This window comes from Pseudomonas sp. PLMAX, assembly GCF_046042685.1.
In the GTDB taxonomy this organism is placed as follows: domain Bacteria; phylum Pseudomonadota; class Gammaproteobacteria; order Pseudomonadales; family Pseudomonadaceae; genus Aquipseudomonas; species Aquipseudomonas putida_AE.
Map to the genome: position 1 here is coordinate 57,672 of NZ_CP064950.1, position 56,723 is coordinate 114,394.

Here is a 56,723-nt window from a genome sequence, read left to right on the forward strand (position 1 = left end):
CCGTTTGGCCAGAATTTGGGGTCTAGCCACTTGTAGGTCGTAGCAGCCAAGTACACAAGTTCTTCAGCTTTCTCCATATTGCTGCTGGAGCCTGACTCAAGCCTGGTTGAGAGCCATGCCTTCGGATCACTGCTGTGGAGGAGGGATAGGCTGACGGCCTCGGAATATCCATAGTGAATGCGTGCGGTGTCAACCCGGTCAGCCAGCTCTGGATCTAGATCACAGGCTTTAAAAAAGTTGAGATACAGGTCGATTTGTTGAATCCAGCTCTTCCCATGGATCAAGTGGAAATCTTCGTTCGACTTAAACGATATCTCGCCCAAGTGGTGAGCCGTGATTCCATGGTGCTTGATGATCGAGGCAAGCTCTTTGAGTGGGCGGCCAAGGTTCAACGCGATCATGAACGGGATGATTTGAGGGGCGACGTGCACATGCTTTACGTTGTCTTTCCAATCGCAAAGGTTGAGCGGCTCGATGCTTGGATCTTTGCCGAAATAGCCGCCCCATGCAGGAATGTTAGGCATCAAGATGCCTGGGTTTTGCGTGGCCCAGTCTACGGCAGCAGTTACAAAATTGCGGTCATCGTTGAGCAGCATTTCGAATACCTGGTCTCAAAGGTTGAGTTCATTCATGAAGACTTTGGCGCGACTTGGGTAAGTCAGCATTTCGTGGGCTTTAACCCCACCCAACGTCAGAAGCTGTAGGCCTTCTTGTCCGAGATCATTTGTCCAACCGAGGTCGAGAGGGAGGTGCTCTTTGAGGTAAGAGACGGACTTGGCCAAGTCATCGGAGATGAGTGCGGTTTTCTTAAACCAGTCACACTTGCTTTCGTAGGCGTTTAGAACCTGCACAAGAAGCTTGGGCACATCCACCTGAGAGAGATCCTGGTCTTTACCGTGCATGAACTGGATCTTGCTGAAGGCTTTGAGGTCGGCATGGTTGATTTCACGATGACCGACAGCCAAAAGCTCGGTGAAGACGTTGTGAACAAAGAGTTTGCTCTCAAACCGATCCGTATAGCCTTCTTCGGCAAGCGCTTCGCCGGCGTTACGAGGATCCACGATCCCCTTCAGAAGCTGGAGGTCAGTGATCAGACGGCTGCCTTTGTCGCCGGCTGCTAGCTCAATGTCCTTGAGCACCCCCAGGATGTCATCATCAACTTCACTGTAGACCTCAAGCACCCTGAGCCCTTTGTAGAACAGCTGATCGTTGTTCTCCTCGACTGAGGACATCACCTTGCTGAGGTACTCAACGCGATGTTCTCGACTCAGTTCTCGTAGTGAGTCCTTGAAGAAGGAATACCAGAAGTCCGGATCTAAATCAGGCTGTACCCGGTGCAACTCATCCCCATAAAGAACATCAGCCAAATACCCACCAGCACGGTCGATGAGCACGCCAACGCCACCTTTCGGCCAGTATTTGTCATTAGCAAAGTCAACCTCGTGAGCAACCCTGGACGAAAGCTCGAGAAGCTCGTGTTTTTGCTCCACGTCGGCATTCAGGAAGCGGTGCTTGATGGAGAACCTTTCGTCATCCAAAACGATGAACCCGGATGGATACTTGCCATCGTTCAACTCAAACTCTGCATGTCTCACAAGGTCTGGGCTGGCATTTACAGCCCGGAAAAATTCGATGGATAAATCGGTCTCGTTAAAGGCGTGGTGCGTTCCCAGGATTTGAACGCCGCCATGGGTGTTCCAAACGCAGTTATCGAGATGTGGATGATAAATCTCGTGGTGCTTTATGACCTGACCCAGGTAGCTGGGCTCGCGGCCAAGAGCTATCGCCGATAGCAATGGGAGTAGACATTTTGCAACGTCGCCAAGGACAACGGTTTTTTGCTCGCTCATCGCATCCACGTCATCAGAGACGAGATGAACCGTTTGATTACTTGTCGGATCGGCACCAAAGACGTGTGGAGGCAGCATCACATCGGGATGCTGGGTTTGCCACAACACGATTGCGGCTGAGATGCCGTACTCGTCAAAAACTTCCATCGTTTTGCCTCGTGACCATGGCTCAGGGGCAAATGGTGCGCCCGGCCTTAAACGGTGATCCTACCAGTATGGCGAGGCCGAGGAGGGTGGCGCAACGGTTCCTCGACGCAGCGTACTGCCTGGCCAATGTCAAACGAATGCCATAAATTGACAAAATGTAGCAATGGCTCACACCTTTGTTTATGATCCTCCCCCTGAAACACCCACCACCCCATAAATCCGAGACGGCAATCCTCACGTGTCTGACGTTAGCCAAGAAGACAAAACAGAATCGGCAACGCCCCAACGGCTTGAAAAAGCGCGTGAAGAGGGGCAGATCGCACGATCCCGTGAGCTAACCACGTTCATCATGCTTCTGGGCGGGATTGGCGCCTTGTGGACAGCAGGCAGCTTCGTTAAGGAACAGCTGACGCTGCTCATGGAGCAGTCAATGCACTTTGAGCGAGAGCGGGCCTTCGACACTGCTTTGGCCCTCAAGCACTTCAGCCTGCAAGTCCAGGGCGCGGTTAAATCCGTGGCACCCATCATGGGTTTGATGCTGGTGCTGGCGCTGATTGCACCGGCGCTGCTGGGTGGGTGGAATTTTGCTACCAAATCGTTGCAGCCGTCGTTCGCCAAGATGAATCCCATCGCAGGGATCAAGAAGATGTTCTCCCTGCAGACCTTGAACGAACTGGGCAAGGCTATCGCCAAAAGCATCCTGGTCGGCGCCGTTGCGATCTACTACCTGAAAAATCACATTATGGAGATCATGTCGCTTTCCAACATGACGCTGGAGCACGGCCTGGCCTCGATGCTGCACCTGATTCTCTTCGGTTGTGCGCTCATGGCATTTTCCTTAATCGTTGTGGTCGCTATGGACGTGCCGTACCAACTGCTCTCCATGGCCAAAAAGCTCAAGATGACCAAGGAGGAGATCAAGCAGGAATACAAGGAGAACGAGGGCGACCCGCACATCAAGGGTAAGATCCGTGCTCAGCAGCAGGCGATGGCCCGTAACCGCATGATGAGCAAGGTGGCCACGGCAGACGTTATCGTGACCAACCCGACTCACTTTGCGGTGGCCCTGGCCTATAAGGACGGCGACACTGGCGCCCCTAAGGTCGTGGCCAAGGGTACCGACCACGTGGCAGCCCGTATTCGTGAGCTGGCCAAGGAAAACAACATCCCAACGCTTGAGGCGCCTCCACTGGCCCGAGCGCTTTACTGGCAGGTAGATCTCGACAGAGAAATCCCTTCCGGGTTGTACACGGCGGTGGCCGAGGTTTTGGCCTGGGTCTATCGCTTGAAGCAAGTAAAAATTGAAGGCGGAACAGCGCCTGAACTCCCAGATTATTTACCTGTACCGGAAGGGATGGATTCCAGACCTACAGGCTCGAAGCGCAAAAGGAACTAAACCCCAATGAATGCCTTGAACAAACTGATGGGGCCATCCTCTCCCTTCAGAGGTCTGGACGCGAAAGTGATGACCGGGCCTGTCCTAATCATCCTGATTCTAGCGATGATGGTTCTGCCGTTACCGACCTTCGCCCTGGACGTGTTTTTCACCTTCAACATCGCGATTGCGCTGATGGTGCTGTTGGTGAGTATGTTCACCAAAAAGCCATTGGACTTTGCTGCGTTCCCATCCGTACTGCTGATGACCACGCTGCTGCGTCTGTCGCTAAACGTGGCATCCGCCCGTGTGGTGCTGATGCACGGCCACCAGGGTACCGATGCTGCCGGTAAGGTGATCGAGGCATTCGGGCATTTCCTTGTTGGCGGCAACTTCGCCGTTGGTGTGGTGATCTTCTTCATTCTGGTCATCATCAACTTCATGGTAATCACCAAGGGTGCCGGGCGTATTGCCGAGGTGGGCGCTCGCTTCATGCTCGACTCCATGCCGGGTAAGCAGATGGCCATTGATGCTGACTTGAATTCGGGTCTTATCGGTGAAGCCGAGGCTAAAGCTCGTCGTAAGGAAGTGAGCCAGGAGTCTGAGTTCTACGGTTCCATGGACGGTGCGAGTAAGTTCGTCCGTGGTGACGCCATGGCCGGTATCGTCATTCTGTTTGTGACCATCATCGGCGGTCTGCTGATCGGCATGATTCAGCACAACCTGCCATTTTCCCAGGCCATCGAGACGTACGTACTGCTGACCATTGGTGACGGCCTGGTCGCCCAGATCCCTGCGCTGATGATCTCGATTGCTGCGGGCGTAATCGTCTCCCGCGTGAACACTGAAGAAGACGTCGGGCAGCAGATCGTTGGCCAACTCTTCATGAGCCCCCGCGTTATGTTCATGGTGGGCACGCTGATCGCCATGCTCGGGATTATTCCGGGTATGCCGAACTTGGTTTTCCTCCTGTGTGCTGCCGGCCTGTATTTCATCGGCTGGACGATGATGAAGAACCAACGCAAGCGCGAGGATGCCGCTCTGCTTGAGCTACCTCCATCTGCTGCCACCCAGGAAGCCCCTGAGGCGAGCTTGAACGATATCCAGTTTGTGCAGACCCTGAGCATCGCTGTCGGTCACCGTCTCATTCCCCTGGTGGATGAACGCCAAAATGGCGCCTTGCTGGCTAGGATCAGTGGCGTGCGCAAGAAGTTTGCCCAGGAAATTGGTTTCCTTCCTCCAATGATCCACATCCGTGATCGGATGGATCTGGATCAGCACGCATACACCATCAGCCTCAAAGGTGCTCAGATCGGTGAAAGCGTACTGTACGTGGACAAATTGCTGGCGATTGACTCGGGTGATGTGACTGGTCAGGTTACCGGCATTGATTTCGTTGACCCTGCGTTCTCCCTGCCATCGATTTGGATTGACGATGATCAAAAAGACCACGCCCAGGTCTATGGCTACACCGTAGTTGATGCCAGTACGGTAGCGGCCACCTTCCTGAACCACCTGCTGCATACGCACGCAAGCGAGCTGCTGGGCCGTAAAGAGGTTCAGGATTTGCTCGATAAGATGTCCGAGACCGACAAGCAATTGGTTGATGAAGTAACGAAGCTGCTGTCTTTGACAACAATCCAGAACGTCCTTAAGGCTCTTCTCGATGAAGAGGTATCAATCCGGGACATGCGCTCGATTCTTGAGGCGCTCCTGGAACATGCCGCTCCACAGCAAACCAACTGGCACGAACTGGTAGCCGTTGTACGAATCGCGCTTCGCAATGCGATCACTCAGCAATGGTTCGATTCGAGTAAAGAGATGCATGTCATTTGCCTGAATCCCGACCTTGAGCGTGTGTTGCTCCAGGCAGTAGGCAACGGTGGTGCATTGGAGCCGAATTTGGCGATCAACGTGATCAACCAGACCAGGACTGTGCTTGAAACCCATGAACTCAATGGCTACCCACCCGTGCTGCTCGTAGAACACCAGCTGCGTCCGCTGCTCAGCCGCGCCCTGCGCCGGTACATCCCTCATCTTTGCGTGATGTCTAACGAAGAGATTCCAACTGTGCGCGATCTTAAAATGGTCAGCGAAATCGGCGGGGATAACTGATGACTACCAAGCGATTTGAGGCTCCCACCGCCCGCGAGGCAATGATCCTTGTCAGAAAGGAATTTGGTGACGATGACTTTCTAATTTACAAGAACGTAAAGATCGCTGGCGGTGTTGAAATTATCGCCGGGCCTTACAGCTCTGTTCCTGTACAAAAGGCCAAAGAACCTGAGCCTGAGCCTGTCCTTACGGGCTTCAAAAGCGCTTTGTCCAACGCTGGCCAGCATCTCGATCCATTCGAGGTGCCATCTCTACCGACAAGTAAGCTTAAAGCCGCTTCGGCGGCTTACAGGCAAGCAAAGGGAGGGGTGGCTTACGCCAAGCAGGCGGCAGATGTTCCGACACCAGAGAAAGTGATTCAGCCGGCTGCGCCGAAGGAAGCGACTCCCCGTGTTGCCCAGGCTACGCCAGAACAGGTCATCGAGGTCTTTGAGGCCGAAGTTGTTGAAGATGAACCAGAGGTGCCGCCGCAAGCTCAGGCTGATGCAGCACAGAAGTTCCAGGAAGACCTGAAGAACATTTCTGCAGTTGCCGACTGGAGTAAGCATCTGCTGGGTGACGTGGTGAAGATGCAAGAGGTCATTCGTCGACGCTTGTTGCCACGGGTGGCGGAGGGAAGCTCTTACGCCGACCTGCATAAGCTGCTGACCACTGCCGGCTTCAAACCGGCAATGAGCGAGGCCATCCTCAAGCATCTGCCTTCGGAGATCGCTGAGCGTCGTCTTGACCCTATGGCGATGAGCCGCTGGGTTGAGCAGGCCCTGATCGCGCAGATCAAAGTGATGCCGGATCCTGAACTGTGGTGGGGTGGTAGGGCGGTAATCCCGGTGGTCGGTTCCAGCGGCGCCGGTAAGACGACTTCCGTCGCTAAGTTGGCTGCCCGGTTCGTGATGAACAATGAGCCCTCGGCATTGACCGTGGTCAGTCTCGACCCAGATCATTCTGATACCCTCAAGGTGTTTGCTGAGGTGCTCGGCGTGGAATTCAAAGTACTCCAGGAATATCAGGATCTGGGTGAACTGTTGGGCAAGCTGCGGCACAAGTCGCTGGTGCTCATCGACACACCTGGTTTTGGGTACAAGAGCAAGAAGCTTCCGGGCTTGCTCTCGCGCCTGGCTATTGGCGACCAGCCGATGAAGCCGGTGATGGTCATGAATGCCAACGCTGAGTCACAGTTGCTGGATATGACCGCCAAGACGTACCTGAAGCATGGGGAGGAGGCCGGCCTTAAGATCGCGCACTGCGTGATCACCAAGCTCGACGACACCGTGAGTATTGGCGGTCTACTCAGCGTGATCGATAAAAGCTCGATGGCGGTGACGTACCAGTCCGAAAGCAGCGACATCCTGGACGACTTCGAGCGTGGGAGTGCGATGGCACTTGCTCAGCAGGCTTTCGAGGCGATTCCTGAGGATGGCACCGAGTCGATCCAGGGTTACTCCTACCAGGATGGCAAAAAATTTGATGGGTACCGCGATGAGCTTCTGAAAAATGTGCATGAAATGTCACAAATGCTTTCCGGGATTAAGCGGGAGCTGAAAAGCGCCGGTTTCAATAGCTCGCAGGCTGAGATTTCTGGTTTGGTTGAGTCCAAAAGCCACCCTCAGTTTGGGTTGCAGGTTGTCCCGGCGAAGGAAAAGCAGCAGGATAAGCCTGCGCTGCTTTGGTTCAAGAACGACTACCCAGTTGAAAGCATGTCCTACAAAGCAAGCAGTCTAGCTCCAGTGTCTCAGGACAAACGACTGGCCGACACCGATGCAATCCAGATGGTTGGCTGAAGCCGCCAGGGGGAGCAGGTAAAAGCTAGTTTTGCTTCGCCTTGAACAAATGCTTAATATTGCAATCATTATTCGACCTCTACTGCCTCGTTCGCCGGGGCAGTAGACAGTTGTGAGATAGGGGACTCCCGCAGCATGTACAATGCTAAAGGCAAGATTGGCGAAGCCGATTTGATCGAACAGCACCTACCACTGGTGCGCAAAGTGGCCCTCTACATGCGTCTTCGTCTTCCCGCTAGCGTCGATCTTGACGACCTTATCGGTGGCGGAACGTTTGGTTTGCTTGATGCGGTAAAGAAATACGACACCTCCATGGGGGTGAAATTTGAAACCTATGCCAGAACGCGAATCCATGGGGCCATCCTCGATGAGATCCGCAGGATGGATTGGGTTCCACGCAAATACCGTCGTATAGCACGCGATATTTCTGAAGCCATTGCCGAGCTTTCAAAAGCAACAGGCATTGCGCCAAGTGAACGCGAGGTAGCGGATCACATGGGGGTTAGCCTTGAGGAGTATCAGGAGATGCTCATGCTCTCCAATTGCGGCCTGATGATGTCCTACGATGGCATGGGCATTGAATCGGTAGAGGCTGACGCCATCGTCGAGCACAATGGCTCTCCACTGGATGAAATTCTGGCTGCCGACAGGAGAGAGGAGGTCATCAAAGCCATTGAAGGTCTCCCTGAGCAGGAGCAGCTGACCTTGAGCCTGTATTACCAGCATCAACTCAACCTGCGCGAGATCGGCGCCGTCTTGACGCTGAGTGAGTCCAGAGTCAGCCAAATCCACAGTAAAGCGGTAGCCAGATTGAGGGCCGAACTGGCAGCCTGAAAAATATTTCAAATATTTTGCATGTATTGACTCAAGATTTTTGAAAACCTATCCGATTGATGAGTTGTAGACGGTCTAGCAGCACGAGCGGTTAGACCAAACAACTCACCAAGAGGTAGTCCCGATGGCCGTTATCAACACCAACATGAGCAGCCTGATTGCTCAGAAGAACCTGAACTCTTCGAGCAACCAACTGAGCACCGCGATGGAGCGTCTGAGCTCCGGCATGCGCATCAACTCGTCCAAGGACGACGCTGCTGGCCAGGCCATCGCCAACCGCATGACCGCCCAGGTCAAAGGCATGGCGCAAGCCGAGCGTAACGCCAACGACGGCGTATCCATGGTTCAAACCATGGAAGGTGGCCTGAGCCGCATCAACGACAACCTGCAGCGTATCCGTGAACTGGCAGTGCAGGGCGCTTCCGACACCAACACCGCTGACGACCGTACGTCGATCCAGACTGAAATCGACGAGCGCGTGAAGGAAATCGACCGTATCGCCGGCTCGACCACTTTCAACGGCACCAAGCTCCTGGACACCGGTACCCCAGCCACCCTGAACATCCAGGTCGGCGGCAACACCACGGCTAACGACTCGATCTCGGTCACTACCCTGGACATGACTTCGGTAACGATGGGCATCGACGCACTGGCCGTTGACACCGCTGCCAACGCCAAAACCACCATCGACGGCGTCGATGCTGCGCTGAAATCGGTCGACACCGCTCGTTCGACCCTGGGTGCAACGCTGAACCGCTTCGACAGCGTCGTCAGCAACCTGCAAACCAGCTCCACCAACCTGTCCGCCGCTAAGTCGCGCATCGAAGATGCCGACTACGCCGTGGAAGTGGGCAACATGACCCGCGCCCAGATCCTGCAACAGGCTGGTACCAGCGTCCTGAGCCAGGCTAACCAGTCGACTCAGTCCGTACTGAAACTGCTTCAGTAATCCGGCGCCGGCCCGAGTGATCGGGCCGAGCAGGAACAGAAAAAGCGCCCTCCGGGGCGCTTTTTTGTGGGCAAAAAGAGGGGCCAATATATGGGTTTCGTTGCCTCCCAAAAATATTTCAACAATTTGCATAAATTGACTCAAGGATTTGAGAAAGGTGTCCGATTAGTAAGTTATAAGGCACTTGAGCCAATATCCCCAAGAAGGAAAGCTATAAAATGGCAGTCATCAACACGAACATGAGCAGCCTGATTGCTCAGAAGAACCTGAACTCCTCGAGCAACCAGCTGAGCACCGCCATGGAGCGTCTGAGCTCCGGCATGCGCATCAATTCGTCCAAGGACGACGCTGCTGGCCAGGCCATCGCCAACCGTATGACCGCCCAGGTCAAAGGCATGGCGCAAGCCGAGCGTAACGCCAACGACGGCGTATCCATGGTGCAGACCATGGAAGGCGGCATGAGCCGTATCAACGACAACCTGCAGCGTATTCGTGAACTGGCAGTGCAGGGCGCTTCCGACACCAACACCGCCGACGACCGCACCTCGATCCAGACTGAAATCAACGAGCGTGTGAAAGAAATCGACCGTATCGCCGGCTCGACGACCTTCAACGGCACCAAACTGCTGGACGGCACTGGCGCAGCTACCCTGAACATCCAGGTTGGCGGCAACACCACTGCTAACGACTCGATTGCAGTCAGTACCGCTAACATGACCACCGCTGCTGCTGGCCTGAACATCGCGGCTCTGTCCGTGACCGACGCCACTGCTTCCAAAGCGACCATCGACTCCGTCGACGCCGCTCTGAAGAAAGTCGACACCACTCGTTCGACCCTGGGTGCTACCCTGAACCGCTTCGACAGCGTCGTCAGCAACCTGCAAACCAGCTCCACCAACCTGTCCGCTGCCAAGTCGCGTATCGAAGACGCCGACTACGCTGTGGAAGTGGGCAACATGACCCGCGCCCAGATCCTGCAGCAGGCTGGCACCAGCGTTCTGAGCCAGGCTAACCAGTCGACTCAGTCCGTACTGAAGCTGCTTCAGTAATCCGGCGCCGGGCCTGAGTAATCAGGCCCGGTAGGAACAGAAAGCGCCCTCACGGGCGCTTTTTTACGTATTGGAGAAGGGGTAATTGATGGAAGCTTTTGTTGGATTTCACTTCATGTTTGACCATGGCGAGCCAGCCGGTAGCCACTACGTGATCAAGTTTGATGTCACACCGGATGCTCGATTGGCTGCAATCTGGAAGCGTCGTGACGACGAATTCGAAACGAGGCTCAATGAGTTCTTCGATGAAGAATTAGAAATTTACGGTGAGGACTGGGAAACGGGGAATTTCGACCTGTTTGGCTGGCTGACTCACGATTTGGACAGGGAGGATGACACGCTACTAGTGGTGGAGAAGGTTCGCGATTTCTTCTTGAAAGAGGGATTCCGGGGCGGTGACATCGTTCAGATGACAGAAAAAGCGTTCGATCAAATGGCGGCGGAGTGTAAGACTCACGTTCAACTCGAAGCAGCTTTGATGGCATTCATGAATGACTAGGTTTCCGACGTGCCACTGCTGAAGCGAGTAATGAAAAAGCGCCTTTTATGGCGCTTTTTTCATGGTGCACGAGAAGCGGAAGCTTCCCCAGCTGAGCAATTACGCGGCCTGGTTAACCTTGTCCCCGGCAAAGCTCAGAAACTCCTGGTCAGATGCCCAGATCGAATTCAGTTTCACCAGAGTAAGGTGATTCGGCTCTACCTCTTCGATTTCTAGAATAGCCTTCTCCCACCAGAGCGCTCTGCAGGCGTTGAGGTAGACGCAATGGCTTCCCTTCTTTCCGAGCAGGTAGAACTTCGCAACTTTCCTGGAATTGGCCGCTTCGCCTTTTAGCTTCCATTTCAGGCTAAGCCGATCTGCAAGGGTATTCTTGGGCAATCTGGTCGGCACGGAATGGCTCAAACCAGGCAGCTCATCACGATACGCTTCGCCATGCTTGTCGAAAAACACCTTATTCATGGCATGGTAGAAACGCTTGACGGAGAAATAGTGGTGGATGCAATCACTGGCCTCTGCAACCTTCTTGCCGTCGATCATGAATGAGACAGCGATTTGCTCAATGGTGAAGAGGTCACGTCCGTGGTGTACCCATTGATCGATCAAGCTAAGCACGTCATCCATCAGGCCCGCGTTGGCCCTGGTCATTCCGCAGATACCACTGTTGTAGAGCTTAAGCGTTGGGGCAGGGGACTGGTTCTTAGCTGATAGCTCCTGGGCAAAGGCATGATACTCAGGACGTTGAGAACCCACGGCCCACGACCACTCGAATTCATCCATCAAGAACTGATCATCAGAAACCCGCTGGAACAGTTCGACCGGATCCTTTAGAAAAACCGTGTCGGTATCGATGAAAATGGTTTTCTCGGCAAGCTGTACGCCAGCCTTGATGGCGCAGGCCTTTTGTCGATGGTTATAACCACCCGTACCTACCCAGGAGCTTAGCGTCTCGGCATCGAGCGCAATTACATCGACTGGCCAGCCAGCGAACGCCTGGGGCCGGTCTGTCATCACGGTGATGGAGAAGCTTGCGGGGTCTTTCCTGTGGCGCAGGGCAGAGAGGATGCTGAATTTGGCTTCGTGCCGGTAGGCCTCTTTGTCGCCATAGAGCAGGTACAAGAGCTGATTCGTGAGCATAAAACTTTATTCCGGTTGCTATGGCCCGAGCTAGAGCGGCCTAAAGGCATCAATATGCCATATAAGCCCTCCAACTTAAAGCATCAATTGACACATGATTCTTCAGTTCTCCGCTGCGCTCGACCATTAGCCTCAACGAGGCGCCTACGCTTTAACCTAGAAGCCAACCGTTCATGATGCCGTGGAAGGCCACACAGAGAACTGCTGCAGCGGCCAGACTCAAGAGAGTGTAGTGACCGACCTCGAGGGTACGCTTAGGGATCAGATCAAGCGTCCTGGAGGCGTGGTGTATCGATAGCTGGTAAGAGAGCTCTTCCTCTACCGCTTCCAGCCCCAGGGCGGGGTTTAAGTCCTCATCGTCTCTACTTAAAGACTCCTCGAATGCATAGAGACCGACACGAGCGCTAAACGAGTAGCGATAGTAACGGTAGCCGCTCAAGTAGAAGGCCTGTCTCCCAACCTTAAGCCCGTAGGCAAAGTTGATACCGGTCTGCGCGAATAGGCGGTTAAGACCTGTCCGTGCCTCTACCTCGGTGTCGTAGAACCTCGACAGGAACCACTCATCCAGGAGGATCACCTCGTCATTCTCAAAGGGAGAGGTGTCGTGGCTTACGAAGGGGATCGCCTCAAGCGACTTAGGCTCGGACTTAAGTTCGGCCTCAGGCTCAGAGGGGAGCGTTAAGGGGAGCTCCTCAGGGGAGGGAGGAGTGTCGTTATCTACCACCAGCGCGATTACCCGCTCGGTAGAGAGAACGGGCTCTATCGCGTTCTCAGCCACACTGGCGGGGGTATCTAGGGCGACCTGGTGATCTCTATCATCAGTGACCGCTTGATCGGCGCATTGTGCAAGGACACTCATGAAGGCGATGCCATGCTTAAGGTGGCTCTAGTATATGAGACTTAAGGAATCTCACAACTAACTTTAAGCTTGAATCGTTGATCCCAAAAAGATTTCCAAGTCCATGATTTGACCAGTAAAAAGCCATAGTTTTCTGGCAACGAAGCCAATAAATTGGTAGTCTGTTCTGAATATTTTCAAGGGATCATTCTTGTGGAGCAGGTTAACGGCATTATCGAAGAGGTTCATCACAAGAATGGACGCGGCTTCATCATTTTCACGCTCCGTCGCGAGCGCGAATTGATCCGTGTCACGGGTGAGGATCAGGATCTCTACGAGGCAGATGTCGTTGAGTGCGAAGGCACCTGGATCACTTACAAGGGTGAACCCCAGTTCAAAGCCACCAAGATCATTCCTCAGATCCCTTCCACGGCTCAGGCCATGTGGGAGTTCATCACGTCCGGCAGGGTTAAGGGCATCAGTGAAGTCCTGGGCGGGCGCCTGATCGAGGCATTCGGCAAGGATCTGATCTACGTCATTGAGAACGAGCCAGCCAAGCTGAAAAAGGTGAATGGGTTCGGGCCTAGCCGCATCAAGCAGCTGATCGACGGGATCCGTGACCAGATCGGTTACCGGAGCATCCTGATTTTTCTGAATGGGTTCGGCCTCGGTAAGTACCACACCAAGAAAATCTACGACGTCTACAGCTTCAGTGCTGTCGAGAAGATCAAGGCGAATCCCTACAGACTTTGCCAGGATGTTCCTGGTATTGGGTTCATTACTGCCGACCGTATCGGCCAGCAGATGGGGCTTGACGCTGAGCATCCAGACAGACTGGTCGCCGGCGCGATGCATGCTTTGCAGAAACGTGTGAACAAGACTGGCAGTACCGGGATCGTGCGAGCCGAGCTGGTGGATGAGACCATTAAGCTGCTCAGCGAAAATGGGGTCGTTCGTCCGGAGAAGCTGGAAGAGGGTATCGACGGTCTACTCGCGTCCAAGCAGGCGATGGAACTGATCGTTGACGGCGTGATGTACATTTTCCCCACTGAGCTCTACAGGGCAGAAGAAGGGATAGCCAAACACCTCAAGCGGCTCATGAGTATCCAGATCACTGCCGAGATCGATGACGAGGTTCTGACTGAGCTGGTGCTTGAGGCGGAAAAAATCGTTGGCAAACAGCTTTCGAGCAATCAGCGCAAGGCCGTGAAAATGGCCTTGCTGATGCCGGTCAGTGTAATTTCTGGCGGCCCTGGCACCGGGAAGACCACTATCATGAGGGTGTTCCTGGAGTGCTGTAAAATCGGCATGGGCATGACTGAAGATGACATGCTGCTGTGCGCCCCAACCGGCAAAGCGGCAAAGCGCCTGAGTCAGTCCACCGGCCAAGATGCAATGACCGTTCACCGTGGTCTTGAGTTTAACCCGCAGAACGACGGGTTCACCTACAACGCCAATAACCCGCTACCAGTCAAAGTCGTCGTGTGCGATGAGTTCTCCATGATGGACACCCTAGTCAGTTACTGGCTTATCCAGGCGGTCGCCACGGGTACCCGATTGGTTATGGCTGGGGACGTCAATCAACTGGCCTCAGTAGGGCCGGGCCGGGTGCTCGAGGACATTATCAAATCCAACTGGATTGCCGTGCAGTACCTGACGGACATCTATCGGACAAGCGAAAACAGCTTGATCAACGTCAATGCAGCAGAAATGAACAAAGGCAACATGCCGGCGCTCAATACCGACAAGGACAGTGATTTCTGGTTCTTGAGGACTGACAGCGATGAAGCAACAGCTGACATGATCCTCGACCTGATCGACCGTCTGAGTGACCGCTACGGATTCGACAAGTTTGACGATATCCAGGTGCTGACGCCAATGCGCAAGGGATCGGTAGGCCTCTATGAGCTGAACAACCGGATCCAGAAGAAGCTGAACGGCGCCAACCTCGGTAAGGGCATCAAGCTCAAGCAGGACGATATCAACGTCGAGTTCTGCCTGGGCGACAAAGTGATGCATATTGAGAACAATAAACAGCTTGGCGTGATGAATGGTGAATCAGGTCGCGTGGTGCTGCTCAATCGTCCGGCTCGTGAGTTAACTGTTGAATTCGAAGATAGAAAAGTTGTTTACGTCTTTGCAGACTTGGAACAACTGCGCCTGAACTACGCACAAACGATACACAAATCGCAAGGTTCTGAGTACCCATGTGTCATTATTCCATGCTCGATGAGCCACTGGAATATGCTCTATAGATCCTTGATGTACACGGGTACCACCAGGGCAAAGCAGTTCATGGTCTTCGTAGGTGCTACCAAGGCACTCAAGACGGCGCTTGAGCGGGTAAGCTCCGATCAAAGGATCACAGGCCTCAGAAGCCGGCTCAAAAAAATGGCCGCTTAAAGCGGCCACTGGAGGAGGGCGAGGCTTAAATGACCTCGTCCTTCTCAAACACTTCCAGAATTGCCAGCTCTTCCGCAGGAATATCGTCCTTCACCGGCATGACAGGCTGTGCTTGCACCGGCGCCGCTGAATCCTGTTCCACATCCGGGGCACTAGCAGGCGGTTCGACAGCAGCTACTTCTGCTGCTGGTGCTGGTGCCTCAGAGGCACAGACGAGCTCGGATTCCTCTTCCTGATCAACCTGCTTGACTGGAGCGGAGGAGATCGCCGGGTCGCTTTCCTCCTGGTCATCCAGGTCATCTTGCTCTTCTGGGTCGATGTCATCCTCAAACGAATCCTCAGGATCACTCTCAGGCTCAACCAATTGGGTCTGAGGCCTGTCGACGTACGACAGCAAGTGGGCGATGAAGAGGGTGCCTACAAGGCGCCGGCCCGACTCCGCGACAAGCACTGGCTCCTCGTGGGTACCGACATCGGTTCGGTGGTCGACGATGAAGATCTCGCGACCGTATTTGACGCGTACGCCTGGCTCAAGACCCAGGGCTTGGTTTTTAGTCATCATTGAGTGGCACCCTCAAGCAATGATCGAAGTGAAATCAGGTCTGTCCATCGGGAAGCTGGCGCACACATGCTTGCAGCCCAAGATCGCAGGCTCCGGGGTGAAGGTCATAGCCCAGCTGCCGTCGAGCCAGAGGGTAACGCAAAGGGGTTTCAGCCCAAGCTTGAATGCTGACTTGGGAACGGTCTCGCCAGGGTGTGTCTTCACGTGCTCCTGGTAGTGGTTCTCCGCGATTTTCTCCAGTGCGATGACCAGCATGTCCTTCCTCTTGTCCTCAGTCTGTGGGAACACCTTGGCCAGGAGGAAGAGGGTATCGATCTCTTTCTCTGGAAGAGGCTCCTCTCCCTGAAGCAGGTAGACATCCACCTCTACGCCCATGAGCTGTGCTTTAACGGAGGTTAGGGGGACGTTGCTGTTGTATGGGAAGGGCATGCGCATTAAGGAGAAGCCTGTAGGAAAATTAGCATTTGTGGTGCAGACAATAGCTATGTATTGCCTGCGAAACAGTTGCCGGCAGGATAGTGGACTGCACCCAGGCCTGCAAGGCAGTAGAAGGGGGCTTTTTGCTCGCAAACAAAAAAACATTAAAATAGTATTGACGCGGCACTAGAGCACAACTAACATGGGCTCATACCAAGGGGAAACAACATGTTCAGTATATCATCGCACAGCCTGACACCCAGCTCACCAGCTGACTGACGCATGTCCTCTGCCCGGACATGTGTTCCGGGATAATGTCTTCTGACGAAACCCGGAATCTATATTCCGGGTTTTTGTTTTTTGTAGTACGGATCGTTGCCGGAGTGGCTAAACGGGCTCGCCTGGAAAGCGAGAGCTCCTTAGGGGGCACGAAGGTTCGAACCCTTCACGATCCGCCATATTTTGTTTTTGCTTCAACCGCTCTTTACACAATTTGACGATGCACATAGGACAGGTGACCGAGTGGCTTAAGGTGCTCCCCTGCTAAGGGAGTAAATCTGAATAAGGTTTCGAGGGTTCGAATCCCTCCCTGTCCGCCAAACACGCCGAAATAGCTCAGACGGTAGAGCAGCGCACTCGTAACGCGAAGGTCGCAGGTTCGATTCCTGTTTTCGGCACCAAATGCATGCGGTCAGCTTAAGCTGGGCAAGTAGTCCTTCGGGATAAAAGTTCAGTGCTGAGCGCTTGATCGGAAGTAGAGCTTGACTGCTTCGGGTGACGCATTGTTCCCATCAAGATGATTGAAAGCGCCCGGCCTAGACAATGTTTAGCTCGGGGGCGGTGGAGGAGATTGGTAGGGCGGTGATGTTTTCGCCTTATGCTCCGTAGAAGCTAAAAGATCAGGGAATTTACCCTCGGTTAGATGAAACCAGGCTGGATCAGTGGAAGCCAACCAATCCACTTCTAGAATAGATTCCGTGTTGGCACTAGGGCAGAAGATTGCTTGGTCTGTTTTAGTGGTGCTTTAGGGTTTAAGAACCTTACAGTTCTAGGACTGGCAGCTGGACTCATCAGCTAGTTGCACGGGCGGTACCACGCTGCATTTCGTGCGATATTGGGTGATGTGAAAGGCTGTTTCTTCGGGGTGTAGCGCAGTTGGTAGCGCGCCTGCTTTGGGAGCAGGATGTCAGAAGTTCGAATCTTCTCACCCCGACCACTTTTTGATAATTCGACAATGTCGGGTTAGTTGTAGCTTTCAGGGGATTTGGCAGAGTGGGCGATTGCGACGGTCTTGAAAACCGTTAGATGTTAATAGCGTCTCAAGGGTTCGAATCCCTTAGTCCCCGCCAATAGAAGCTTTCGCGGAATGCGGAAGTTTAAGTAGCACGCGGATGTGGTGGAATTGGTAGACACACCGGATTTAGGTTCCGGCGCCGCAAGGCGTGAGAGTTCGAGTCTCTCCATCCGCACCATTATCTCACTGGGTGTACACGCACGACAAACTGATGCGTGTCGGCCCCAGTCGGATCGAAGTTCACTGTTGCCGGACAGTCCTTCGCACTAGAGGTTACACCCGGCCCCCGAAAGGGTGGTGACTTGACGGTGGAATAGCAACCGCACTTATTCGTTTTTCAGTTGCGGCGGGCGAGTGGATGTGGATTTACCACGCTGGGCTCATAACCCGGAAATTGCAGGTTCGACTCCTGTGCCCGCAACCAGTAATGGGCCTATAGCTCAGCGGTAGAGCACTCCGCTCATAACGGAGGGGTCGCCGGTTCGAATCAACGGCTAGGCCCACCAATTACCAAGCCAGGTAGTCGGTTCAGAACGATTGCCGAAAGACTGGGTACAACTAACGGGGATGTCAGGTGCGGCGTGACCGTCTTGATGCCTCGCCAGTACAGCTAGTAACGAATGCACCACCCGAACGGTCTCCCTATTAGGGTGGGGGTATTCGAATAGAGGCAGGCAATATTTGTCTTTATTCGAATGCCTGGGGTTCGCCCTACGCATTATTGCGCCATCGCTTCCGTCTTCAGGACGGTGGAGTGTTCTAGGCGAAAGGTACTTAAATCCGACGCGGCCCGTAAAGCTTGCGCTGAGGAATATCGGAGCCTGTACCAGGCATCGCGCAGTTCAGCAGACGCTGAAAAAGATGATCGGTAATACCTTGTTCCCCTTAAGTGGAGGAGAGGCCGATCCACCTGGCACCCCATTCTTGGCTGTGCCCCCGGACGGAAGTAACCGGGCTCGAATTCTTGCATTAAGCACCAGTATTTACAAAGCAGCCCATAAGAAAAAGAAGAGGCGCTCATGAGTACATCTGTAGACTTGGTCATCACCTGGGTAGATGGTTCCGATCCCAGCTGGCGCAACAAAAGACACGAACACAGCAAGGGCAACCTTGAGGGCGTGTTCGAGACTGGCAATGTAGAGGGTCGTTATCGTGATAACGACGAATTGCGATATCTGCTTCGCTCGATTGAGAAGTTCTGGCCCTTCGAGGGCTCAATTTTTCTCGTGACAGATAATCAGCGTCCTGCATTCCTGGCCGATCATCCGCGAGTTCGAATCGTTGACCACACCGAAATTCTCGAATCGCAGTACTTGCCGACTTTCTCCTCCAGATCCATTGAGTCGGCTTTGCACAAGATCCCCGGAATCTCAGAGCACTTCGTGGCGTTCAACGATGACCTGTTGCTCATGCGCCAAGTTAGCTTTGATGACTTTTTTGCCAACAACGGTTGCACTGTCTACCTGACTGATGAGGATCTCCCCAGAGACCTCGGTGTGAAAAATCTGACGGGCGAGAGTGATGCGATCATGGCTCAGAAATGGGGTAGGGCACATTACGGCACCTCCCCAATTGAAAAGGTCATCGAGCACAACCCCAAGGGCATCAGAAAGTCCTGGATGGAAGCCCTCGAGAGCAAGCATCCAGAGATCTTCCACAACACTCGCAGTGAGAAGTTCAGAGCCGTTGGTGCGCACAGCATCTTGGCCAACCTCTACGGCGTTGATTGCGCTGCCCAGGGCCGTGCGGAGTTCCGCACCAACGAATGCCTCTACTTCTACACAGATGACGTGGAGAAAAGGGACTTGTCAGTTGAAATGCTGGCCGGCATGAACCGTAAGCTGGCCGCATGTATCAATGACACGACTGACAACAGGGACGACGTAGATGAAATGCGTGATCGGTTACGCGACGTCTATGAGGCCTGTTTTCCAGAGCCGTCAGGCTTCGAATTCAGACCACCACGGCCTGTTCACTCCTACCATCTCGATGGTGGGCTTCAGATGTAAAGTTTCAACGCCGGAATAGCTCAGTCGGTAGAGCAACCGCCTTGTAAGCGGAAGGCCGCAGGTTCGATTCCTGTTTCCGGCACCATTTTTGGTTGATTGTTTGCACTAGCCAGGCGAAAGCCGGGGCACTACGCAGATGATCAGCCAGTTTTCATTCAACATTCTCGAGTGTAAGAGGATTCTTGGCCCCAGAGCCAAAAGCTAGGGGACTCAACGATGCCTCATTTTGATTTTTCCGGAATGTTCGCGTTAAGCATCACTGCACTGGCGATTTTCTTGCTCATCGGATTTACGCTGGGTTGGTCGCCAGCCTTTGCTGCGGCCTCCATCGGCTTCTTCTCCCGGTGGTGTCAGCGGCACTTGCAGGATGTCAGGTCAGAAGCAGTTCAGAAACAACCATCTGGGGCCGTGCGACTGCGGCCTCAAGTATCAAAAAATTCCGGGCGGTGACTCTACTGAGTCCCAATGCTCAAACGATTTTCGCGCAGCTGGTGGAATTGGTAGACACGCAACCTTGAGGTGGTTGTGCCGTATGGTGTGCGGGTTCGAGTCCCGCGCTGCGCACCAATTATGAAGAAAAACAGCTATTTACGCTGAGTTTCTCGAATAAACATGATGTTTAAATCGAACGGTTTTCTCTAGGAGTGCATGACTGATGTGGTTCAAAAATTTACTCGCATACCGCCTCACACAAAACCTTGCAGTGAATGCTGCTGAGCTTGAAACAGCGCTCTCTACAAAGCGCGCTCGCCCATGTGCATCGCAAGAATTGACCACCTACGGTTTCGTAGCACCATTCGGCAAGGGCGAAGATGCCCCGCTGGCGCACGTGAGCGGTGACTTCATCTTGATCTCGGCCCAGAAGGAAGAACGTATCCTTCCGGGTAGCGTTGTTCGTGATGCAGTCAAAGAAAAGGTCGACGAGATCGAGGCCGAAGAGCAGCGCAAGGTTTACAAGAAAGAACGCGATCAGATCAAAGACGAGATCATCCAGGCCTTCCTGCCTCGCGCTTTCATCCGCAAGTCGTCCACGTTCGCGGCCATCGACCTGAAGCAAGGTCTGATCCTGGTCAACTCGGCAAGTCCAAAGCGTGCAGAAGATCTGCTGTCCACTGTCCGTGAAGTGATCGGCACTCTGCCTGTTCGACCTCTGACGGTGAAGATCGCGCCTTCGGCCAGCATGACTGAGTGGGTTACTACTCAGAAGGCCCCAGATGACTTCTTCGTTCTGGACAAGGTCACCCTGGCCGACACTCACGAAGACGGCGGCAAGATCAACGCGACTCGTCAGGATCTGAGCTCCGACGAGATCCAGGCTCACCTGGCCAAGGGTATGCTGGTTACCAACCTGGCAATGGCCTGGCAGGACAAGCTGTCCTTCACCCTGGATGACAAGATGGTCATCAAAGGGATCAAGTTCGAAGATTTGCTGCAGGATCAGGCAGAGCAGGACGGCGGCGAAGACGCACTGGGTCAACTGGACGCGAGCTTCACTCTGATGATGCTGACGTTCCGTGACTACCTGCCGGCGCTGATCGAAGCGCTGGGCGGGGAGGAGATGCCAGAGGGCGTATAACGCCACTGGTGCTCTCTTAAAGATTTTGGCTGCATCTGTGACCTGGAAAGTTGTAACGGTCTCTAGCGCCTGTTGAAGCGCGTACAGTGGCAAGTTATGAGTACCTGGAACAGTCAGATGCAGCCGAAATGGGTGGCGATACCTCCATAGAAGCGCTTGCGTTTCGTAGTCCCTCGGGGCTGTGGTTGAGTCGTAGAAGCTCTGTCATGAGTGTTCGAGAACCCTGACACTACGGAATTAGACGTGTAGGCAAGCCAAAGCCGTGATGAGGCCCGTAGCGTGAGCGGGCGAAGGGTTGGCCTTGAATCCGTCCAGACCACTTCACTCTGTGAGGTGGCCCTGGAGAGCCTTCTGTGAATGCAGTTGGCTGTCCTGGTTTGAACACAAACACATCTAGAGCTTGGCTCGCTGCCCGGCAGCAGCTTGAAACATCCTCCACCATGCAACCCAGTTGCAAGCTCCTCCCGCCGTGCATCGTCCCTCAGCTCAAATCCCAGCAAATACCTGTCTATGCGCACTAATGCATGCGTCTGCACGCTATTGCGTTTTTGGCTTGGAAAGCCTCAAAAGCCAGGCTTGCTGCGCAAGAAGGGGCGACCTCTCTCGTGGCCATCTGGGCACTGCTTAAAGCCTGTCAATTTATGCTTTTTATTGGGTCTGAAATCCTATAAAGTCTAGGGATAAACCACGGTTTTGCTCGTCTACCAGGAGCTCAAATAGGTAGCGGTGCTATTGGCTGTCAATGTCATGGAGGGAAGGGCCTGCAACGCTCAACGGCGCGTGTTCCGCTGAGTTTGTAGGATGCGTTGGCGTTCGAAAGCATCGCTGTAATCAATTTCTTTCATGCTCGCCGGCTGGCGCAAATGGACAACGGTTATGGCTTCGCACAATCCCTTCATAGGTGTAGACCTTGGCAACACTCGAGACAACAAGCAAATCAGCTTAAAAAATCTTGAGCACTTTAAGACGTATTGCCTTCAAAAATTTACAGAAAAGCCTGCGAACCGCTCTGCCATATGGGCTGACGCTGACGTAGAGGTCGACGCAGCACCGACCATGGGCGAAGAATTGATGCCGTTCAAGAAGTGGATCATCAACTGACCCGCAAGATATTAGATCCAAGAAAAGTCACTTTTAGTGGCTTTTTTTGTGCCTGCTAGTTAGCCAACACCCTTGATTTAGAGGGCTCTAGCCAATGCAATTGGTATGTGTTGACAACTTGTCAATTCACCCGTAAAGTTACGTCACCTCATCGCGCAGGCCCTGAGGCTGCGGTACTGGAAGAAATTTGTCATCGGCGGACTACCACTCTCGCGAGCGGTTCAGGCATCATACCGACGCTGACAATTCAACCGCTATGTTGTGTGCGCTGAACAACTCAAACAGGGATAACAGATTGAACATCGTTCTTCGTAAAAGCTTGCTGGCCATCTCGATTGCATTGGCCGCATCCCCAGTCATGGCAGATCTGACCATGAATGGCCAAGGTGGTGGCATCAACGGTAATGGTACCGTTATGGGCCAGACCCAGAACTTCAGCCAGATCATCGTTGCCGGTGACTACAACGGCACCCGTGACGGCATCACCCTCGAAAGCGTTAACGTCGCTGGGGACATCGTCAACACGGGCAACATCCACTCCGAAGACAGCCGTGGTGACAACAACCCCAATGCTATCAACATCGGCAGTGTTGACTTGGTGTTCCCAAACATCTGGGGCCGTGCGACCGCAGTAGGTGGCAGCATCATCAACTCCGGCAACCTTTACGCTCACGGTATCGGTGCTTCGGGCCTGCGTGTACGCAACACCAAAGTTGAACACGACGTCATCAACTCCGGCGACATCACTGCCATTGCCCGTAACGAGCAAGATGCTGGTCGCGCTATCGACCTGGATCGCGCAATCATCGGCGGTAACTTTGCCAATAGCGGCAATGTGAGCATCGAAGGCTGGAACACTGTTGCGTTGAACATCGTCAACGGCTCCGCTGTGAAGGGCGGCAGTATCAGCAACAGCGGCAAACTGTCTGCCATCGGTGAAGGCGTTGACGGCGTCCATATGGAAGATACCGAGTTCGGTGGCACCTTTGCCAACTCCGGCTCCATTTTCGCAAACGGCGCAGAAGCAGACGGTATCGACTTCGATCACGGTGCTAAGGTCAACGAATTCGTCAACAGCGGCTCCGTTGGTGCATTCGGCGTAGGCTCAGTGGGCGTATCCGTCGATGGCGCTACCTTCGGTAAGGGCATCGTCAACTCCGGCACCATCATTGCTGACGGCGTTGGTATCGAAGTCGAAGGCTACTACTTGACCCAGGCAGCCGCCGAAGTCAGCAAGAACTTCCAGATCTACCATGACGGCGGTCTGATCAAGGGCGGCGTAGCTGCAATTCAGGGTCACGGCAATGCCGACCTGAACTGGGCTGGCGGCTCTGTAGAAGGCGATCTGCTCGGCCTGGGCAAAGTAAACGTTACCGGCACCGGTGAATTCCGTGGCCAAAACATTCAGGCTTCCGAAGGTCTGCATATCGCGAAAGACGGTACGCTGAACCTGGAATCGGCCCACAGCAACCTGCGCGGTGACCTGGTCATCGAGGGTGGCGGTGCGCTGGGTCTGCCAATCAGCGGCATGACCAACCCAGATAAGGCAATCCTCAACGTCGATGGCAAGGCCACCCTGGAAAGCGGTTCGAATCTGGTTCTGAACGCCAAAGGCGAAGATTTCAGCAATGATGGTCAGAAGTACACCATCCTGGAAGCCAACAGCCTGGTAAACAATGGCGTTGCGGTATCGAGCAGCTCGTCTGTTCTGACCATCAACGCGATCCAGATCGATGAAAACTCCATGGCTGTGACTGTAGCGGCGAAAAGCAATGCTGCCATTCAGGATGTGATCTCGGAAGGCGGCGGTAATGCCAACGCTCAGCGTGCTGGTGCTGAGTTCGTCAATGCAGCGTCTGCGCTGGCTGGCACCAACCCGAACGACCCTGTGCTGAAGGCTCTCATCGATGCCGGCAATGACGCACAATCCGTTGCACGTGTTGCCAAGCAACTGACCCCTGAAGTGAATGCCGGCGCTACCAAGGCCGCACTGGGCACTCAGAACCTGGTATCCACCGCTGTCGGTACTCGCATGAGCAGCGTTCGCCAGGGCATGTCCTCGGGTGAAGGCTTCACTCAAGTTGGGTCGTGGTTCCAGGTTCTGCACAACGATTCCAACCAAGACAAGCGTGACGGTATTGACGGCTACAGCGCCAACGCTACTGGCTTCTCGGCTGGTATCGATGGTCAACTGAACGATGCAACCGTACTGGGTCTGGCGTACAGCTACGTTGACACCGACGTTGATTCGGACGATGGCAACAAAACCCAGGTCGACAGCAACGCGCTGACTGCCTACGGTAGCTGGACTTACGACCGTTTCTTCGTTGACGGCAGCCTGACCTACGGCCAGAACCGCAACAAGTCGAAGCGCTTCATCGCCGGTACCGAAGCCAAAGGCACTTACGACAGCGACGTCCTGGGCCTGAGCGCTCTGGCTGGCTACGCCTTTGACATCAACAAAGACATGGTCGTTGAGCCTCGTGTTGCCGCTCGCTACGCCAAAGTGAACATCGATGGCTTCACTGAAAAGGGTAGCTCGGCTGCTCTGACCACTGGCGACCAGCGTATGGAAGTCGGTGAACTGGGTGCCGGCGTGCGTCTGGCCGGTCAGTTTGAAGTTGCTGGCGGCATCCTCGAGCCAGAAGTCAAAGCCATGGCTTACCATGACTTCATCGCGGACACCTCCAACAGCACTTCGACCTACGTCCTGGGCGGTAACTCGTTCGTGACCAACGGTGCATCGTCTGCCAAGGACAGCTACGAGCTGGGCCTGGGCGCGACCTACCGTAAAGGCGACGTCACTTTGGGCCTCGGTTACGACCGTCTGACCAAAACTGGCTTCGACGCGGACATCCTGACCGCAAAACTGCGCTACGACTTCTAAGTCCCGCGCTGTTAAAAGCAACCCGCCAATTGGCGGGTTGTTTGTTTTTAAAATGCTGGCATATTGACCTACTTGGCAGAGATCCCTTAAACTAACTGCATAAATTGACAGGCAAAAATCAAGGGAAAACCCCATGAAAGCGAGAAAGGATCCGAGCAAAGCTAAGTCGATGGTGATGATCCCATTGTACGGGCCTCGCGTTATCCAGGACAAAACCAAGTACAGCCGTAAGTCGAAGCACCGGGCTGACGCAGACATGCGAGGGCAGGGGTGATGAAGCAACAGTCTGAACTGACAAAAATGAAAATAGGGCTGATGGCCCTTTTTTTGTCGGCGCTTTCCGGCTGCGCTTCCACGTACGACCAATTCAAGGTGCACACTGACAAGCTAGGCGCCACAAGCTGGTTTGTGAGCAGCAAGCCTTTCCAGCTGATGTCGGTTAAAAACGCCGCAGTACAACCTGGCGCTGAATCCATCACCATCTACATCGAGGGTGACGGCAGGGCTTGGCTGAACAAATCAACGCCAAGTGCCGACCCCTCGCCTCGGAACTACCTGGTGGTTGACCTGGCTATGGCTGATGCCAAGCCTGCCATTTACCTTGCCAGACCTTGCCAGTATCAGCTGATGTTCGATACGAAGGCCTGCAACAACTCAATGTGGACGTCGCAACGCTTCTCGCGGGCCGTCATCGACTCGTACAGCCACGCGCTCGACGAACTTAAGCGCGACTACCAGACCAGGCGCTTCAAGCTCGTGGGCTACTCTGGGGGCGGTGCTGTGGCCATGGCCCTAGCTGGCGAACGCTCGGACATCTCCGATGTGGTCACCCTGGCCGGCAACATCGATCCAAATGCCTGGATCATGCTTCATCGTCTTTCGCCACTGGGCAACGTGGTTGACCCAGCGTCTTACGCGGATACCTTGGCCAAGATCCCCCAGCGCCACTTCGTAGGCCGGGCGGATACCGTTGTGCCAGCGAGCCTGGTGCGAGTGTTTATCCAAAAAACCGGGGCAACGTGTGCTGATGTGGTTGAGATTCCGGCCACGCACGAAAAGGGTTGGAATGCGGTTTCTCAGAGCATGATCTATGACCCGGTACTGTGCTCGCTCACCGGCCAGCGCTGATTAGAGGAAACCACGAGAAGGTAGGTGAACATCGTGAAAAGAACGCTTCCGTATGAACATGGCGCATTCACGGTGGGAGTAGGAGGGCGTCCGTGGTTAAGCGATGAGTGTATTGGCCGGCCAGCAGAACTCGATCTAGAACCGCTCAGAGACGCCCTGGATCGGATCTACGATCTGGCTCCTCCTTTTCGACCCAAGGCCCATGAACAAGCCGAACATGATCGCAAGATGTCGTTGATGCTCTCTACAGCATCGGCTGATCAGATCGTGGACGCGTTCAGGGAAAGCCAGGCAGCAGAGTCGATCAAATTCTTCAGCCAAAAAATATGTCATGAGGCGGGGCTCGTCATTCCAGCGCTGGTTATGCTTCGTGATGCTGGGGAAATACAGCTGACAAGCTTAAATTTCCACGACTTTTTTAAACTGGAACACATCGAAACCCTGCATCACAGTCCGTGTTTGCCGTTAGAGCTCAGGCAGAGCTTAAGATCCTATGTGGAATCTGAAGATGCTCAAACACCGAGCGGAAAGACGCAGCGGCTCTTCTTGATTTCTATCTGCACACATTTTCTTCAGGGGAGTGCAAGAGTCGAGGCGGCCCTGCGTCGGATTGCCCGGCAGCTTGCAGCGAGTGTCAGGGATCACAAGCTGGCGACCTACAGGGATCTGATCTTGGATTTCATACACATCAAGCATGACTACCCAGCGATCAAGGTCTCCATGCTTGTCGATGCCCTCGAAGCGGCGGGCGTGCAGAAATCCGACTACATCCAGGGATTTGCCATGGATGAAAGAGGCCAGATTTTCACCTCAGAGCTTGGTGTTTAGAGCCGAGACCATCGTCTCTTGCGAATTGACGAGTCTGTCAATTTATGGCATATTATTGCCTCGAAACGACCTACTTTTGCCGCCTTATACGAGGGCGGCGAATTCATTTAGGCCTTGAGGTATTGAGATCAGCACGGAGCGCAGAACTCAGGAATTCAGGCAGTGCGAAACAAAGGAGCTCCTCCCATGCTTGATCTTGTAGCAGGCTTCATTTTTCTGACCACCCTCATGACGTGGTTCAACTACAAATTCCTGAAACTGCCTCCGGCCATCGGTGTGATGGTGACCGCGCTGTTGCTGTCGGTCGCCCTGCAGATCGTGACTGCCATGGGGTACCCAATCCTTGAGCTGCACATGCAGAAGCTGATCGCGAGCCTGGATTTCTCGACCATCCTGATGACCTGGTTCCTCCCGGCGCTGCTGTTTGCTGGCGCACTGCATGTGAACCTGAATGACCTGCGCAGCTATAAGTGGGCAATCGGTCTGCTGGCAACTGTTGGAGTGTTAATTTCGACAGTAGTTGTTGGCGTTTTGGCCTACTACATGGCTCAATTTATTGGTTGGCAAGTAAGCTTTTTGTACTGCCTTTTGTTCGGAGCGCTCATCTCTCCGACCGATCCAATCGCTGTAATGGGGATCCTAAAAACGTCGGGTGCACCAAAGCCAATGAGAATGGTTATCGTTGGCGAATCACTATTCAATGATGGTACTGCTGTAGTAGTATTCAGCATACTTATTGGAATCCTGATGCTAGGTCACACACCGACCCCTAGTGATATCACCGTTTTGTTCCTTCAAGAAGCCGTTGGAGGCATTGTTTACGGGGTTGTGCTGGGTACGATAGGGTTCATGATGCTTCGTACTATTGATCAGCATCAGGTCTCTGTGATGTTGACCCTGGCAATCGTCTTCGGCGGTTCTGCCTTAGCTACTAAGCTCCATGTGTCTTCGCCAATTGCGATGGTCGTGGTGGGTCTGATCATCGGCAACCATGGTCGTAATCTGGCCATGTCCGAGAACTCCCGTCGCTACGTCGATGGACTGTGGGAATTGATCGACGACGTGCTTAATTCACTCCTGTTCACACTTATTGGCCTAGAGCTGCTTTTGCTGCCATTTACCTGGGTGCATATTGGCGCTGGCCTTGTACTCGCAGTCGTTGTTTTGATGTCCAGAGTCTTAACTGTATCGCCGGCAATTCTGTTGATGCGTATGCGTCATCGTGGTGACCGCCAGATTACGAAGGGAACAATTCGTACACTGTCATGGGGCGGATTGCGGGGAGGGGTGTCGGTAGCCCTGGCGCTATCCTTGCCGCTGGGTGAGCAGCGTGACCTGGTGCTGACCTTAACCTACATCGTGGTTCTGGCCTCCATCCTCGTGCAGGGGTTGACCATTGGTAAGCTGGTGAAGCTGCTCTTCGGCGAGAAAAAGCCTAAGGCGATCCCAGAAAACCTCTGAGGCACCGCCACAAAGAAAGCCCCGCAAATGCGGGGCTTTTTTATTGATATATTGTCAACTTGCCCGTGGACACCTTTTCCTAGTGGCGGTATATTCGAGACATAGCCCAATTGGGCACAAGGCGTGCAGTTATGCTGCGGATTCCCCGCAGTGGAGGACTGTAATCGGTGCTTGTTCGATGCGCGCAATCGACTGGCCGCGCCGACTGCGAAAGTGTCGGACTCTCATTTAGACGAACGGGTTGTCACCCATGGAGGCTCTATGTACAACACGTACGACATCATCGGTGATATTCACGGCCATGCTCAAAAGCTCAAGCAGCTACTCGAGAAACTGGGCTACGTCGAAGTCGACGGGGTCTACAGGCATCCGACCCGGAAAGTGATTTTCCTGGGTGACTTCATTGATCGCGGGCCCGAGCAGGTTGAAACGCTGCGGATCGTCAAAGCGATGATTGACGCTGGCGTAGCGCTTACTGTCCTCGGAAACCATGAGTTCAACGCCGTGGCCTTTGCTACGCCGGATCCGGATCACCCAGGCGAATATCTGCGTAAGCACACTGCTCGCAATCGTCACCCGCACAACGAGTTTCTTCGCCAGGTGGGCGAGGGCAGTCCAGAGTACGTCGAGATCATCGAGTGGTTTAAGACGCTGCCTGTGTATCTCGACCTTCCAGGCCTGCGAGCGATTCATGCTTGCTGGCATCCTGAGTACATCACAGAGATCCAGCAGTACCTCAATCCGGATCAGTCGATCAAGGCTGAAGCCTGGGTACAGAGTGCTCGAAAGGGCTCGCATGCCTACGAGCTCATGGAAACGCTTCTGAAGGGCGTTGAGACCGATCTGCCCGAAGGTATCTCTTACCTGGATAAAGACGGCATTGAGCGCCGTAGAACGCGTACACGGTGGTGGGATAAGGATGCCAGAACGTATCGCGAGTTGGCGGTAGGTTCCGAGTCGATGCGTAGTCAACTTCCAGACCAAGATGTGCCGGGCATGGCAGTTGTGAATTACGAAAGCCAGCATTTGGTGGTGTTCGGTCACTACTGGATGCAGGGCACCCCTCAGCCACTTGGCCCGCGTGTAGCCTGTCTTGACTACAGCATCGGAAAAGGCAGTCCGTCCGGCAAGCTGTGCGCTTACCGTTGGGATGGTGAAACAGACTTCTGTCCCGATAAGTTTGTGTGGGTCACCGGTGGGTACGATCACGATCACACCCCTGACCAACCTGCGCTGTAGGTTTTAGACATTAGTCGGCATTTTTAGACATTCGTTAGTAGGCAGAACCACCAAAATGGTCAGAAAAAGCTGACCCTTTTCAATGTCTTAAGCCAAAAATCCAATATTTCACAGCTGATAGCAATTTATATGCATCGGCCTATTGACTATGAGTATAGAAAAACTATACTGACAACACACCCAAACAGGATGTTTCGCAAAATGAACTCGATCTTCAAGTGCTTGGCAATCGCAGCAACCCTCTCGGTCGTAGCGGGCTGCTCCACCACGCAAAGCAACAAACCGAACAACTTCACCAAGCCAGGCATTGATCAAGCCTTGTCTGGCGTTTGGGTCGGCGCCGAATACGATGACGACACCAAGAAATCGCGCACCGTCGAGCTGGACTTGCGCATGAACGACCTGGGCCGCGTGAAGTACACCTCCGCTGGTTGCTCTGGACTGGTTAAGTATCAGCGCCACGAAGACGACGTTAACGTCATTCTCCTGGAAGAGATCCAGGCCGGCGTCGGTACCTGCCCGAAGAACAGCTACCTGCGTTTGACTCCAAATACTGACGGTTCGATGCGTCTGGCGCACTTCGACCTGGACGGTAAGCGCATTGCGCTGGGCCAGATCCGCAAGTCGTCCCAGATCAACCGCACGGTAGACAAGCAACTGACCCAAGCGATGCTGGGCACCTGGAGCGGTAAGGCTCTGTCTGCCGATGGGCGCGAATCCCGCATCGAAGTGACCCTGACCCCTTATGCTCGCAGCCAAGCGGTCTACAAGGATTTCGGTTGCATCACCGAGGTTCGTCACGGCGCGGTGGAGGACAACGCGGTCTCTACGATTGAAACACCGGTTCAGGGCAACAAGAACAACTGTGTCAACGGCATCGTCTCGTACATTCTCAAGCCTGACGGCACCTTGGCCCGCATGAACTACACCAAAAGTCGTGGCTCTTTCAACATGACCGTCCTCAACAAAACCCGTTGATCGATCAGCCCCGGCCTACCAGCCGGGGCTTACTCATCGGTGAGTTTGCTCTAAAGGTTTGGTGGGAAAATGGCAGGAATCGAGAAAATTTGTGAGTTTTCCGACCAGTATCCAGGTTGGGAAATGTACGGCTACAAGCGTAACGGTATTCAGATCATGCCGGAGTTTCGCAAGCTGTTTCGCGGTGCTGATGCCACTCTAGTGATCGTAAGCGCTGAAGTGCACCAGGTTTCCTTCATGTCGAAGCGTGGATACTGCTACAGCAGCCCGTGTAAGTGGGAGTTAGCCGAGGACTTCAATTTCAACGTGAGTGACTACGTTGAGTACCACGAGTACATGGGCAAGCACTTCAAGATCGATTACAAATATGCGCTCGTGGTGAAAGACAAGGCGCTGCAGGGAACGGTAAGCGGCAGGTACACGAATTGGTCGATGAACCTGAGCACTGTCATGCGGAAAATGAAGCGCATGGTTGGGCCGAATCTACGCATCGTTAACGAAGCCGGCTCCCGTGCCCAGATCCTGAGTAACTGGCGTAAGCAGTTCATCAAGGACGCCCGTGAGTGCCAGGCGCAGGAAGAGCGCGAGGCTGCATAGGCGTCGGTAAGCGGTAGGCCAGCTTTGCTGGAAGACACGACTCCCCCGAACACGACTTGGAAGCTCGCGCCACTATGATCACTACTATTCGTAACATCCCCACCGGTTTCATGGTGGGCCTACGCACCAAGGACAGATCCTTTCTAGGGATACTCGCCATCTGCATGCTGACAGTGCCATTGATGGTGGTGCTTAAAGCGATATTGCTGCATACGCCGATCACCTGGGCGTTCGTTGCCGGTAGCGAGGCAGCTTTCTGGTACTCCTTGGCATTCTTTGCCTATATTCTGGTGATCAAGTCGCTACAGGTCTTTCACCTTCGCGAAGGAAATGAAGCGACAGCCAAAAAGCTGATCCTGCAGTTGGACTGCGTCGTAATGCTGACCCTGATCGTCTTGGTTGGCTCTCAGATGCTCGGCTAACGGGCAGCCTCACGGCGTAGCTAATCTGACAATTTAAAAGGCCACTTCTGAAGTGGCTTTTTTTCATTTCTGCAGATGATTTTTCTAAAATTCCTGAAGGCCCATAATTCAAGGGTTTTGCGGATCACTGATGCTTTGAAACACCAGTAAATCCAGCCTTTTTGAAGCAATGTACTCTATCGCAAACACCCATTCTCGGCTTGCTTTTCAGGCAACATATGGCTAATATTGACGGTAAGAAATTGATGATCACGCCTCCTGTTGAAGGGGGCGTTTTCAGCACTACACATAGGGCAGATCGGTCGCTGTAGGCCGGGCCCAACGGGAGAAACATCATGAATGCGCTCAAAGATTCCTTGTCAGCAATCGACAACATGTTCGAAGACCTGTTTCTTGAGCATGGCCAGTCCGATCAGTTGCCGAAGGATGTCCTTGAGCAGCTGGAAAGGGCGCAACGCATGGTTGCAACTGCCCGCACTCTCGCAGCCCGCAAACCCGCCAACGATACTCAGGTGCAGCTGGAAAGCCTTGAGTTGGACGCATTGGTGAAGCGCCTGTCTTCTCCTGAGAAACACATGATCCGCCACCTGGCTGATCGTAAGTCGGTGAGCACTGTGCTGCTTGGTTACGGGGCCAACCGTCTCATCGAGCTGGGCCTGGTTATCAAGACCGGCCTGCAAGCCTGCCTGAGCGACAAAGGCTCCAAGTTGAACCTGCTTATGCGTTGATCGTCGTAGAGTCTTCTGTGACGTCCAGAGCCCGCCCAGTGCGGGCTTTTTGTTTCTTGGGATGCGTAGAACGCAGGTGATACGCTTCTTGAAAGGGTTTTGGGGGTGTTTATGGTTTCGCCAGAGAACAAAGCGTGGCTGGACTTCAGTGCGAACGTAACGAAACTTGAGAAGGAGGGCGCATTCGCTGAGCCTTGTGGAGCGTTCGTTTATTCGCTCAAGGAGCGGCAATCGCGGGAGCTGCGACGGATGATTTTGGCCCAGCGGTCGACTCAACTCCCAGCTTATGTGGACATCCTTTCTCGCCCGGATCTGGTGGATGCCTCCGATATCAAGTTTTTGACCGAAAGCCTCAAGGCCAGAGAGTACTGGATCTTGATGAAGGGACTCACTCTAAAGTCCTCCAGAGAGTGGCTTCAGCAGGGTGGGCGTTGGAAAGATCAAGTTGAATCCAGGCCACCGGATCCACAGCTGCTGTCGATACTTCTGGCCGGCGCCCCATCGGCTGACCCTGAAGATGAAGGTGTGCACAAGTCAGACATGGCCTCCGCATTTCGAGGTGCCAGGTTATTCGATCTCACTGGGGCTGTTCTCGGCGATAAAAATGGGGCCTTGTACGCACGCTTGGAAACTAACCTCGACCAGGAAGAAACCCAGCTCGTTAGACATCAGGTAGAGACAAGCCTACTCAAAGACATACCGTTCGTTATTGATGCAGCTCCTGGGGAGCCAAATACATTCGGTTTCAAGCACTACCCAGGTAATGACGACCCACTCGTGACAGCCTGGCTAGCTTCGTACCAGAGATTCAAGTCACTTCCTGATGCCGGTCAAGAGCTCGATCTGCTACGGATTCGTGAACGCTTTGAACTCTACCTGGAAGGACTGCCTGAAAAGCCCAAGGCTTATCACGTACCCTGTTTGCGGACACTGCTGGCCGAACAGATCAGCCACGTTGGTGAGCAACTATTCGTTGAACTTTCCCAGAAGTCAGCCGTCGCACTTCAGTGTTTCGGAAACACGAAAAACAAGTGGACTCTCGGGAATATGCCCCAGGAAATATTCAACCTGGTAACGAGTATCAAAATGTCTGCTACCGATCCGGATCTTGCCAAGCGCTTACTTGGCCAACTGTTCATTGCGGTAGTGAACGGGAAGAGGCCGGCGATGACCGATAATTCGGTTATAAAAGTGATGTCTGAAGTTCGCGATGACATCGATTGGAAGTTTTGTGTTAGCAAGTTAAATACGAAGGGTAGGGCGTACCTGATGGAGCATTTTGATGACTCCAAGTATTACGTTGAACACCTGGGTACTCGCGACCGTGGCCGTAAATTCACCCAAGAGCTAGGGGTCTGACCATCTGACACCTGCTCATCGACAGCCGATGAAATCCAAAAACTAACATTTGGAAAAGAAAAACCCCGGCAAGGCCGGGGTCTCTTTTACGCTGAGTGGATATCAAGTCTGAGGCACAATTTTTCCGAAGATGGGGTTATTGTTAACCCAAGAGTTGAACCGCATACGCATGATCGTACGCTGGATGAGGCTAACTCGGCTATCACGCTCCAGACTTCCGTAGATCACATTTTTACGGTCGAAAAGGTACCCGCGCTGGTAGGTCGAGAATTCAATGTGATCGAAGTCAGTCATAGCTACGATGAAGGGCATGCAACCTTCAGTACTGCTCGTGAAGGTGAATCGACCGTAATTCATACGTGGATGCTCAGGGGTGATACCAGGCGACGCCCCTTCGGTTTTAATCCCACTCAGCTGGCAGAAACCCTGCTCGTACTTCCAGCTATCTTCGTTCGGGACGAATTGATTCGGCAGACCCAAGGCAGTCAACGTCTGGGCGTCTTTGCCTTCAAAGGAAAGACGAACACCCGTGTTGTAGATACCAGGACGCCGGTTGATCGTGAAACCTTTTTCCAGCATGTCCAGAGTCATGGTCGCATCGACCTGAGCGATTTTGTTGCCGTTGATGATTCCAACGTTACCCGTGAATTGGTCGTCGAGAGGATTACGGACGAATCCCAACACGATATCTGTGAGCACCCAGACGGTGACCAGGATTGCAGCGGCAGAGCTAAATTTACGAATCTTCATCGTCTTTCTCCCAGATTGGACGGCTTGTTAACGAGTATACTCTTACTTGACTCACTGTCAATACTCAGCCTTTAAACTCTTCTGAATTTTTGCCATAAATTGAATTGACCACAAAGTGTTTGTGTTCCTCTCAGAATTTGTCAGAATGAAAACATAAGAAAAATAAGAAAGGCTTCATCATGCCAAAAAATTCAATCGAAACAACGCTGATGGCGATCTCGACCCCTGAAGAACGCTTGGATTTCATGGCGAACAACTTCAGCCGTCAAGCACTCGAAGAGCTCTTTTCCGCTCCGATCAAACAAATTCCTGACCTTGGCGAAATCTGGGTTTGTCGTATATTTAAGCTCATCAACATTAGTGTGGCGTTGTTTGTTCAAACCCGCGATGCAGAGCCTTTGGCGAGCGGAGTAGACGGGTTTCGAGCATGCCTCGATCCACAAAAACTCTTTGCTCTTGTATCGGACAAAACTCAGGACAGCGCGTTGTCGGCCTCCATTCAGGAGTACCTGTTGTCGTTGCCTGGCTACACCACTCGCACCAAGAAGCTTTCCCCCGGCGTTCTCCAGCTGCATGACAACCTGGTTGTGTTCATCGAGCAAGGCCTCAAGACCGTCCACAAGCACCTTCAGGGCCGCGAAAACCTGTCAGGCCAGACGCGCTCGCTGCGCCAGGGTGACGTGCAAATGGAGGGCCCAGGCTTCGAGGTTGTGGTCGGGCCAAAGCACCAGAACATCATCAGCTATCCAGACGGCAAGACTGCGATCATTCTGATGCATGACCCACGGGATGGTCACTTCCTCCTGGTCGAGCGTTTCAGCGAGATCGATTGCATGCACGTGCTTGAGTTTCCAAAGGTGGCTGCATCGAGCCTTCAGAACCGTGAGCACGCGGCTGCCATTGCGCTGCGTGATCTGACGGGACTGCCTCTGCGTAACCTCGAGCTGATCGGTGAGATCAAGCCTGACGTACACATGATCGCCGGGTCGTGTGAGGTCTACTACGGCACTTTCGACCTGGAAGAGAATTTGAAGCCAAACTCTAGGTTGATCAGAGATGTGAAGCGCATCAATGAGGAAGGGCTCTACCAAAACGCTTATGAGAAAAAGATCTCATGTGCACAGACCCTTTCGGCCATGTCGATCTGGCATGCGTTCGAATCGGTAAGAAAAAAACGTGAGGCGAATAGCCGGCGTGTAAGAACCCCAAAATCAGGCGATGACGCCGAGTAATCGGGGCCTTCCCCTAGGGTAGTCGATCCTCCCGCCGGAGCAATTTCGGCGGGCTATGGTATTAAACGAATATCAAGTATTGACAAGCCATCAATTTTCGCAATAATCAGCACCCTATGAGCAGCCGGCCACATCACTGTCGCCGCCTCTCATCCCGTTCGAGGTTGGAATCCACAAGGGTTTTGGCCTCGGTTTTATAGGTAAAGAGGTAGACAATGCGTAATTATTGGTCATCGGTATTGCTCACCATCATCTGTGTATTCTTCGGATACCAGATCGGTGGTATCCAGGGTGCGTTCATCGTAGCGATCCTGGGCGTTTTGGAAATATCTGTCAGTTTTGACAACGCGGTGTTCAACGCAAAAATCCTTAAGGATATGACACCCTTCTGGCAGACCATGTTTCTATGGGTCGGCATTTTGATTGCTGTGTTCGGTATGCGTTTGTTCCTTCCGATTCTGATCGTTTCTGTTACTTCGCACCTCGGCCTTTGGGAAACCGCACTGCTGGTCGTCAATGATACCGCCGCGTACTCCACGCATCTTGAAGCAGCAAGTACCTCGATTACGGCCTTCGGCGGCATGTTCCTGTTGATGATCTTCCTGGACTTCCTGTTCGACCCGGAGAAAGAGCACCACTGGCTTGGTGGTGTTGAGCGCTTCTTCGGTCGCTTCGGTGAGCATGCGACTGTCAGCACCATTGTTGCACTGTGTGTACTGATCGGTATGTCTTTGAGCATCGAAGATGGCAAGGTTGCGACCTTCCTGTTCTCTGGTGTGTTCGGTGTGGCTCTGTACTTCGTGATGGGTCTGCTGAAGAACGCTTTCGAAGACAAGGACGCCGGCGAAGCATTGACAAATACTATCAAACGCGGCGGATTCATGAGTTTTATGTATTTGGAGGTCGTAGACGCTAGCTTTTCCCTCGACGGTGTGATAGGGGCCTTTGCGATGAGCAGCGATCCTATCATCATCGTACTGGGTCTGACCATCGGTGCATGGACTGTTCGAGCGATCACAATCCATCTGGTAAGAACCGGTCTGCTGAATCAGTACGTTTACCTGGAGTCCGGTGCACACTTCGCCATCGGTGTCCTGGGTGTGATCATGCTGACTCACAACCTGCTGCACGTTCCTGAGATCTTCACTGGCCTTGCCGGCGCGTGCTTGATCTCCCTGGCAATCTACTCGTCCATCCGCCACAAGAAGGCGCAGGACAAAGTAGCCGCTGTACCAGCCTGACCAAGGCGCGGCGGGGGCTCGCTCCCGCCATTCTTTCTCACTGTACAAGGAACCACTGTTATGTCGAACCACATTACTCTGTCGAAAGGCGCCCGCGTTTCCCTCTCCAAAGAAGGCGATTCGCTGAACAACCTGATCATCGGCCTGGGCTGGGCACCGCGCAAAACTCCTGGTGTCACTTTCGACCTGGACGGCAGCACCCTGATGCTGGATGAGAACGGTAAAGTCGTTAACGCTGACGACTATATCTACTACCACCACAAAGAGTCCGCCTGCAAATCCGTGACCTGCGGTAAAGACAACCAGACCGGTGACGGCGAGGGCGACGACGAGCAGATGAAGGTCAATCTGTCCCTGATCCCGGCTCGTATCCACGTACTGCGTTTCGTTGTTCATATCCACGAAGCCATCGAGCGCGGCCAGAACTTCGGCCTGGTCGACAAGGCCTACTTCCGCATCGAAGACGCCGACAAAGGCGAGAGCCTGTATCGCTTCGATCTGTCTGAAGACTACAGCACCGAAACCGGTGTGGTGATGGCTGAAGTGTATCGCCACGACGGCGGCTGGAAAGTCCGCACCCTGGGCACCGGCTACAACGATGGCCTGATCGGCATTCTGACTGAAGTCGGTCTGACTGCCGGCTAAGCCGCCAGTTCTACAGCTTCCTCCCCTTTAAACGAAGAGTGATTTGTATGAGCAATGTAGTGATGTTGGGCAAGGGCAACAAAATCAACCTGTCGAAGCCTGACGGTTCTGGTCTGTCGAAGCTGAGCGTCGGCGTGGGCTGGGATCCGGTTAAGTCGAAAGGCTTCATGGGCTTCGGCGGTACTGCCAAAGCTATCGACCTGGATGCTTCCATCGTCATGCTCGACGAGAACAAGCAAGTCGTCGACATGGTCTGGTGGCAGAAGAAGATCAGCTCGTGCAACGCAATCCGTCACTCGGGAGATAACCAGACCGGTGAAGGAGGCGGGGATGATGAGACCATTGACATCAACACCGCTGCTCTGCCTGCTCGGGTGAAGTACCTGGTCGTGACAGTGAACTCGTTCCGTCGCCAGCACTTCGATCAGGTCGAGAACGCTTTCTGCAACATCTACGACGAGAAGAAGCAGAAGCTCGTTCAGATGAACATCTCGGAAAAGGGTGCCTTCACCGGCGTCATTCTGGCTGTCATTGAACGCAATGAAGGCGAATGGAAGGTCAAGTCCATCGGCAAGCCTACTCAGGGCCTGGTTGCGGGTGACATGCTGCCGGACATCGTCGGCGAGCTGTAACGCTTAGCTTCACAGGGAACCCGGTCTAGGCCGGGTTTTTTGTCCCTTCAAATCACACGAGGAAAAAGATCATGGGCGGAGCCGTAGCGGTTACAGTTCGATTCAGTGAAGAAGAGCAACACCGCATGACGTGGGGCACTGGTGGTCTCAATCTTTTCAAACGACCTGGGTTTCTTATGCAGGATCCGAAGTACCTGGATGCCTGTCGGGCTCGCTGGGTAGATCCTGAGCTGGCCGGGAGTCTCGCACCAACAGACTACGGTCTTGTCCTCGTAGATTTTGTGACGAAGCGCATCATCAGCTTCCAAAATTTCACGTCCATTGATTCAGTGCATTTGATCCACACCCGCATCGATAAAGAGATGCTCGATGAGATGAGCCAACTCGCTACAAACGGCTTCATCAAACAGGTGGTGACGTGGAAGCGGGAAGGGAGGGAAAGCACCCGCAGTCTTGTTCCACTGAGTGAGTACGGGGACGTTCCTGCGGTTGCTGTGATCAAGGCCCAAGCGATTTTCGATGCTGATTTTAATCGTCAGAGTCATAGAGACGAAGAATCCGTTGATGGTGCATTCATCCCGCATCAACTGCTACTGAGCTCAGAATTTTCGGTCTTGGCCGACACCACTTTTCCACACACGATGGACTGGAACATGGTGCGCAAAGCCGTAGTGGACGAAATGGGCTTTAAGCTTACCCAGGACGAAGAAAAGTCCTGGGATGCGTGGATTGCAGACATGACTGAAGCGGCCAAAGACTAGGTTGTGGTCTTTAGTGCCCGGCAAGTGGCATTTCATGTGTATTGTTTGCCGGGTTGCTGCGATAATCGATCAAAATAATAAGGCCACCGGCCAATTGCTTAGATCGTTATCTACTCCATGGCCAGATTCCTCAGACACCTCGTTCTACCCCTGGTAATCAGTGTTGGGGGCGCCTCCCAAGCCAACGCATCTACCACTTACCTCGAGCACTGGTGGAAGGATTCTTCTGGCGAGACTCAGCATTTCGGCCTCACCGTCGATGACGCCCGAATGACCCAGGCTATGACCGCATCCCGCGACATGCTGGGCTACGAACAGATCCGGTCGAAAGTTATGCTGCAGGCTCAAGCCATGGCCACGCAAATCTCCACTCCCACCGCAAAGCTTAAGCTCCGATCCTATGGGCAAACATATGAGCTCAGCTCTACCTACCAGGAAGGGCACATGGGGGAGGCCAATGCCTTGAGTAATAGGGTGCGCTCCTACATCGACGGGGCGTACGACGACATTCGGGATAGCACCTATTACACCTACGACAAAGATCGCCGGGAGCTGCTCATCAACTACGAAGACATTGTTCACGATTTCCGTGACGTCATCGGGGCCACACATGAGTTCTTTCAGGCTCGCGACGTAGGTAAAACCCACTCGGCGATGATCAATGACAGGTTGAATTTCCTGCAGTCGATCCAATACGACGACCTCAAATCCGATCCGTTCGGCATGTACACCCCGATCAGAATGCTGGTTGAGAAGAGAGGGGACTGTGAAAGCAAGCAGGTCTACATGGCCGGTCTGCTGAAGATGCTTTATCCAGCCAAGGCGGTTTTCCTCGTCCTACTTCCAGACAAGCAACACATCGTGGCAGCCGTTGAGATGCCCGAGGCGCCCGACAACCTCACGTATTACAAGGATGGGAAGCGGTATCTGATCGTCGATGCCACCGGGCCTTCCTTAGTGGATGTTGCCGACACCAACATATTGCGCGAGAAGTGGGATTTCGACTTCGGTAAGCAAGTTTGGAATCCGATCCACCTGTAGCCAAGATGAATGGAATTGGCCGGCCAACATTTGCGCTTAATCGCGTATGATGTTTGGACAATAAGAGGTTGCCCCATGCGTGTGTTGTTTATTTATGAGCAAGGCCCTGTACACGAGGCTTTCAGCCAGCTGAGATTGTGCGCTTCGGCCTTGCGTGAAAGGTTTGAAGGCGTGGAAGTGATCGTGGCCACCAACGGTAACGTTGATGGTGTGGATCTATCCTGGGCCGATAAGGTGTTCTCCGCCCTGGCCATCAAGGTGCAAAGCTCTCATCGTGCCGAAGGTGCCTGGAAGCATTTGCACAGCGCCGGCTGGACTGATCCAGATGTGCGCAAGACGGTCTACGTGTCGTGGTCGATGCTGCTGCGTGAGCTTAAGCCTGATTGGGTCGTTACTTCTGGCGCCCAGAGCGCCATGCTAGTTTCTGTTTTTGAAGAGGTGCCCGTCATCCAGGTCGGCGCCGGCAACATGATCTTTGAGCCCAAAGACTGGCCCGAAAGCGGTATCTTTCCGGAGCTCGAGGACTGGCTGTATCACGTATCAGGGCTGACAGCTGGTCAGCTACTCGATAAACCTGGTCTGGTGTTCGGCGCTAGGGCTCTCGAGCCTGAACGTGCTGGATTGCTCCTGAGCGTGTGTAACGACACATCGGGTACGCCAGGTACCGAGTTCGCCGGCAAGGTCTTGGCCATCTGGGATGAGCGTCATAGGCTCACAGCTTCGTTGGTCGAGAAGGGTGGTCGGCTATGGGGCGATGATTTCGTTATGGTCAGTCGGGAAGAGTTTTTCCAAAAGCCATTTTCCATGGCGTCCCTGGTCGAGCGCCAATGCCTGATCATCAGCAACTACGATGCACACTGGTCATCGCAGATCATCAAGCACAAATTGCCGCACATGGGCTCCCCGCTGGTGCGGTACCAGACCGCCATTGCGGATCGCTCAGAGCAAATCCGATTCAGCTTCGATCTTGGCGATAGCCTGCAGATGCTCGACTCCTACCGCGAGGAACCCTATGTGTTTGACGCATGGGCGAAGGGGCGAGGAGAGAGTGCCGAGCGGCAGTTCTGCGATATTGGGGATGGTCTGGCTCTGCTGCTGAGGAAATTCTGAAGCCTGCCGGCCAGGCGTGTCGGACTTGATGCAGGTCTGGCGCCCTGGTCATACTGGCAGGATAGGGCGAAACGATTCACGAAATTGTCGACGCCTGCCAATTTTCCTTAGGCTGAGATATTCATGTCCTCCCGTAATTTGCCAGGCGCGACCCCAAGCGCTCAAGCCATGCACCTGTTGTGCTGCATGAGATCCTCACTGAGTCCATCGTTCTATGACAAACGACAATGGTCGGGCCAGCATCCGCTAGAGGACTGTGTTACCGAAAACTTACGGCCTTTAGACCCACGTGATCCAGGTCTTGAGCTGATGGCGAGGCTATCCGGGAAAGTTCGTTTTGAAGGAAGCGATCTCATGAAAGATCTGCGCCAGGATCTCTACCGGCCACTTTGGAGCCCCGTGTCGCTTCTGGATCATGCTCATGCACTTCTTCAGCTCAAGCAAAAGCCCGGTGGTTGGCTACAGGTCGAAGCAATCTGGGAACATTTTACAGGCGCCTCGTTGACCAATGCTCAAGAGCATCTCCCTATCAACGAGTACATCGATCCCGCTTCCGATTTCACCGATGGCTGCAGGTACTCTGTAGAAAGCATTTGGTATCAGGAAGCCGATGACGATCAGTACTATCACAATCAACTGCCTGAAATGCTTTTTGGAAACGACCTAGCCAGCATTTTGAGTCGACTTGAGATTTACGCTGAACGCTGTGATGAGCTGCTCATGAAGAAAGGCCAGACAAAGGGGTCACTAGAAGGGATCGGCATCGCGATCAGAGATGAGAAGGGTCGATACATCCTGAGCCTTCATATGCCAGATCAAAGTTTCGTAGAGAACAGGGCGAAGCCTCGATTCGACATCACTAAGTTCCGTATCCACAGTCATCGTTACGCTGCTCTCGCTGCGATCAGAAAGGCTTATGGGCAACATGGCTTCCTTGCTTACAGAGGCAAAGAGTTCACCCTGGAGTTGGGCGTATAGGGAAGCGCTGAGCCTGGTACTGACGAGACTCATCAGTCGACAGGGCCCAGATTGGTGACTGTCGCGACAGGGCGAAATGGCATCCCAAAGAACCGCTCGAAGCCTGCTTGCAGCGCAGAATTCATCGGCTCGTTCTCCACATCTGGCTTCGCTGACCTGTGCCGGCCAAAGCACATGTGCAGGACGCTCATCCAGACGCCGACAGTCACGATGCTGTTCCCGGTTACGGTAAAGAACAAAATGCCTGGAGGTGGGGCTGAAGCGCGATCCAGTACGGGAATCTTCTCTGCCCACTCGTCGCTGATATCAATCGTTCCGAACTTGCTTGTCTTAGAGGAGGCCGCACCGACAGTATGCTTGCAGTACAGGGAGAGCTGATCGAGAACGGGTTCTGCACCTTGTAGGGTCACGATGTCGAGATAGTCGTTGGCGCACCGCACTGAAACCTTATCGCCGGAGACAACCTCTTTCTCAAGCAACTGAGCCAGTTCGTTGAAGTCCAACGCCGGAACGTTTACGTGATACTGATCGACTTCACCCGATTCAACCTTGGAAAAGTCCGGCTCCAGTATCACAGCGAAAACGAGTTTTGGCTTGGACATGACGGTTACCTCGCAATGGGCTGTGAATCCAGTCTAGTGCGGATTTCAGCGAACACTGCGAAAGGTAGCGGGGGAGGCAAAGACCCCAGGCATGTTGTTTGATCGTGGCCTTTGACAGCCCCCAGACCTCAGCAGAACGTAATCTGGCGAATCAGCTCATCCTTACGGGCCTGAATGCTTCAACGGCCTTAAACGCGCTCTGGGGAGCTTAAGGGCCTCAAGAGGTCAGGCCGCTAAACGCCTAGCTCCTGCGTAAACCAAGCCCCACGAAACCTAACGAGCTTCTGCAGGATCTCGGTCTTATTCTCAGGCTCACCGATGGCGTCGATCAACTCACTCATCAAGCGCGCATTCGCCCCCTCGGCCAACTCAGCAAACTCCAAGATGCCGGTCTCCTGGATGAGGTCGATGGCGCACCAGCGCCATGTTTTCAGCTGGGCATCTCGCCAATTCGCTTTGTAGAATGCATCAAATGTGCGGTTTAAGATCTGCGCTTGAGTGCATCCTTCGTAGTCAAACACACCGTAGTCTGATCGCTCGTGCTGCTTATCAGCATTCATCATGTACACCTTCAGCTTACCGATGATGACATCCATCACGGGCTGGGCATGACCATCAGCAGCACAGTGCTTTATGAAGGTGTGTTGCAGGATCGAATCTGTCGAGACAGTTAAGTCCTTGAGGTGTTCGTAGACAAAATCTCTCGTTTTAGGCCATTTCGCGAATGGCGCGTCGGCCATGTCATGCGTGAATATCGAGAGAAGGCGAGACTTTTTGATATCGCCATTAGCGGAGACCATCGCCTGTCTAAGGATATCGTCGGTGATCACCTTGTCCTCACCGAAAACCTCTATGATCCCAGAAAGTGATGTGTTTATTTGAGTTTCTTGCATGGAAATGATCCTCGCAAGCGAACTCTTTCCTTCATTGTCCTGTATGGCAATCTGTGCACGGTCGATGAGGATCTGATCACCCAAAGCAGCCCTGATGGGCTCGATTATGGTCGGCAACAAGGCATCCTGACAGTACAAGTCGGAGACTAAAATGCTCATGCTGAGGTTGTCACCACGTACCCTGATGTCCTCTGCGAGGATAGATAGAGCCTTCGGCAGTCTAAGCATGCCGATGCTTTTCGTCATGTCGGTTAACGCCATAGATTTGTATGGCTTCTGAAGCACTCTTTGCAAGTGATTAGAACACGCCTGGTCGAATGCGACATTTCCCTTAACCAGTGCAACCCCTTCGTCACCTAAGGCGTCGAAGAGGCCTGTCATGAGGTTAAGCTTAGTTCTGTGCTGGTATCCGTCGATCAGCTTGATCACGCCGGCGATGATCTCGGGCTTCTGATCTTCAGTAGCGTCATAAGCCCCTTTGACTAGCAGACTGATCATTCTCAGCGTCGTGTCGTACCGCAGCCCGGTAACCTCGGGTAGGGATTCCACTGCAAGGCAGTTGAGCACCGGAACATGGATTGCCTCATCCATTTTGGAGACAAATGACCACAATTGGTCTGCGTTCATCGAACGCAGGTCATTCAGGAGGCCGACTGCGTTCTCATCGCTGATCCGGTTAAGCTTAAGACCCAGAGTCCTGCGCTTATCCATGTCTTCGGGTGCAAACTTCTGGGTCAAAAACGTTTTGGTCATGTTTTTCACTGTTTTCGTGAGAATTATTACGCCATAATTGAAGGTAGCATGCGCGGATCTCCATCCGACAGCCTAAGAGTTAACCTGCACAAGGAGAGAAGTGCCTATGCATCTGGAAAAAGCCTACCGCGTGGGCGGTTACGTCCGAGACACCCTGCTGGGTCTCAAGCCTATGGACGTTGATTGGGTCGTGATCGACGAGTCCCCGGAGTCAATGACCGCAAAAGGGTTCACTCAGGTGGGCGCCTTCCCAAAATTCATTCATCCGGTCACCGGCGACGATTACGCACTCGGTCGTTCAAAAATCATGGAAGTCACCGCGTCAGGTGATTTCCTTTACGACTGGCGGGGCGTGACGCTTGCGGATGACTTACGGCGCCGCGATCTGACCATTAACGCCATGGCCATGATGGACGATGGAAGTATCTTCGACCCTGCCAATGGCCAGGAAGACCTGCGCCTGGGAATCCTTCGCCATGTCGACGACGAGAGCTTTTTGGAGGATCCACTGCGCATCCTTCGGGTAGCCCGCTTCGCGGCAAAGTTCGACTTCCCCGTGGCACCAGAGACCATGCACCTGATGAGCCGGATGGTTGCGGACGGGATGTTGGCCAGCGTCAAAGCGGAAAGAATCTGGCAGGAAACCGAAAAAGCGCTGCTGGAGGTGACACCTCGCAACTATTTCGAGGTTCTCGATCAGTGCGGAGCCCTCAAGGTTATCTTCCCGGAGCTGGATCTACTCAAGGGCATTCCGCAGCGGGCCGACTACCACGCGGAAGGGGATGCCTATGTTCACACCCTGATGGTTGTCGACGAGGCAACGATAAGGACACGTGGTCACGAGAAGTCCAGGAAGCTGCGAATCCGTATGGCTGGCCTGTTGCACGACCTGGGTAAAGCGAACACGGCGCCGGATCTGCTGTGGCACCCGGATGGCAGTGTCCGTGGCAATCACTATGGGCATGAGTCTCCACGCCTGTTCAAGGCGCCGCTGAACGCCCTGGCCAAGCGCATCAAGATGCCAAACGAAGTGCGCTCCTTTGCTTACAGGGCCGGCCTGGGTCACCAGCAGATACACCAGGTGCAAGGACTTGGTGCGAAAGGGATGGAAAGCCTTTTCGAGCTTTTGGATCTGGATAGGGTGTTGCGCCATGACAGCCACTTCCTTGCGGATCTCGTGACCTTCTGTGAGGCAGACCAATATGGTCGGCGCACGCTGAATGCTGATGGTTCGGTCTCTAAGCCGACGTCGTATCCACAGGGCAAGTACTTCCTGGAGGCGATGAAGCCGCTCGCCGAACTTGAGGTCGGCCCGGTATTCCTGGCGTCTGTTGCGAAAAGTGAAGCCCAGGCGGAGCGAAGGAAGAAGCCTTTCGATAAAGCCAAGGCTATTGCAGACGCCAAGATCGAGGTGAGGGCGGCTCGTCGTGCTGCAGCGAGACGCTTCCTTGGCGAAGTGGAGATCGAAGAAAGGAGTCCAGGCCGCTAGGCCTGGTCAGACACCGAGGTCTTGAAGGAAGAGTCGTCCACGTTGATTGAAGCTTACGTGATCCATGTCCAGGTCGAATGGCACGATCATGAACATCCCGTAGGCTTCATCGACTGTCCCCGTTGCTGAGTAGTCCTCAAGGGCCATCAATAGCCCTTTAGGACTCTCACCCTCCCTAAACTGAAGCTCACGCTCCAGCTCCCCATTGCGGTACCACTTAACCTCGCGCTGCTCTTTGTTCATTTCCAGGACTAAGCCGTTGGGGTATTCGATTTTTAAGATCTGGCAATCGTCGACGGAGAGGGTGCTTGTGAAGTCGTATCTGTCGACGATTTTAGCGTAGTCATCCAGCTTGGTGCTCTTCACCGCATTGAGGTAGGCCTTCACCTGGAACATGTCGTACTTGAAGATCATGCCGGCACCACCGTACTGAAACACCTTATCCTTGAAAATCTCGGGGAATACGATGCTGTGCTGGAGGTCGAAGTCATTCCAGTTGGGAACGGCGCCCTTGGCCAAGGCTAGGTACTCGCTGACCTCAGCCTTTAACATCAGCCCGATCCGACTACGAAACTCAGCCAGGTCTTGCTTGGCAACGCTGGGGTTGAGCCAGTCCAGCGTTAGCTGCTTTTTCTTTCTTTTAGTGCCGTTATAGGTCACCGCTACGATAGCGATACTGAATAACCGGATGGCCTCTACGGAGCAAGTTGTGTTCATGGTTCACCACGCAGGGAATGCAGGCCGGATGGGCTGGGTTGACATAAAACGATACTTATATATTGACATGACGTCAATTCTGAACCTACCATCCGCAAAATTTCCAGTCCGGATCATGAATTGTGAAGCTCAAGGTGTGGTTCAACCACGATTATTCAGCGGTAGCGAGTGAGATTCAGGCGCTGCTGCAACATGAAGCAACTCTACGGCCAGAAGACCGCATCATTGGCGAGCTCCATACCGCTCATTGTGACCAGGATCTTGCCGGCAGCTCCGCGATCCACCGATACGCAAAGGAGCCGGAAAACGTCACTCCAGATCGGTACCTGCGGTGGGCGCTTGTATACGCTAACGCGCACGGAATCAACTTCCTGGTTCTTGGTCGTCACCATTCGCTGCTGGCCAGACACGTCGATGATTTCAGAGCCATTGGTGTCGAGCTGCTGTTTGCATGCAGCGCCAAAGAGCTGGCAATCGTTGATGTCAAATCTGACTTTTACCACCGCCTTGAGCAAGCCTTCTACGCGGACATGGTTCCATACTGGAAAATCTGGAACGGCGAGTATCGCACGACCTTTGATCAAACCATCAAGAGCGCTCTGCGCCGGGGGCGTGGCCAGTTCAAAGTCTGCGTCAAGCCCGCTAGCCGTTTGATGGGGCAAAATTTCTTCACGTTCCAAGATCCTGAGCAGCGCCATGATTCTCAGACTCCGGTCACCTGGAGCATCCAGCAAACGCAAACGGGTGCCAAGAAAGACTGGATGGTGATGGAATACCTGGCTGGCCCTGAATACGAGGTCGATTGTTTGGCCTGGAAAGGCCAGCTACGCAACCACAAAGTGGAAATGAAGTGCGGCGGGCACGCGCCGGAGCGGCTGCAACATTCTGCTGAGTTGATCCGGCAGCTTCAGGTGTTGGCAAGAGAGTTCGGGCTTAGCGGCCTGTTCAGGGCTACGTTCCGTCAGGACAGACATGGCCGCTTTAAGGTTCTTGGCGTGAATCCGCGCATTACCAAAGGTACACCGGCACGGGCGGGCGACAGGGTCAATCTGATCTGGGAGTGGCTCAAATTTGCTGAACTTGCGGACATAACATCGACTGCCTATCTGGCGCCGGCGTTCACCGCTACCCAAAAGCGACGAGAGCCTGAAGCTCCCCGCAAAGGCAAGATCACCACCATGCCACTCGATATCATGCTTCGGGAGCGCTCGTATGCAACCTGCTGAACACCAGGACGCGCTGGCTGGCGCTGTGCTGATCCATGGCTTGTCGGTTAGGGTCAATGGCGCCACATCACTGAACGGCGTCATCAGCGGCTCTGTGGAGCTCGGTGAGGCCACCTATCCATGGGAAGAGTCCGTTGAAAATCCTGACTCAGCCACCGACGCCGATGCGTATCTGGAGATGAACATCGAACTGCTGGATGCAATCTGGCAGAAGGTTGTCCAGACTGATGTCGACCACCGTTTTGATCTGGAATCGGTGGTCAACGTCGCAGCCGAGGAAATCAGCAAAGCGCTACGTGTGTTGATCGCCGGAAGCGCTCGGGAAGCCACAAATGATCTGTTCTCATCGAGAGCGGATTGAGTCCAAAGCCGTGTTTGGCATTTATGTCAATACATAGTATATTTTGGCACCATATCCTGCCCAGCTTGGGCCTCTACACCCTTTTGGTTGGATTATAATGCTGATTCAAATCGCTTATTTCGTCATCGCGACTGTCATTGCACTGGTGTTTGCTTTCGCCGGGTACCGACTACCTGGTGCAACCGTTGGAAAGAAAAAGCGGTGGATTCTCGCTGTTGGCGCTTCAGCTACCATCTGGATCTTGTTCGTATCGATCTGGAGCCTGGGACTTGAAAACTACCTGGCCCGCCGTTTTGGCGGCACACTGACCGTAGATCTGCCGGCGAACGCGCAGTTCCTGAATGCGACCTGGAAGGAAGAGTCCTTGTGGGTGACGTACTTCGAGAGCAGCAACAACCGCTGCGTTTTCAAAGAATATTCACGCTACGGCATCATGGAAGGGGACGTGGTAATCAAAAGCTGTAATCCGGTTGGAGCGACCATCAGCGTCGAAAGATCGGGCGAGGGAGTTAAGTAATGACCGCAACATCCACAGCTCCAGCCCAAGGGAAGCCAAAAGCCCCTAGGAAACCCAGAACCACGAAGAAGTCGAAAGCCAAACGGGTTGCGAAAAAGCCGGTTAAGCCGAATCTTGGCCAGCTGCTGGATGGGATTTGGAGTCGCCTCGAGGAAAATGATCCTCTGCGTACCATGGAGCCTCTGAAGCTGCCGTCGCCTCATGAAAACCTTCGGGCTTTTGGCCGGGCGATCATCAGAGCTTGCGAAAAGTGCCTTGGGCACAAGATCGAGGTTGAGGTCGAAGGCTACGACCATGACACCTGGGAACGTCTAATTGGCGCCTGGGCTCTCTATCAGCGCTCCAACAGAATTACCCGCTGCGAAGCTGCCAAGCAACTGGGCCTGGACAGATCCAGCCTCACCATCGCTTTGAATGGCAAGCGACCACTGACTCAATGGGTTCTGATGTCTCTGGCGAAACTGCTGAACGTTGAGCCGTTCGATATCCGTTCTGACCTCGGCGCCAGCTACGCCCGCAGCAAAGACCGCGACGTGGCCATCATGCTCAACAGGATCTCCAACGAAATCAGTTCGCTGAAAGGGGACGTGCTGGGGCTCATCCAGGTTGGCATGCCGCTTGAGGGGCTGCTGACCAAGATCGACAGGCTTGATGCAGAGCTTGGCGTTCACTGAGTGCCACAACATTCTGAGCCGCCTACGGGCGGCTTTGTTGTATTTGTTGTGATAGGCTTAAGCAACTGGTGAGGAAACACCTAAAGGACTATTTATGACGACCAGAACCTGCCCGAACTGCCGCACCGAGATATTTGGCGACCCACAGGCTTGCCCATATTGCCAAAATGGCCTGCGCGAAGGTCGGATGAACTTGCCTGGGCGAATGATCTTTTGGTTGGTTCTGGGTGGAACACTTCTGGCACTCATCGCCCTGGTCTACCTCGTGTGGGGTTGGTTCGTATCTCCCGATAAATCACTTTCCAGCGGCTTCTTCCTGTTCCTGAAAGTCGGCGGGGTTGGCGTCTTGTGGTTCATCGTCTTTCAGGTTGCCCAAGTGCTGGAAGGCTTTGCCCGCCTAAAATAGCAATTTTCTTTGAGAACAAACCTTAAGAAAACTTGCTAACCTATTGAATCTATGGCAATACGCTGTAGAATATGAGGGTAATAATATCCCTCATCTACGTTGAAAACTGAGTGGCTCTGGTAAGTGGTTGATCGTGACATTCGTCAGATCAGAGCCGCCATAGTCTTGCTTGGTTTTCTGCGTTTTAATGAGATTACGGAGGCCTCTCCGATGTCGCATCGTCCTGTCCAGAAGTTCTCCAAAAACGAACGCGGTCGCGACCTGTTCGCCACGGACATTCACGGCTGCTTCAAGATTCTTCGGGCGCTCCTGGATCACATCGGTTTCGATGAAAGCAAAGACCGCTTGTTCCTGGGCGGCGACCTGGTGGATCGGGGCCCTCAGTCACACGAAGTGCTGGAGTGGTTGCGCAAGCACTGGGTGCATTCTGTCTTCGGTAACCACGAGCAGATGTGCATGCGATCCGGGGTATCGGGGAGCAAGAAAAGCCACACGGACTACGGCGGCGAGTGGTTCTGCAGCCTCGGCAAAAGCGAGCGCAGAAACATTATCAATGAATTCCGAAAGCTTCCATTCGCAATCGAGGTGGAAGGGAAGGATGGTCGGCGGTTTGGGATCGTGCACGCTGAATGCCCATTCGACGACTGGGCCTTGTTTTTGAAGACGCTTGAGAACACTCCGTCAATCTGGGTCATGGGCACCAAGATGATTGAGACGGCGCTGTGGGGCTGGAACAAGTATCGACTGAGAGACGCCAGCGAGATACAAAACCTGGACGTTCTGTTTGTCGGGCACACCTCGCTACCGATGCCGGCTCAGCTGGCGAATGTGCGCTACATGGACACCGGTGTCTGCTTCGAGGATGGGCATCTGACCATCACGGACATGAACACCGAAGAAACGTACGACAGCAGAATGCTGGACTCCGATTAAACACGCTTTCAGATGAATAGCCGCCATGGAAAAACAGAAGAGCCATTATGAAAACCTGAACGTAAGTCGCTGGGCCACGCCTGTCGAGATCCGTACGGCTTACAAACGCTTGGCGCAGAAACACCACCCAGATCGACACCAGGGCAGCCAGGAGGCCGTGAACGCCATGGTGGCGCTCAACGAGGCCTACAGCACCCTCATGAACAGTGCTAAGCGCATGGCGTATGACACGTGGCTGGAGACCCAAGCACACCTGGCCAGGCGCGAAGTATTTGGCGCAGGACGCTCATCTGATAGCGAGCCGGGCGAAGAGGGTGCCAGCAAGTGGTACTCGAAGATGTCGTTCAAGATCAGCCTGGCGTTCGTCTTGGTGGTGATCTGGGTTTTCATCAAAAGCTGAGCACAAGCAAAAGCCCCTCCCATGCGGGTTGGAGGGGCTTCTTCCGGTCAATTTCCGCCGTTTCTTGTCAATTGATAGGTATTGCGAGCAGGCTGAACAGCCTGAGAGGTGGTGCCCCTGGAGAGATTCGAACTCCCAACGGCCCGCTTCGAACGCGGGATCTCATCCAGTTGAGGCAGGGGCAAGGTGGTGTCCGGATCGAGACTCGAACTCGAAACCGTCGCCTTCGCAAGGCGGTGCTCTTTCCAGTTGAGCTACCCGGACGTGTAACTTTTACCTAACTTAGCATGCACTAAGCAGTGTAAATAAAATGGAGTCCCATATCGGATTCGAACCGATGTTAATCGATGGAGAGTCGATCTTCCTAGGCCGCTAGAAGAATGGGACGTGCAACTTTTGTGTAGCATTTAAAGTGGCGGTTTGTACGAGATTTGAACTCGCGATTGCGCCGTGACAGGGCGCCGTCCTAGGCCGCTAGACTAACAAACCGTAAACTCTTTCATAACTTCCTTAGTTAGTAAATTGGCGGTCTGTACGAGAATTGAACTCGTCTCTGCGCCGTGACAGGGCGCTATCTTTTCCGATAGACGAACAGACCAAAATGGCGCTCCTTACGGAATTCGAATCCGTGTTACCGCCTTGAAAGGGCGATGTCCTAGGCCGCTAGACGAAAGGAGCAAAAACATTTATGAAACTCAAACACAACAAAAAAGGCCGAGGGGATTACCCTCGGCCTTTTATCGGAAGAGGGCATCTAGCCCCCTATAAAAAGAGTGCTAGAAAGAGTCCATATCACGTTCATCACGCGCACGGGTATCTGGACGTTCGTCCCGATCCTGAGCAGCAGTGAAGAAGGTGATGGCGTTCATTTCGATAAACTCTTTGGAAGAAATAAGATAGGTAAACTTTAAAACTAAGCGATCAAGGCTGTCAATAGAATATTTGAAATTATTTTCAATTAACTAAATCAGTTAAGCTCCCCTTTAATTCGCGCTCGCAACGACTCTCGATTGAAACGCATGCTGCCGTCAGTGGAGAGCTGCTCAGCAGCAACTTCGAAAGGGGAGAGTGTGAGATTTTTAGAGAGGGTGGGCTCCACTCTCACTGACCGACCTTTGGCTTGATTCCTGGAGAACAGATTGATTAAGAAGCTGAGCATGGTGACCTTAAAGAAAAAGACCCGTGAGGGTCTTTGATATTGGTACCGAAGAGGGGGCTCGAACCCCTACGCCAGAAGGCAACAAATTTTGAATCTGCCGCGTCTACCAGTTCCGCCACTTCGGCATTTGATTTGGTGCCCCGAGCGAGGCTCGAACTCGCATGGCACAAGGCCGGAGCGTTTTAAGCACCCTGCGTCTACCGGTTTCACCATCGGGGCTGAGGCTTGATTGGCTCCGCGTCCTGGGTTCGAACCAGGGACACCATGATTAACAGTCATGTGCTCTGCCGACTGAGCTAACGCGGAATGGAATCAAGATAAAGAGATCATACCGGTAGAGGTCAATTCCGTCAATACATGGCAAACGTTATGATTTTTCAATGGGCTCAACGAGCCGTCTTGACTTAAAGGGTATAAGAACACTATACTCTGCAACATCGAAAGCTTTGGTCAAATCTGACCGAAAAATCACGCGAATGCTGAGGGTATTTCATGTCCAAGGAACCTACGAAACTGCTCCGTTCACAAGATTTTGTGCGGTCAATCACTACCTCGCTTCCTGCGCATCTGCAGGTGCCCGCTATGAGCATCAGAAATCATCTGATCGGCGGCGCGATTGTCGGCGATGATGGAACATTCTGCTTGAAGGGTACTTCACCGCTCGACCTGGGCTTTCTGCTTCTGATCATTGAAGAACTCGACGAAAAGGCAACCACTGTCATCATGTGTGAAGCCATGAGCGTCAGCATTCTGACGATCAAAAATTGGATCGACCGCCTGCGCAGCGTTGACTACTTGTGCGACGTCGATTGGCTGAAAAAGGATGGTCGAGTAAAAGGGAATATCGGGAAGTATGTGGTCTCGGACTGGGGAATCATCAACCGCGAGGTTTACTTGCCCTTCAAGCCATATGTTAAATTGGTGATAGACCCATTGCTCGCAGTGATTGAGAAGCGCCAAGCCAAAGAGAAAGAAGAAGCCGCTAAGGCAAAGGCCGCTAAAGCAAAAACTGCGAGAAAGCCGCAAAAAAGCGGAGCGAGAAAAACCACCAATGACGCAGCCAGCCCAAAAAGCGCCTGATACGCTTCGAATTTCCAAGCTCAATGAAATGCTCGGTCTCTTTTTGATCCCAAAAAGCGACCGAGTAGCACCTCTAAGCACGCCACTGGGCATGCTTCCGATGATCACTCAGTACATAGACGCTCACGGCGCCGGCCCGGTTTTCGAGCTGGCGATCAAGCAGAAAGAGCTCAATGTCCTGTCGTGTCTCCTAGCGACCAATGAAGCTGTCGTCGATTTAGGCGCTGCCTATTCGCACTCCCTTTCGCAGTACGACACAATCCTCGGCAAGCCAGCAGGCTATTCATGCCGCTCGTTGCTCTCTGCAGTTGGTGATGTCGTGTCATGCAATTTACCAGTAGCCCTCAGGGGTATCTCCCAGGCCATTGCTGCGCACCTGGGGGAGAGCAAGCCCAACCCGATCCTGAAAAATGGCTTTATCCAATTTTCCGAGAAGTTGGCTGCAGCGCCAGCGGATGCATTTCCAATGCAGGTCTATTCAAGACTGCATGAGGGGTTGGCGCCACTGGGAGAGAAGTCATCCCTCAGCGAGCTCAACAAGGCCTTGTTCGAGAACATTCTCGACGAGGACTTCGCCAAGGTACGGCCTACGTACGAAGTTCTCTTTGAGCTGGCCAGATCCATCCCTGGGTGCGAGATGAGCCTCCCTCAAGCCTTGGGTGGCCTGCTTGGAGACAAAAATCTCTCCGGTGAAGCTGCCTACCACCTTATGGATTTCCTGCTATCGCCGGATGAAGAGTTCGTCCGATTCCAGGAGGTGGCGATCAAGGCGCATAACCCTGAAAAAAACCGTAGCGACCGGGTTATGGAAGCTGTTCATATCGGTCGGCAGTATTTCACCCTTGATGATCAGGAATTCGCCGATAAGCTAAATCGCATCGATAGCGCTGTACTGTCCAAGGGCATAAAAACGCGAGAGGATTTTGAGGCAATTGCCGAGGTCGCGGAATTTGATAGGGAAAGAATTGACAAAAATGCGCTTAGCTATGAGGCGCGGGGTTCTTACTTCACCCAGGAGCTGGGAGTGTGACTGAAGCTGAACCAAAGACCTTCGTCGAAAACCTGCTTGAACTGATGGCGCTTGTGGATCCCGTGGACGGAGATACTTACCTGAAGCGGCGCCCCCTGGATGACCTGATTCAATCCAGCCAGGCGCACACAGGGTTCTTTCCATTTTTTACCGACGACGAGTTGGCGCTGATGGTTAAGGATCCGCGTATCGACTGGCAAAGGAGTTACGTCTCGTCGCAGGACAACTCCGACCGGGTCACCTTGCTAAGCCATCTGCTCTACACCATGGAGATGAATCAGTACCTCACGTGGCTACCGTCGACGGCGAAGGCGCTGAATGAGCGCTATACGCCGGCAGAGCAGGTGGTCATGCTCAGGAAGTGCGAAACCATGCCTGGTGGTAACGGGTCGCTGATCGACGGCAGGCACCTGCTAGCCGGGCGGATTGTTCCGCTCATCCTCCAGAGTGAGGAGCACCTCGATGCCTGGGTTGATGCATGGTTCAAGGGCATCAAGAGCATGGAAGGGCGCGTCTCGATCTTTGAGTCGTTCAGCAAGGTCAACCCGGTCACAAAAGCCTATAAACGATTACCCAACACTGACGAGTGGCTGTGTCGCACGCCGATGCTAATGACATTGGCGGGTGCACTTGATCAAGAATCTGTAATGCAGTCTGTCGGTCGTTATACGTCAGCGCCACTTTATGACATTTGCAGCGGCGACTTTACTGGCCATTTAAATATGTGTGGCAAAGATTTCGCCAGGAAAAATCTCTGTTATGGATTGTTCCTTCTTCATGGGCCAGACGCCCAGGAACTTACTGGCTCGCTTCTAAGTGGGGTTATGAAGGATCGTCACTTCGAACTGAGTTCAGCCATCCTGGCTGTGAGTGTTAATTTCAAGGCACATTCACTACCGCTTGATGAGCTTGTACAGTTCAAAGATCCACACTCTGGTCAAAACGCGCTCGACAATATGTTGCAGGATCATGCTTTCAGCTGGAGATCTGATTGGTTTCAAAAGCTGAAAGAAAATCCTCATTGCGATTCGCTTCGAAAAGTTGTGCTGTCTGCTGACCGGTTTGAAACCTGGTGCACACAACATGCACGCCGTAATGGGGGAGTCGGTGTCCATGGAAGTCTTCCGACGCTAAAGAAAATCAAAGTATGGCTCAAGCTATTGCCAGAAGAAGATCAAGAGCGTTGCTTGGAATTTGCAATCAATAAATTCCAGATGGACATTACTAGCCGATCAAAATATGGCCAGGGCATTCTATTTGCCAAAATTTTGCTCAGCGTATTCCCTGAGAATGAGAGGGCGACCGGCATCGTCAAGGAGCTGTTTGGCGCGCTTATAAAGAGATCGCTAGCAATCAAGGACAAGGAAATTGTGGCTGAGGTTTTGAGCCACGGCCTGGTCTCTGTGGCTGAAATTGGCCCAAAAATCAGCACCATGGAGGAATTCGAGCTTCTGACCAGTACTGGCGGAATTCACCGGGATGAATTGCTTCCACACGTCAAACACACAGTTAAGGGCAAAATTTTTACGCAAGAATTAGGCGTTTGAGGCGCGGAATAAAGCGCTTGATGTGGCGTTTTGCCGCCTTGTGAATTTACCCGCTAGGTGGCATCTTGCTATGCAATGGAGCTAGCTATAGACTTTGAGGATTGTACTCGCCATTTTCTCGAGCAGTCAGAATGAGCTCAAAGCGTAATATGCAGATCATCGACATGCTTTTTTCGAAAGCCTGTAACGATTTACAAGAAGGTCGATTTCCAAGCAGCATATGTTTTTTGTTTTTTGTAGATGGGTACTCACCTTTACTGCTCGAAAGGCCGGGAAACCATTACATTGAGTTTGCTGGTGGCGTAATTAGCAGTTTGAGTCCAGAGTCCTATGTATACATATGCGTAAACTATGAGCTCAACGAAGATGGAACGCAGGGTACGCATTATATTTCTGCCCTTGTTGTCAATCGAGATGGAACAAACTGGGTTTTGAAGCGCCCATATGAAACCTCAAGTGGCAAAGTAAACTTTGTAAGTCCTACGATCTTGCCGTCTACACTTGATATGAAAATAACTGGTCGCGCCGCAGAGTTATATTCCCCGTTAAAAGTCCCACCAGAAACTGAAGCAAAGATGAAAGCTATTGTGAATAGAGTATCTTCGTTTTTGAAAGTCTCGAAGATACCGTATTCGCAAGTTGCTACAAAGAGGGAACAGTGATCCAGCGGTAAAGACCGAGGATAAAGACCAGGCTAAGAAGGGCGAAGATACCGGCAAGGATGTCATCCATCATAATACCGGCGCCCCCTTTGAGATTCTTGTCTAGCCAGCCAATTGGGCCTGGTTTAACAATGTCGAACAGACGGAAGAGCAAGAAGCCCAGAATTACGGCAGGCATCGTCATTCCAGGCGGCATGATTGCCAGCGTTATCCCCATACCAACAAACTCATCCCAGACTATGGCCTGATGGTCATCAACTCCGAGATCGCGGGCAACTACGCCACACAGCCATATGCCGGCGATGGCGGAGATAGCCAGCACCAGCA

Annotated in this window: 52 protein-coding genes and 19 tRNA genes (2 of these 71 cut by a window edge); 51 read left to right on the top strand and 20 right to left on the bottom strand. The window is 53.3% G+C overall.

The features are described from left to right. Both DKB71_RS32675 and DKB71_RS32680 read right to left on the bottom strand, forming a co-directional pair. A protein-coding gene (locus DKB71_RS32675) for a hypothetical protein (protein WP_408601871.1) crosses the window boundary here: on the bottom strand, positions 1-596 show its start. 817 nt of this gene lie to the left of the window's left edge; 596 of the gene's 1,413 nt are visible here — the first part of the coding sequence; its start codon is at positions 594-596; its stop codon lies beyond the left edge, outside the window. 15 nt (positions 597-611) lie between these two features. Beyond that, the gene (locus DKB71_RS32680) at positions 612-1,997 is read right to left on the bottom strand and encodes a hypothetical protein (protein ID WP_408601872.1); all 1,386 of its coding nucleotides are present in this window, start codon (positions 1,995-1,997) and stop codon (positions 612-614) included. Positions 1,998-2,235: 238 nt separating this feature from the next. Here DKB71_RS32680 and flhB point away from each other — a divergent pair, with 238 nt between their 5' ends. The 7 genes from flhB to DKB71_RS32715 all read left to right on the top strand — a co-directional run bounded on the left by flhB (position 2,236) and on the right by DKB71_RS32715 (position 10,596). Continuing rightward, positions 2,236-3,393 (top strand): flagellar biosynthesis protein FlhB, encoded by a 1,158-nt coding sequence (gene flhB, locus DKB71_RS32685; protein ID WP_408601873.1) that lies wholly within the window; start codon positions 2,236-2,238, stop codon positions 3,391-3,393. Positions 3,394-3,399: 6 nt separating this feature from the next. Continuing rightward, entirely contained in the window at positions 3,400-5,487 is a 2,088-nt protein-coding gene (gene flhA, locus DKB71_RS32690; protein WP_408601874.1) for a flagellar biosynthesis protein FlhA, read from the top strand. Continuing rightward, positions 5,487-7,265, top strand: coding sequence for a hypothetical protein (locus tag DKB71_RS32695; protein ID WP_408601875.1), 1,779 nt, complete (start codon positions 5,487-5,489; stop codon positions 7,263-7,265). The genes flhA and DKB71_RS32695 overlap by 1 nt, the downstream gene beginning before the upstream one ends. A 135-nt stretch (positions 7,266-7,400) precedes the next feature. Further along, a complete protein-coding gene (locus DKB71_RS32700; protein ID WP_408601876.1) occupies positions 7,401-8,099 on the top strand; it encodes an RNA polymerase sigma factor FliA in 699 nt (232 codons plus the stop codon). 124 nt (positions 8,100-8,223) lie between these two features. Further along, the gene (locus DKB71_RS32705) at positions 8,224-9,048 is read left to right on the top strand and encodes a flagellin (protein ID WP_408601877.1); all 825 of its coding nucleotides are present in this window, start codon (positions 8,224-8,226) and stop codon (positions 9,046-9,048) included. Between the two features lie 218 nt (positions 9,049-9,266). After that, positions 9,267-10,097, top strand: a complete 831-nt coding sequence (locus DKB71_RS32710; protein ID WP_408601878.1) for a flagellin — start codon at positions 9,267-9,269, stop codon at positions 10,095-10,097. An 88-nt stretch (positions 10,098-10,185) separates the two neighbouring features. After that, the gene (locus tag DKB71_RS32715) at positions 10,186-10,596 is read left to right on the top strand and encodes a hypothetical protein (protein ID WP_408601879.1); all 411 of its coding nucleotides are present in this window, start codon (positions 10,186-10,188) and stop codon (positions 10,594-10,596) included. Between the two features lie 99 nt (positions 10,597-10,695). On the opposite strand, the gene DKB71_RS32720 is transcribed toward DKB71_RS32715, so the two are convergent. After that, positions 10,696-11,730, bottom strand: a complete 1,035-nt coding sequence (locus DKB71_RS32720) for a hypothetical protein (RefSeq protein WP_408601880.1) — start codon at positions 11,728-11,730, stop codon at positions 10,696-10,698. Between the two features lie 151 nt (positions 11,731-11,881). Further along, positions 11,882-12,589 carry a hypothetical protein gene (locus DKB71_RS32725; RefSeq protein ID WP_408601881.1) on the bottom strand — a complete coding sequence of 236 codons (708 nt, stop codon included), beginning with the start codon at positions 12,587-12,589 and terminating at the stop codon, positions 11,882-11,884. A 192-nt stretch (positions 12,590-12,781) separates the two neighbouring features. Between DKB71_RS32725 and DKB71_RS32730 the strand changes: the two genes are divergently transcribed. Further along, positions 12,782-14,971, top strand: a complete 2,190-nt coding sequence (locus tag DKB71_RS32730; RefSeq protein ID WP_408601882.1) for an ATP-dependent RecD-like DNA helicase — start codon at positions 12,782-12,784, stop codon at positions 14,969-14,971. Between the two features lie 25 nt (positions 14,972-14,996). On the opposite strand, the gene DKB71_RS32735 is transcribed toward DKB71_RS32730, so the two are convergent. Beyond that, positions 14,997-15,533, bottom strand: a complete 537-nt coding sequence (locus DKB71_RS32735; RefSeq protein WP_408601883.1) for a hypothetical protein — start codon at positions 15,531-15,533, stop codon at positions 14,997-14,999. Between the two features lie 12 nt (positions 15,534-15,545). After that, a complete protein-coding gene (locus tag DKB71_RS32740) occupies positions 15,546-15,968 on the bottom strand; it encodes a hypothetical protein (RefSeq protein WP_408601884.1) in 423 nt (140 codons plus the stop codon). A gap of 351 nt (positions 15,969-16,319) precedes the next feature. Between DKB71_RS32740 and DKB71_RS32745 the strand changes: the two genes are divergently transcribed. The 23 genes from DKB71_RS32745 (at position 16,320) to DKB71_RS32855 (ending at position 33,557) form a co-directional block, all read left to right on the top strand. Then, positions 16,320-16,408: transfer RNA gene (locus tag DKB71_RS32745), tRNA-Ser, on the top strand. A gap of 50 nt (positions 16,409-16,458) precedes the next feature. After that, a tRNA-Ser gene (locus tag DKB71_RS32750) sits at positions 16,459-16,549 on the top strand. Between the two features lie 5 nt (positions 16,550-16,554). Beyond that, a tRNA-Thr gene (locus tag DKB71_RS32755) sits at positions 16,555-16,630 on the top strand. Positions 16,631-17,090: 460 nt separating this feature from the next. Beyond that, a tRNA-Pro gene (locus tag DKB71_RS32760) sits at positions 17,091-17,166 on the top strand. 42 nt (positions 17,167-17,208) lie between these two features. Beyond that, positions 17,209-17,299: transfer RNA gene (locus tag DKB71_RS32765), tRNA-Ser, on the top strand. A gap of 38 nt (positions 17,300-17,337) precedes the next feature. Beyond that, positions 17,338-17,422: transfer RNA gene (locus DKB71_RS32770), tRNA-Leu, on the top strand. A 168-nt stretch (positions 17,423-17,590) separates the two neighbouring features. Beyond that, positions 17,591-17,664: transfer RNA gene (locus DKB71_RS32775), tRNA-Met, on the top strand. Between the two features lie 9 nt (positions 17,665-17,673). Further along, positions 17,674-17,750, top strand: a tRNA-Met gene (locus DKB71_RS32780). Between the two features lie 513 nt (positions 17,751-18,263). Next, the gene (locus DKB71_RS32785; RefSeq protein ID WP_408601885.1) at positions 18,264-19,253 is read left to right on the top strand and encodes a stealth family protein; all 990 of its coding nucleotides are present in this window, start codon (positions 18,264-18,266) and stop codon (positions 19,251-19,253) included. A gap of 9 nt (positions 19,254-19,262) precedes the next feature. Next, positions 19,263-19,338: transfer RNA gene (locus DKB71_RS32790), tRNA-Thr, on the top strand. A 397-nt stretch (positions 19,339-19,735) separates the two neighbouring features. Further along, positions 19,736-19,820 (top strand) — tRNA-Leu (locus DKB71_RS32795). 88 nt (positions 19,821-19,908) lie between these two features. After that, entirely contained in the window at positions 19,909-20,829 is a 921-nt protein-coding gene (rdgC, locus tag DKB71_RS32800; RefSeq protein WP_408601886.1) for a recombination-associated protein RdgC, read from the top strand. Between the two features lie 876 nt (positions 20,830-21,705). After that, a complete protein-coding gene (locus DKB71_RS32805) occupies positions 21,706-21,930 on the top strand; it encodes a hypothetical protein (protein ID WP_408601887.1) in 225 nt (74 codons plus the stop codon). A gap of 295 nt (positions 21,931-22,225) precedes the next feature. Then, positions 22,226-24,817 (top strand): autotransporter domain-containing protein, encoded by a 2,592-nt coding sequence (locus DKB71_RS32810; RefSeq protein ID WP_408601888.1) that lies wholly within the window; start codon positions 22,226-22,228, stop codon positions 24,815-24,817. Positions 24,818-25,090: 273 nt separating this feature from the next. Continuing rightward, complete coding sequence (locus DKB71_RS32815) at positions 25,091-25,945, top strand: alpha/beta hydrolase (RefSeq protein ID WP_408601889.1); 855 nt, start codon at positions 25,091-25,093, stop codon at positions 25,943-25,945. Positions 25,946-25,969: 24 nt separating this feature from the next. After that, complete coding sequence (locus DKB71_RS32820; RefSeq protein ID WP_408601890.1) at positions 25,970-26,773, top strand: hypothetical protein; 804 nt, start codon at positions 25,970-25,972, stop codon at positions 26,771-26,773. A gap of 186 nt (positions 26,774-26,959) precedes the next feature. Further along, entirely contained in the window at positions 26,960-28,234 is a 1,275-nt protein-coding gene (locus tag DKB71_RS32825) for a cation:proton antiporter (RefSeq protein ID WP_408601891.1), read from the top strand. A 261-nt stretch (positions 28,235-28,495) separates the two neighbouring features. Continuing rightward, the gene (locus DKB71_RS32830; protein ID WP_408601892.1) at positions 28,496-29,473 is read left to right on the top strand and encodes a metallophosphoesterase; all 978 of its coding nucleotides are present in this window, start codon (positions 28,496-28,498) and stop codon (positions 29,471-29,473) included. Between the two features lie 201 nt (positions 29,474-29,674). Then, entirely contained in the window at positions 29,675-30,451 is a 777-nt protein-coding gene (locus tag DKB71_RS32835) for a hypothetical protein (protein WP_408601893.1), read from the top strand. 69 nt (positions 30,452-30,520) lie between these two features. Further along, positions 30,521-31,048: a hypothetical protein gene (locus DKB71_RS32840; RefSeq protein WP_408601894.1), complete on the top strand. Its 528-nt coding sequence runs from the start codon at positions 30,521-30,523 to the stop codon at positions 31,046-31,048. 74 nt (positions 31,049-31,122) lie between these two features. Further along, on the top strand, positions 31,123-31,470 hold the full coding sequence (locus DKB71_RS32845) for a hypothetical protein (RefSeq protein WP_408601895.1): 348 nt from the start codon (positions 31,123-31,125) through the stop codon (positions 31,468-31,470). A 335-nt stretch (positions 31,471-31,805) separates the two neighbouring features. Then, entirely contained in the window at positions 31,806-32,198 is a 393-nt protein-coding gene (locus tag DKB71_RS32850; protein ID WP_408601896.1) for a hypothetical protein, read from the top strand. 111 nt (positions 32,199-32,309) lie between these two features. Beyond that, positions 32,310-33,557, top strand: a complete 1,248-nt coding sequence (locus tag DKB71_RS32855) for a hypothetical protein (RefSeq protein ID WP_408601897.1) — start codon at positions 32,310-32,312, stop codon at positions 33,555-33,557. A gap of 102 nt (positions 33,558-33,659) precedes the next feature. Here the strand turns inward: DKB71_RS32855 and DKB71_RS32860 are convergent, their stop codons facing one another. Next, positions 33,660-34,307, bottom strand: a complete 648-nt coding sequence (locus DKB71_RS32860) for a hypothetical protein (RefSeq protein ID WP_408601898.1) — start codon at positions 34,305-34,307, stop codon at positions 33,660-33,662. A gap of 179 nt (positions 34,308-34,486) precedes the next feature. Here DKB71_RS32860 and DKB71_RS32865 point away from each other — a divergent pair, with 179 nt between their 5' ends. From DKB71_RS32865 to DKB71_RS32900, 8 genes are all read left to right on the top strand, one after another. Beyond that, positions 34,487-35,539 carry a hypothetical protein gene (locus DKB71_RS32865; RefSeq protein ID WP_408601899.1) on the top strand — a complete coding sequence of 351 codons (1,053 nt, stop codon included), beginning with the start codon at positions 34,487-34,489 and terminating at the stop codon, positions 35,537-35,539. Between the two features lie 215 nt (positions 35,540-35,754). Beyond that, the gene (locus DKB71_RS32870; RefSeq protein ID WP_408601900.1) at positions 35,755-36,780 is read left to right on the top strand and encodes a DUF475 domain-containing protein; all 1,026 of its coding nucleotides are present in this window, start codon (positions 35,755-35,757) and stop codon (positions 36,778-36,780) included. 60 nt (positions 36,781-36,840) lie between these two features. Then, entirely contained in the window at positions 36,841-37,425 is a 585-nt protein-coding gene (locus DKB71_RS32875; protein WP_408601901.1) for a TerD family protein, read from the top strand. 47 nt (positions 37,426-37,472) lie between these two features. After that, entirely contained in the window at positions 37,473-38,057 is a 585-nt protein-coding gene (locus DKB71_RS32880; protein WP_408601902.1) for a TerD family protein, read from the top strand. 71 nt (positions 38,058-38,128) lie between these two features. Beyond that, positions 38,129-38,818 carry a hypothetical protein gene (locus tag DKB71_RS32885; protein ID WP_408601903.1) on the top strand — a complete coding sequence of 230 codons (690 nt, stop codon included), beginning with the start codon at positions 38,129-38,131 and terminating at the stop codon, positions 38,816-38,818. 282 nt (positions 38,819-39,100) lie between these two features. Beyond that, entirely contained in the window at positions 39,101-39,859 is a 759-nt protein-coding gene (locus tag DKB71_RS32890) for a hypothetical protein (RefSeq protein WP_408601904.1), read from the top strand. Between the two features lie 75 nt (positions 39,860-39,934). Then, on the top strand, positions 39,935-40,969 hold the full coding sequence (locus tag DKB71_RS32895; protein ID WP_408601905.1) for a hypothetical protein: 1,035 nt from the start codon (positions 39,935-39,937) through the stop codon (positions 40,967-40,969). Between the two features lie 354 nt (positions 40,970-41,323). After that, positions 41,324-41,947 carry a hypothetical protein gene (locus DKB71_RS32900; protein ID WP_408601906.1) on the top strand — a complete coding sequence of 208 codons (624 nt, stop codon included), beginning with the start codon at positions 41,324-41,326 and terminating at the stop codon, positions 41,945-41,947. Between the two features lie 32 nt (positions 41,948-41,979). On the opposite strand, the gene DKB71_RS32905 is transcribed toward DKB71_RS32900, so the two are convergent. Together DKB71_RS32905 and DKB71_RS32910 are read right to left on the bottom strand one after the other, a co-directional pair. Continuing rightward, positions 41,980-42,549: a hypothetical protein gene (locus tag DKB71_RS32905; RefSeq protein ID WP_408601907.1), complete on the bottom strand. Its 570-nt coding sequence runs from the start codon at positions 42,547-42,549 to the stop codon at positions 41,980-41,982. A gap of 233 nt (positions 42,550-42,782) precedes the next feature. Continuing rightward, the gene (locus DKB71_RS32910) at positions 42,783-44,195 is read right to left on the bottom strand and encodes a hypothetical protein (protein WP_408601908.1); all 1,413 of its coding nucleotides are present in this window, start codon (positions 44,193-44,195) and stop codon (positions 42,783-42,785) included. 106 nt (positions 44,196-44,301) lie between these two features. Here DKB71_RS32910 and DKB71_RS32915 point away from each other — a divergent pair, with 106 nt between their 5' ends. Beyond that, positions 44,302-45,684, top strand: coding sequence for a polynucleotide adenylyltransferase (locus tag DKB71_RS32915; RefSeq protein WP_408601909.1), 1,383 nt, complete (start codon positions 44,302-44,304; stop codon positions 45,682-45,684). A gap of 6 nt (positions 45,685-45,690) precedes the next feature. Here DKB71_RS32915 and DKB71_RS32920 read toward each other — a convergent pair whose 3' ends face one another. After that, complete coding sequence (locus tag DKB71_RS32920; RefSeq protein WP_408601910.1) at positions 45,691-46,401, bottom strand: hypothetical protein; 711 nt, start codon at positions 46,399-46,401, stop codon at positions 45,691-45,693. 122 nt (positions 46,402-46,523) lie between these two features. Here DKB71_RS32920 and DKB71_RS32925 point away from each other — a divergent pair, with 122 nt between their 5' ends. The 7 genes from DKB71_RS32925 to DKB71_RS32955 all read left to right on the top strand — a co-directional run bounded on the left by DKB71_RS32925 (position 46,524) and on the right by DKB71_RS32955 (position 50,918). Then, positions 46,524-47,627: an ATP-grasp domain-containing protein gene (locus tag DKB71_RS32925; protein WP_408601911.1), complete on the top strand. Its 1,104-nt coding sequence runs from the start codon at positions 46,524-46,526 to the stop codon at positions 47,625-47,627. Next, positions 47,614-47,988, top strand: coding sequence for a hypothetical protein (locus tag DKB71_RS32930; RefSeq protein ID WP_408601912.1), 375 nt, complete (start codon positions 47,614-47,616; stop codon positions 47,986-47,988). Before DKB71_RS32925 ends, DKB71_RS32930 begins: the two co-directional genes overlap by 14 nt. A 97-nt stretch (positions 47,989-48,085) precedes the next feature. Next, positions 48,086-48,505, top strand: a complete 420-nt coding sequence (locus tag DKB71_RS32935) for a hypothetical protein (protein ID WP_408601913.1) — start codon at positions 48,086-48,088, stop codon at positions 48,503-48,505. Beyond that, a complete protein-coding gene (locus tag DKB71_RS32940; protein WP_408601914.1) occupies positions 48,505-49,179 on the top strand; it encodes a hypothetical protein in 675 nt (224 codons plus the stop codon). The genes DKB71_RS32935 and DKB71_RS32940 overlap by 1 nt, the downstream gene beginning before the upstream one ends. 94 nt (positions 49,180-49,273) lie before the next feature. Beyond that, positions 49,274-49,585: a hypothetical protein gene (locus DKB71_RS32945; protein WP_408601915.1), complete on the top strand. Its 312-nt coding sequence runs from the start codon at positions 49,274-49,276 to the stop codon at positions 49,583-49,585. 123 nt (positions 49,586-49,708) lie between these two features. Continuing rightward, positions 49,709-50,518 (top strand): metallophosphoesterase, encoded by an 810-nt coding sequence (locus DKB71_RS32950; protein WP_408601916.1) that lies wholly within the window; start codon positions 49,709-49,711, stop codon positions 50,516-50,518. Positions 50,519-50,543: 25 nt separating this feature from the next. Further along, positions 50,544-50,918 carry a J domain-containing protein gene (locus DKB71_RS32955; protein ID WP_408601917.1) on the top strand — a complete coding sequence of 125 codons (375 nt, stop codon included), beginning with the start codon at positions 50,544-50,546 and terminating at the stop codon, positions 50,916-50,918. A 109-nt stretch (positions 50,919-51,027) separates the two neighbouring features. Here DKB71_RS32955 and DKB71_RS32960 read toward each other — a convergent pair. The 9 genes from DKB71_RS32960 to DKB71_RS33000 form a co-directional block, all read right to left on the bottom strand. Beyond that, a tRNA-Arg gene (locus tag DKB71_RS32960) sits at positions 51,028-51,101 on the bottom strand. 4 nt (positions 51,102-51,105) lie between these two features. Next, a tRNA-Arg gene (locus DKB71_RS32965) sits at positions 51,106-51,182 on the bottom strand. 47 nt (positions 51,183-51,229) lie between these two features. Next, a tRNA-Glu gene (locus DKB71_RS32970) sits at positions 51,230-51,305 on the bottom strand. A 26-nt stretch (positions 51,306-51,331) separates the two neighbouring features. Then, positions 51,332-51,407 (bottom strand) — tRNA-Asp (locus DKB71_RS32975). Between the two features lie 34 nt (positions 51,408-51,441). Beyond that, a tRNA-Asp gene (locus DKB71_RS32980) sits at positions 51,442-51,516 on the bottom strand. Between the two features lie 4 nt (positions 51,517-51,520). After that, a tRNA-Glu gene (locus DKB71_RS32985) sits at positions 51,521-51,596 on the bottom strand. Between the two features lie 521 nt (positions 51,597-52,117). Further along, a tRNA-Leu gene (locus DKB71_RS32990) sits at positions 52,118-52,202 on the bottom strand. An 8-nt stretch (positions 52,203-52,210) separates the two neighbouring features. Beyond that, positions 52,211-52,296: transfer RNA gene (locus tag DKB71_RS32995), tRNA-Leu, on the bottom strand. 11 nt (positions 52,297-52,307) lie between these two features. Continuing rightward, a tRNA-Asn gene (locus DKB71_RS33000) sits at positions 52,308-52,383 on the bottom strand. Positions 52,384-52,659: 276 nt separating this feature from the next. Here DKB71_RS33000 and DKB71_RS33005 point away from each other — a divergent pair. The 4 genes from DKB71_RS33005 to DKB71_RS33020 all read left to right on the top strand — a co-directional run bounded on the left by DKB71_RS33005 (position 52,660) and on the right by DKB71_RS33020 (position 56,396). After that, on the top strand, positions 52,660-53,157 hold the full coding sequence (locus DKB71_RS33005) for a hypothetical protein (RefSeq protein WP_408601918.1): 498 nt from the start codon (positions 52,660-52,662) through the stop codon (positions 53,155-53,157). Further along, positions 53,129-54,187, top strand: a complete 1,059-nt coding sequence (locus DKB71_RS33010; RefSeq protein WP_408601919.1) for a hypothetical protein — start codon at positions 53,129-53,131, stop codon at positions 54,185-54,187. Before DKB71_RS33005 ends, DKB71_RS33010 begins: the two co-directional genes overlap by 29 nt. Beyond that, positions 54,184-55,734, top strand: a complete 1,551-nt coding sequence (locus tag DKB71_RS33015; protein ID WP_408601920.1) for a hypothetical protein — start codon at positions 54,184-54,186, stop codon at positions 55,732-55,734. The genes DKB71_RS33010 and DKB71_RS33015 overlap by 4 nt, the downstream gene beginning before the upstream one ends. A gap of 131 nt (positions 55,735-55,865) precedes the next feature. After that, positions 55,866-56,396, top strand: a complete 531-nt coding sequence (locus DKB71_RS33020; protein ID WP_408601921.1) for a hypothetical protein — start codon at positions 55,866-55,868, stop codon at positions 56,394-56,396. Here DKB71_RS33020 and DKB71_RS33025 read toward each other — a convergent pair. Beyond that, on the bottom strand, positions 56,377-56,723 hold the 3' portion of the coding sequence (locus DKB71_RS33025) for a phosphatidylglycerophosphatase A (RefSeq protein ID WP_408601922.1). It continues 190 nt past the right edge of the window; only the last 347 of its 537 coding nucleotides appear in the window; the start codon falls outside the window, past its right edge; its stop codon occupies positions 56,377-56,379. The genes DKB71_RS33020 and DKB71_RS33025 overlap by 20 nt on opposite strands.

Bases quoted from the DNA above. Each gene is read 5' to 3' on its own strand.
- DKB71_RS32680 (WP_408601872.1), bottom strand. From the start codon at position 1,997: ATGGAAGTTTTTGACGAGTACGGCATCTCAGCCGCAATCGTGTTGTGG.
- flhA (WP_408601874.1), top strand. From the start codon at position 3,400: ATGAATGCCTTGAACAAACTGATGGGGCCATCCTCTCCCTTCAGAGGT.
- DKB71_RS32695 (WP_408601875.1), top strand. From the start codon at position 5,487: ATGACTACCAAGCGATTTGAGGCTCCCACCGCCCGCGAGGCAATGATC.
- DKB71_RS32700 (WP_408601876.1), top strand. From the start codon at position 7,401: ATGTACAATGCTAAAGGCAAGATTGGCGAAGCCGATTTGATCGAACAG.
- DKB71_RS32705 (WP_408601877.1), top strand. From the start codon at position 8,224: ATGGCCGTTATCAACACCAACATGAGCAGCCTGATTGCTCAGAAGAAC.
- DKB71_RS32710 (WP_408601878.1), top strand. From the start codon at position 9,267: ATGGCAGTCATCAACACGAACATGAGCAGCCTGATTGCTCAGAAGAAC.
- DKB71_RS32715 (WP_408601879.1), top strand. From the start codon at position 10,186: ATGGAAGCTTTTGTTGGATTTCACTTCATGTTTGACCATGGCGAGCCA.
- DKB71_RS32720 (WP_408601880.1), bottom strand. From the start codon at position 11,730: ATGCTCACGAATCAGCTCTTGTACCTGCTCTATGGCGACAAAGAGGCC.
- DKB71_RS32725 (WP_408601881.1), bottom strand. From the start codon at position 12,589: ATGAGTGTCCTTGCACAATGCGCCGATCAAGCGGTCACTGATGATAGA.
- DKB71_RS32735 (WP_408601883.1), bottom strand. From the start codon at position 15,533: ATGATGACTAAAAACCAAGCCCTGGGTCTTGAGCCAGGCGTACGCGTC.
- DKB71_RS32740 (WP_408601884.1), bottom strand. From the start codon at position 15,968: ATGCGCATGCCCTTCCCATACAACAGCAACGTCCCCCTAACCTCCGTT.
- DKB71_RS32785 (WP_408601885.1), top strand. From the start codon at position 18,264: ATGAGTACATCTGTAGACTTGGTCATCACCTGGGTAGATGGTTCCGAT.
- rdgC (WP_408601886.1), top strand. From the start codon at position 19,909: ATGTGGTTCAAAAATTTACTCGCATACCGCCTCACACAAAACCTTGCA.
- DKB71_RS32805 (WP_408601887.1), top strand. From the start codon at position 21,706: ATGGCTTCGCACAATCCCTTCATAGGTGTAGACCTTGGCAACACTCGA.
- DKB71_RS32815 (WP_408601889.1), top strand. From the start codon at position 25,091: ATGAAGCAACAGTCTGAACTGACAAAAATGAAAATAGGGCTGATGGCC.
- DKB71_RS32825 (WP_408601891.1), top strand. From the start codon at position 26,960: ATGCTTGATCTTGTAGCAGGCTTCATTTTTCTGACCACCCTCATGACG.
- DKB71_RS32830 (WP_408601892.1), top strand. From the start codon at position 28,496: ATGTACAACACGTACGACATCATCGGTGATATTCACGGCCATGCTCAA.
- DKB71_RS32835 (WP_408601893.1), top strand. From the start codon at position 29,675: ATGAACTCGATCTTCAAGTGCTTGGCAATCGCAGCAACCCTCTCGGTC.
- DKB71_RS32840 (WP_408601894.1), top strand. From the start codon at position 30,521: ATGGCAGGAATCGAGAAAATTTGTGAGTTTTCCGACCAGTATCCAGGT.
- DKB71_RS32845 (WP_408601895.1), top strand. From the start codon at position 31,123: ATGATCACTACTATTCGTAACATCCCCACCGGTTTCATGGTGGGCCTA.
- DKB71_RS32850 (WP_408601896.1), top strand. From the start codon at position 31,806: ATGAATGCGCTCAAAGATTCCTTGTCAGCAATCGACAACATGTTCGAA.
- DKB71_RS32855 (WP_408601897.1), top strand. From the start codon at position 32,310: ATGGTTTCGCCAGAGAACAAAGCGTGGCTGGACTTCAGTGCGAACGTA.
- DKB71_RS32860 (WP_408601898.1), bottom strand. From the start codon at position 34,307: ATGAAGATTCGTAAATTTAGCTCTGCCGCTGCAATCCTGGTCACCGTC.
- DKB71_RS32865 (WP_408601899.1), top strand. From the start codon at position 34,487: ATGCCAAAAAATTCAATCGAAACAACGCTGATGGCGATCTCGACCCCT.
- DKB71_RS32870 (WP_408601900.1), top strand. From the start codon at position 35,755: ATGCGTAATTATTGGTCATCGGTATTGCTCACCATCATCTGTGTATTC.
- DKB71_RS32875 (WP_408601901.1), top strand. From the start codon at position 36,841: ATGTCGAACCACATTACTCTGTCGAAAGGCGCCCGCGTTTCCCTCTCC.
- DKB71_RS32880 (WP_408601902.1), top strand. From the start codon at position 37,473: ATGAGCAATGTAGTGATGTTGGGCAAGGGCAACAAAATCAACCTGTCG.
- DKB71_RS32885 (WP_408601903.1), top strand. From the start codon at position 38,129: ATGGGCGGAGCCGTAGCGGTTACAGTTCGATTCAGTGAAGAAGAGCAA.
- DKB71_RS32890 (WP_408601904.1), top strand. From the start codon at position 39,101: ATGACCGCATCCCGCGACATGCTGGGCTACGAACAGATCCGGTCGAAA.
- DKB71_RS32895 (WP_408601905.1), top strand. From the start codon at position 39,935: ATGCGTGTGTTGTTTATTTATGAGCAAGGCCCTGTACACGAGGCTTTC.
- DKB71_RS32900 (WP_408601906.1), top strand. From the start codon at position 41,324: ATGAAAGATCTGCGCCAGGATCTCTACCGGCCACTTTGGAGCCCCGTG.
- DKB71_RS32905 (WP_408601907.1), bottom strand. From the start codon at position 42,549: ATGTCCAAGCCAAAACTCGTTTTCGCTGTGATACTGGAGCCGGACTTT.
- DKB71_RS32910 (WP_408601908.1), bottom strand. From the start codon at position 44,195: ATGACCAAAACGTTTTTGACCCAGAAGTTTGCACCCGAAGACATGGAT.
- DKB71_RS32915 (WP_408601909.1), top strand. From the start codon at position 44,302: ATGCATCTGGAAAAAGCCTACCGCGTGGGCGGTTACGTCCGAGACACC.
- DKB71_RS32920 (WP_408601910.1), bottom strand. From the start codon at position 46,401: ATGAACACAACTTGCTCCGTAGAGGCCATCCGGTTATTCAGTATCGCT.
- DKB71_RS32930 (WP_408601912.1), top strand. From the start codon at position 47,614: ATGCAACCTGCTGAACACCAGGACGCGCTGGCTGGCGCTGTGCTGATC.
- DKB71_RS32935 (WP_408601913.1), top strand. From the start codon at position 48,086: ATGCTGATTCAAATCGCTTATTTCGTCATCGCGACTGTCATTGCACTG.
- DKB71_RS32940 (WP_408601914.1), top strand. From the start codon at position 48,505: ATGACCGCAACATCCACAGCTCCAGCCCAAGGGAAGCCAAAAGCCCCT.
- DKB71_RS32945 (WP_408601915.1), top strand. From the start codon at position 49,274: ATGACGACCAGAACCTGCCCGAACTGCCGCACCGAGATATTTGGCGAC.
- DKB71_RS32955 (WP_408601917.1), top strand. From the start codon at position 50,544: ATGGAAAAACAGAAGAGCCATTATGAAAACCTGAACGTAAGTCGCTGG.
- DKB71_RS33005 (WP_408601918.1), top strand. From the start codon at position 52,660: ATGAGCATCAGAAATCATCTGATCGGCGGCGCGATTGTCGGCGATGAT.
- DKB71_RS33010 (WP_408601919.1), top strand. From the start codon at position 53,129: ATGACGCAGCCAGCCCAAAAAGCGCCTGATACGCTTCGAATTTCCAAG.
- DKB71_RS33020 (WP_408601921.1), top strand. From the start codon at position 55,866: ATGAGCTCAAAGCGTAATATGCAGATCATCGACATGCTTTTTTCGAAA.